Raw genomic sequence first — 57671 nt, 5'->3', positions numbered from 1 at the left:
GTGCGATGCGGCTCCAGCCATCCGCCATCCGCCAGCCAGTCGTTGAGCCGATCGGGCCAGTGGAGGATCGAGATCCGGTTGGATTCGTCCAGATTGAACGCGTGCCCGCTGTCTGCGAACATATGCAACTCGGCCGAAACGCCAGCGGCGCGCAGTTGTTCGTACAGTGCGACCGACGGTGTCGCGCAGCAGGGATCGCGGCTTCCGGCCACGATGAAGGCTGGCGGGGCGTCGGCGACGGCCTTCGCAGGGATGCCGCGCGGCCCGGGAAACACGAGGATCTGGAAATCAGGGCGCGCCGATTGCCGGTCGATCCGGTCGGTAACGGGTCGCCCGGCAGGCTCGGGATTGTCCGCGATGAGCGACACCAGTTCGCCCCCGGCCGAGAACCCCATGACCCCAATGCGGGCCGGGTCGATCCCATAATCGGCGGCGTGCGTGCGGACCCAGCGCACGGCCCGCCGGGCGTCATCGGCGGCGTCCCCTTCGACCGAATATGGCGCGCCGGGCTCGTTCGCGAGGCGGTATTTGAGGACGAACGCGGACACCCCCATCCGGTTCAGCGCGGTGGCCACCTTGGTGCCTTCGTTGGTCCAGACCAGCAGTTTGTGGCCGCCCCCCGGGAAAATCACCACGGCAGCGCCGGTGTTGTGCTCTTTCTTTGCGGGATAGGCGAGCACCGTCGGCTGTCGAATGTTGCGGACCCAATAGTCGCGCCCGATCTCGGGGGCGGGAGGACGCGCGTCCTTGCCAGGTGCGCCGTTCGGCCAGAGCGGAATGGTGACCGGCGTTGCTGCGTGCTCCGGCGGGGGATCCTGCGCGTCAGCGCCAGTTGCCGTAAGGCCAAGGCACGCAAGCGCCATCCAAGCTGTCACACGCACCGTCACTCTCCATGGAACTGCGCCGCTGTCGGGCGTTATCGCTATCATTACCATCGCGCCGATGGCGGTGAGTGCGATCATCGGCTCGCCACGGTTCGCTTGCAATGGGCAAAAGACGCGCTAGCCTTCGAATGATTGCGTTAGCAAAATCGTGCCGGAAGATGCGCGAGACGGAGAAGGATGGCGATGGAGAGCAGGATGATGCGGCCGCAACGCTCGTTGATGGCTGCGGGGCTGGCGGCGCTTGCTTGTGCCGCCTCGCCGATCGCAGCGCAGACCGGCGCGACACCCGCCGCCTCCACGCCCCCGCCCGGTACGATCGATAGCGGGTATCAGGACAGGCCGCTGGGTCCGATCACGCGGTTCGACGGAGCGGGGGCGGGTGCGGTCAAGACCGGGCATTATCGTAACCTGTTCGCCGAACAGCTCGGTCTGACCGACGCCCAGACTCGGGCGAAAATCGATGCGGTGTTCCACCAGCTGTTCTACGGAGATGGTCAGGAACAACGGATCTATTTCGAAAGCGGCGCGAACGCGAACGGGCCGCTGGCGTATGTGACCGACTGGGCCAATAACGACGCCCGGACCGAGGGCATGAGCTACGGTATGATGATCGCCGTCCAGCTTGGCAAGAAGCGCGAGTTCGATGCGCTGTGGAACTGGTCCAAGACCTACATGCAGATCACCGACCCGCAGAATCCATCGATCGGCTATTTCGCCTGGTCGATGGGGACGGACGGATCCCCGCGGTCGACGGGCGCCGCGCCCGACGGCGAGGAATATTACGCGATGGCGCTGTATTTCGCCGCGCGCCGCTGGGGGAACGGGACCGGGATCTACGATTATCAGGCGGAGGGTGACCGGATCCTGCGCGGGATGCGGCACCACCCGGTAACCAGCGGGATGTCGCCGTTCCGTATCCATCCGCAGGATCCGCCCTTCACCATGCCCGCGGCGCCATGGCCGAGCATCAACAATCGCGCGATGGCGGCGCAGGCGGCACGGGATGGAACGCCCTGGCCGCCTTTCCACCCCGACAATCGCCCACGCCACGCGACGGTCGGCCCGATGGTGGACGAGGCGCACGCAATGGTACGCTTCGTCGCCGAGACCGACGTCGGCGGGACCGATGCCTCCTATCATCTGCCGGCCTTTTACGAACTATGGTCGCGCTGGGGGCCGGTCGAGGATCGGGCCTTCTGGGCGAAGGCTGCCGATGTCAGCCGCGACCTGTTCGTACGGGTGACCGATCCATCGACCGGCCTCGCGCCGGATCGCAGCCATTTCGACGGATCGCCGATGCTGACCCGCGACAAGACCCCGGATCCCTTCGGCTACGATAGCTGGCGAACCGTCAGCAACTGGTCGGTCGATTACGGCTGGTGGGCCAAGGACGTCCGGCAGCGCGTGCTCAGCGACCGGATACAGGCGTTCCTTATCGGGCAGGGGATCGACCGGTTCGCGGACCGTTATACGCTGGACGGCACGCCGCTCTCGACCCGGCATTCACCAGGCATGGTCGCAGCCACCGCCGTCGGCGGGTTCGCGGCGACACCGGGGCCTAATTCCAGGGCGTTTCTGCAAAAGCTATGGGACATGCCGGTTCCAACCGGAGAGCAGCGCTATTTCGACGGCATGCTGCAATTGCTGAGCCTGATGCACTGCGGCGGGCAATTTCGGGTCGTGGATCGGCCGCAAGAGTCGCGGTGAGCTGGGTGTAGGCGCGGCGCCCCGCGCCGTACGACCGCGTTCACCGCGGTGCGCGGGTGCGCCGTATGGTGCGCCGGGCCGGTTCTGCGCAGGCCGCTCGCCCGGCCGACGAACGCTTGCCGGCGACGCCTAGGGAAGCGCCAACTCGAAGGGGCCTGCCGGGAGTCCGGCGTCGTCGACCAGGTTGACGACCGGGAAGTCCGCCCAGGCATAGCGAACGCGCGTCGCAGGCTGGCCATCGCCGGTCAGCGTCACGCGGTTCCCCGCGACGGTGGCCACCGCGTACCGGCATGACCCGGCCGCGGCCCCGCAAAGCTCGAACCCCGTCGCCTGCGTCGCGCTGCGCGTATGGAGCGCGCCCGTAACCCCGTCGAACGTCACGCTGACCGCGTCGCTGGTCGCGCGCGCGACGTGCGTGGCGCGTGGCCCCGATGCTGACGTCGGCGTGCCATAGGCGAGCGCGCCCATCGCGCGTGCCAGGCGCCGGCCCACTTCGTGCTTCTCGCCGGGATGGATATCGAGCGGATCACCGAGATCGATCGCCTGGGCCAGGGCGGCATGCCCGTCACGCTCCGCGACGCGGCGCTGATCTTCGCGGACCTGCGCGGTCCCGCTATCGCCCGGCGCGATCGACGGCGTGCCGAACCCGGGCAGCGACACGATCGCGAAGGGCAAATTGGGCACCGCGACCTGCTTGCGCCATTCCGCCATCATCGCCGTCAGCCGGTCGGCATAGCCCGGATAGGCGGTATCGGACTCCCCCTGATACCACGCCACCCCGGCGAGTCCGGTCTGACCAAGCGGGCTGATCATCGCATTGTAGATCGTGCCCGCACCGGTAATGTCGTCCCATGGCACGCGCGGGGTGGTGCCACTGACACGCCGGGCGACGGCATAACGCCAGCCATCGGCAATCGGCACGGCACTGCCATCAGCGAAGGTCAACTTCATCGCTTCCGCAGGGCCAGGCATGCCGCCGGTCGAATAGGCATTTTCGACGTTGATGGTGATGACGTTTACGCCAGCGTGCAGCGTTCCGGCGGGGACCGTATAGGAACGGGCGTCCCACCCGCCACGACCGCCGACAGGCTTGCCGTTGATCCAGGTCCGATCCGCATCGTCGATCGCGCCGATGGCGATCGTCGCCATCTGGCGCGCCTGGGCGGCGCTCAATGTGACGGTCTTCTGATACCAGAGCATGCCGAGATATGTCTCGAGCGCCGGGACACCCCAATTCTCGTAAAAGGTAATCCGCGGCACGGGGTGCCAGTCGAGCGCGGCGTCCGGTTGCCACGGTTCCTGTCCTGGCCTGTCGCCGGTTTTGTCGCGCCACCAGTCTTCCCACGCGCGACCCGCCGCGCGACTCGCTGCCGCGGGATCACGCGCGTACAGAGCGAGCAAATCGGCCTGCGCGCCCCGCCCGGCTGCGCGCTGGGCATCCTCGCCCATCCAGGCGGCGATCTGCGATCCGCCCCAGCTCGCATGGATCGCACCGATCGGTATGTTGGCGGCCTTGCGGAGCGCCTGCGCCATGTAGAAGCACGCGGCGGAAAACCCGCCGGTCGTCTGCGCCCCGGCGGCCGCCCAGACGGGCTGCTGTCCGAAATGGTCGAGCGGTTTTGCCGATGTCGCCTTTGCGATCGTCACGAGCCGAAGCTGATCGTCCGCAGACCCCATCGTCTGGCCAAAGCCGTCCTGCGCGCGCTCGACGGTCATTTCCATGTTGCTTTGGCCCGAGCACAGGAAGACGTCGCCGAGCAGCACGTCATGAAGCTGCGTCGTGCCACTGGGTGCCATGACCAGCATGTCATAGGGACCCCCGGCCGGCAGCGGCGGCAGGGTCGCGCGAAAGCGTCCGTCCTTCTGCGCGCGTGTCTGGGCGGATCGCCCCCCGAGCACGACGGTGACCGCTTCGCCCGGGATCGCTTCGCCTGTCACGACGATTGGCTGATTGCGCTGGACGACCGCATGGTCGCCGAGCACCCCGCCCAGCTTCGGTGCCGCCAGCGCGCTCGTCGCAGCGGATCCGGCGAGCAGCAAACCGATGCCGGTCGCCAAGCCGCGCATCAGCGCGCGCTCACCGAAAAGCGATAGACGATGACGTTGCGATACGTCTGGCCAGGGTCAAGCCGCGCCGATCCGAGCGCCGGTTGATTGGGCGTGTCAGGGAACACCTGCGGTTCGAGCGCGAGTCCGTCGCCCTGACGATAAGCGTGGCCCGATTTGCCGACCGCCGTCCCGTCCAGGAAATTCCCGGTGTAGAGCTGTACCCCGGGGTGGTTCGAGAGCACTTCCATCGTGCGCCCCGTCATCGGGTCCTCGACCCTTGCGGCGAGGCGGGGTGTTTTGCTCACATCGCGCGCGATCACGAAATTCTCGTCATAGCCCTGGCCGAAGACGATTTGCGGGTCGCTCGCATCGCGGATGCGGCTGCCGATGACGGTCGGCTGGCGGAAGTCGAACGGCGTGCCGGCCACCGGGCGAAGCTGCCCGGTCGGGATCAGCGTTGCGTCGACGGGTGTCGTCATGTCGGCCGGGATGGTCAGCACAGCGTCATAGATCGAACGCTGTGCGGCTTCCCCGCCAAGGTTGAAGAAGCTGTGGTTGGTGATGTTCACGATCGTCGGCTTGGTCGTGGTCGCGCGATATTCGACCGACAATTCATTGGCGTCGTTCAGCGTATAGGTGGCCGTGACGCGCAATTCACCGGGATAGCCTTCCTCGCCATCGGCACTGGTATAGGCGAGGGTGACATGGGCCTTTGCGCCGCCTGCCGCCTCGACGATCCGCCAAAGCCGCTTGTCGAAACCTTTCACGCCGCCGTGTAAAGCATTGGTCTTGTCGTTGAGCGCCAGCGAATAGCTGCGTCCGTCAATCGAGAAACGACCGCCCTTGATGCGGTTGGCATAGCGACCGACGGTAGCGCCGAAGTAGTTCGGCGCGGCGAGATATCCCCGCATGTCCGCGTAACCGAGCGTGACATCGGCAACCCTGCCGTCGCGATCCGGGACTTCGACCGCCTGCAGGATCGCGCCGTAACTGAGGATACGGGCGCGCATGCCGTGCGCGTTGGTCAAGGTGACGGCCTCGACCGTCTCGCCATCGGCAAGCGTCCCGAACCGCGTGCGATCCGCGCTGGCGGCCTGGGCTACAGAAGGGGCAACGGCGGCTAGAACGCCGACGGAAAGCGTCATGATTGCGATGGCCTTGAACATGAAAGTCCTTCTCCAGGGCCGGTCCGACGGCACCGTGCTTGCGCCGTTGACGTCACGGCTTGCCACTTATACTCAGACAAGATCGATCAAAGAGCAACCCCTCGAGCAAGGGTGTGGCAACGATTCGGAGAGGGATTATCGCGATGCTGCATCATGTTCGTCTTGCCTTATGCTTGGGCGTCGCAAGTCTTCCGGCAATGGCCGTTGCGCAGCAGGGCGCTGATCCCGCGACGAGCGCAACGGGCGAAATCCACGCCGATCGGCCGGGGCCACGGATGAACCGGCAGGTGTTCGGACAGTTCGCCGAGCATCTCGGGCACGGCATCTACGGCGGGATCTGGGTCGGTGAGAAATCGGCCATCCCCAACGACCACGGCTATCGGCGCGATGTGCTGGATGCGCTCAGGGCGATCAAGGTGCCGATGGTTCGCTGGCCCGGCGGATGTTTCGCCGACGAATATCATTGGCGGGACGGGATCGGTGCGCGCGCCAAGCGCCCGGTCAAGATCAACACCAACTGGGGCGGCGTCGACGAGGATAACGCGTTCGGAACGAACGAATATATGGGTTTCGTCGAGCGTCTGGGCGCCGAATCCTACGTGTCGGCGAACGTCGGCAGCGCAGCCCCAAGCGAAACCGCGCAATGGGTGGAGTATATGACGTCGCCAAGCGGGTCGACGCTGGCGAAGGAACGTGCGGCCAACGGGCATCCGGCGCCGTTCAAGCTCAACTACATCGGCATCGGCAACGAACTCTGGGGCTGTGGCGGCAACATGCGCGCCGAATATGCGGCGGACCTGACCAACCGCTACGCCCTGTTCGCCAAGGCCGGCGGTACCAACAAACTGCTCAAGATCGCGAGCGGCCCGAGCGACGCCAATTACGAATGGACCGAGACGATGATGCGTCTCGCGGGCAAGAACATCGACGGTCTCGCGTTGCATTACTACACGCGGCCGCGCGACAAGGTCTGGGGCGACAAGGGCCCTGCCCTCGGCTTTTCCGAGAACGAATGGGCGTCCACCATGGCGCATACGCTGCAGATGGACGAATTCGTAACCAAGCATTCGGCGATCATGGACAAATACGATCCCGAGAAGAAGACATGGCTGGTCGTCGACGAATGGGGCACGTGGTACGATCCGGCCCCCGGCAGCAACCCGGGCTTTCTGATCCAGCAGAACAGCGTGCGCGATGCGGTCGTCGCGGGCGTCAACCTCAACATCTTCGCGCACCATGCTGACCGCGTGAAGATGGCAGCGGTCGCGCAGATGGTGAACGTATTGCAAGCGATGCTGCTCACCGATGGCGCGCGCATGGTCAAGACGCCGACCTATTGGGTGTTCGACCTGTACAAGCCCTGGCAGGACGCGACGGTGCTGCCGATCGACGTGACATCGCCCTGGTATCACAAGGACGCCTTTGCCTTGCCCGCGATCAGTGCATCGGCCGTGCGCGACACGGCGGGGCAGGTGCATGTCGCGCTCGTGAACCTGGATCCCACGCGCGCGATCCCGCTGTCGGTCGCATTGACGGGAGTCGCTGCCTCCAGCGTTTCGGGAAGGATCGTGACGGGCGCGAACATGGATTCGCACAACAGCTTCGAGCAGCCCGACGTGGTCAAGCCGGCATCATTTGGTGCGGCGCAGATTGCCGGGGGAACCCTGACCGCCACGCTTCCGGCGATGTCCGTGGTGGTGCTCGACCTGCACTGAGCGACACGGCGGAACGGGGGAGATGGGCTGATGCAACCGGCGGTATTGAAACGCCTGCGCACGATCGGTCTCGGCGTCGCCGGGATCGGCCTGGCGCTCGTACCGGCGCCGGCGCTGGCGGATGATCTCGCCCCGACCGGCCGTTGGAGCGCGAACGGCGACGGAGCTGCCAGGCTGCCGCCGATGGGGTGGAACAGCTGGAACGCGTTCGGCACCGACGTCAGCGAGGAAAAGGTGATCGCCTCCGCGAAGATCATCGCGGACAGCGGGCTGGCCGCCAAGGGGTATCGGTACATCGACATCGACGATGGCTGGTGGCTCAAACGGCGTCAGCCGGACGGGCGGATGGTCATCCGCACCGCGACCTTTCCGTCGGCGGCGGGGGCGGGGCCGGGCGGGGACACGAGTTTCAGGCCACTTACCGACCGGCTGCACGCGATGGGCTTCAAGGCCGGGATCTATTCCGATATCGGCCGTAACTCGTGCGGGCAGATCTACGCGTCGACCGCGCCCAACCAGCCCCAAGGAACCGTCGCGGAACGAGAGGTCGGGCTTTACGGACATGTCGATCAGGACATTCGTCTGTATTTCGCCGACTGGGGGTTCGACCTGATCAAGGTCGATGGCTGCGGCATTCGCGGATTGCCCGCCAGCAGCAAGCTCGTTCAGGCCGGCACGTACCGGGCGTTCGCACCGATCATCGATCCGGAGTCGCTCGGACGTACTGATATCCCGACGGTGCGCGGGCTGTATCAGTCGGTCGGGGCGGCGTTGAAACGCTATAACCCCGACCGCGACTATCTCTTCTCGATCTGCCTGTGGGGATCGGCGGACGTGCGCGCCTGGGGCAAGGACCTGGGCAACATCTCGCGGACCAGCGAGGATATTTCGCCCAAATGGTCGCGGATGCTGCACAATTTCGATACCGTGTCGCGCCGCGCGCTCTATGCCCACGCCGGGTCGTGGAATGACCCCGACATGCTGTTCGTCGGCACCGGCGACTTCGACGTGCAGCATCTGGAGGAGGCGCGCAGTCATTTCGCCTTGTGGGCAATGGAAAACGCGCCGCTGTTCATCGGTTACGACCTGCGTAAGGCATCACCCGCGCTGATCGGCCTGCTTGGAAACGCGCGGATCATCGCGCTCAATCAGGACCCCGCGGGCAACCAGGCAGTGCTGGCCTATGATACCGACGACGTCCAGATCCTGGTCAAGACGCTGGCAAGCGGCGAAAAGGCTGTCGCGATCTTCAACCGCAACGCCGTCTCGACCGACGTCGTGCTGACCGCGGCGCAGCTCAAATACACCGACACGGCCCAGGTCGTGCTAGACGATGTGTGGACGGGGCAGAAGCGTGACTTTCGCGACGAGACGAAAATGACGCTAGCGCCGCATCAGACGCGGGTGTTCATCGCGCGCGGCGAGCGCCAGTTGCCAGCGGGGCTGTACTTGTCCGAGCAACCCGGCAGCGTAAACCCCGCCGTGGACGGCGTGACGGTTCCCGAGCACGAACCGATCGCGCATCGGGCGATTTCCGCCTGGAGCGGGACACGCGGCGGGGGGGATCGTCCGCGCTATGGCGGCTGGGGCGGGGCGCAAGCCGACACGACCCCTTATGGCGAGACGCTGCAGGTTGCCGGGCACAGCTTCGCTACCGGCATCGGCATCCTGGCCAATTCACGAATAGAGGTCCGCAACACCGGGTTCGACCACTTCACCACGCTGGTCGGCGTGGACGATTCCGCGCGCGACCGCAGCGAGCCGGTGCGGTTCTCGGTCTATGGGGATGGCAAGCTGCTGCGCCAGTCGGCGGCCATGCGGTTTGGAGATGCGGCGGCATCAATGAAGGTCGATGTCCGCGGGGTAAAGATCATCGAGCTGGTGGCGCGGACCGCACGGCCTATGCGCTTCCCGGATCCGGTCACCTGGGCAGAAGCAGCGCTGACGCGGTAACCGGGTGAACCGACGGCCGCGCCGGGAATCAGGTCTCGCCGACCAGCTGCGCGCGTTGAGGCAAGTCCGGCCAGGGCACCAGACCGTCGGCTGCGGCGGTGCCACCCATATAAGCGGTGGAGTCGCAGAATCGACGGACTGATGGACTGTGCGTAATGACCAGCACACCCTGACCGGTCCGATCGAGACGCGCCTCGATCCGCGCCAGCACGGCATGCTCGGTCTGCGGGTCGAGTCCCTCGGTCGGTTCGTCGAGGACCAGCCACGGCGCCGCCGACAGCAATGCGCGGGCGAGCGACAGCCGGCGCTTCTCGCCGCCTGAAAGCCGCGCGCCATTCTCGCCGATCCAGGCATCCAGCCCGTCCGTCAGGCCGGCGACACAGATATCCAGGGCGGCATCATGAAGCGCATGCCACAGCGCTGCGTCGCTGGCATCCGGATCGGCAAGCAGCAGATTGTCTCGCACCGTTCCGGCGATCAGATGGGCATCCTGCGGGGCGAAAGCGAACAGTTCGCGCGCCTGGCTGGCGGGGATGTCGGTGATATCCACGCCGCCGATGCAAACCCGATCGCGCGCCGCCGGACGCAATCCCAGCAGGGTCTCGACCAGGCTGGTCTTGCCGCAGCCGGACGGTCCCACGAGCGCGATCCGCTCGCCCGGGTCGAACGTCGCGTTTCCCAAGTCGGCAAACCACAGTTCCAAGGCAAGCGGGTCCGGCGGACGCGGGCGTGCGCACCTGGTTTCCGACTGCCGCAGCAGTCGGTCGAGCCGCGCGGTCGCCGTGGTGACGCCGGCGCGCTCGCCGAGGTCGCGGATCAGCGGGGCGATGCCGTCCACCCCCATTGCAGCCGCCAGCGCCGCCAAGGCGGCGGCCGCCGCCCCGGCGGGAGCCGCCAGGACGAAGGCGGCACTCGCCGCAAGCGCCGTCGCGATCGCGAGTAAGACGTCGAGCCAGCTCGACGCATCGACCCGCGCCAGCTGCGCGGCGGACAGGGTTTCGCTACAGATCGCGACTTCGGCGGTGGCGCGATCTTCCATCCCGTAGCAGCGCAGTTCAGCTGCCGCGGCGCCGTAGCGTGCTATCCTGTCCTTGAGCGCGCCGTTCGCCAGCAGGACGGCGGCCGCCGGCTTTCCCAGCCTTCGGGCCATCAGTGCCGCCGCAGCGATCGTTGCGGCCAGCACGGTCAGGACCGCAAACAGCGTCGCGGTGCCCGCCACGAGCGCCAGCGCTCCGCTCGAAAGGATGGCCCCGAGGAGCGACCAGATCGCCGACCGGCGGACCACCGATGCCTCGATGACGGCGACATCCTGGACGAGGCGAGCGCTGGCTTCCCCGGTGGACAGGGCGCGGGCGCGTCCGGGCGGCGCCGCCGCGATCGCGCCGAACAGGGCCGGGCGGATGCGAGCGAGCATACCGAGCGCCGCATCATGCGCGTTCAGCCGCTCGCCGTAGCGCGCGCCGGTGCGGACAATCGCGAGCAACCTGATGCCGACGGCCGGCAGCATGTAATTGAAGAGATGTGCAGCGCCCGTCATGGCGGCGAGCGCGGCCGCGGTCAGGAACCAGCCAGACAACCCCAGCAGCAGCACCGTCGCGACCGACAGGGCAAGCGCGCACGCCGCAGCGCGGTTAAGATCGCGGCGTCGGGCGCGCGCCGCCGCGCGCAGTAAGGTGGCGAGGGGCGAGGCGGATCGCGGGATCATCGGCAATCCAGCGCGATGACCCGGCCGGCGATCGCGGCGAGGGCAGGGCTGTGCGTGGCGATCAGCACCGTCCGGCCACGGCACGCGTGGCGGATGGTTGCGATCATCGCGGTTTCGGCACCACGATCGAGATGCGCGGTCGGTTCGTCGAGCAGCAGCAGCGGGCCTCGCTTGAGCATCGCGCGCGCCAGTCCGATGCGCCGCCGCTCACCGCCGGACAGGCCGCTGCCACGCGCATCCAATTGCGCGTGCAGGCCGCCCCGGCGCCGTCCAAGAACCGGCATCAGGCCTGTCATTGCTGCCACCTGGGCGATGGCGTCCGGGTGGGCACCGGGATCCGATAGCGCGATGTTGTCGGCGATCGTTCCCGGCAGTAGCAACGGAGCCTGGCCCGACCACGCCGCCATCGCCGCGAGCGACGCATCCGGGGGCAGCGTCTGGCCATCGATCTCCACCCGCCCCGCGCTGAGCGGTGCCAGGCCTAGCAGCAGATGCAGCAGGCTCGACTTGCCGCTGCCCGACGGCCCCGTCAGGGCGATGATCTCGCCCGGGGCGATGTCGAGCGTCAGGTTTTCGAGCGCGGCGTGGTCGGTCCCGGGATAGCGGATCGTGACGCGGTCGAACGTCAGCCGGGGCGGGCCATCGCCGGCGCGGATCCATGCGGGGGGGCGGGGGGCTTGCGCCGCCACGAGGCCCGCGATCCGTTCCGCCGCGGTCTCGGCAGCCTGGCGGTCATGATAGGCCGCGGCCAGGCGCCGCATCGGCGCATAGACCTCCGGCGCCAGCGCGAGAACGAAGAAGGCCCGGCCGAGCGTGAGGTGTTCGGGCACGTTGACGGGCAACAGTCCGAGCAGGTTGAACCCGGCATAGACGGCGACCAGCGCAACCGAGAGCGCGGCGAAGAATTCGAGAGCGGCAGACGATACGAACGCGACGCGCAAGACGCGCATCGTCCGCGCGGCGACCGCATCCGATGCCGCCGCGATGCCGTGCGTCTCGCGTTCGACCGCGCCGAACGCGAGGATGACGGGGAGGGCGCGGACCCGATCGGCGAAACGGATCGACAGTCGCGCGAGCGCCTCGAACTGACGGCGCGACTCCGCCGCCGCCGCGCCCCCGGCCAGCGCCATCGTAGCGATGAACGGCAGCAGGGTCAGCAGCAGGATCGCCGCGGAAATCGGACTGGCGATCCCGATCGCTGCCCCGACGATAAGGGGCGCGATGCGCGCGGCCCGCCGCGCCGGAAGGAAGCGGGCGACATAGCCATCGATGGCTTCCACTTCGTCGACCGCCCCGGTCATCGCCGCGCCCGTCGTCCCGTTACCCGCAAGCGGGCGGAACAGTGCGGCAACCACTCGTTCGCGGACGTCTTGCTTGGCACATTGCGCGTCGCGCGCAGCGACGCGTGCCGATGCCCACGTCCCGGCCCCGCGGATCGCACCGCCGAGCAGCATCAGGCCGATCCACCCTGCCACCGGAGCCGATCCCGCCGCGACCGTCGAAACCGCCCCCGCGATGCCGCCGGCGAAGACGACCGCACCGCCGCTATCGATCAACAGCAGCAGCACCGGCAGGCGCGAGGCATGCCGCGCCAAATCCGATAGAACGGGGCGCGGCTGGTGGCCGGGAAGGGCAGCACTGGTCATGACCGCTGCCTAGAACAGGGGGGACGGCGGTCGAATACGGGAAACCGCGTATTCCGGCCGACACCCCTGCACGGTTAGCCGGATTGCCAGGGGCGGCTCACTATTGCTTGGGCCCGGAGGGCTTTGTAATGGATTTCAGTGTCGTCGATTTATCGCGACTTCAGTTTGCGCTGACCGCGCTGTACCACTTTCTGTTCGTCCCGCTGACGCTCGGCCTGAGTTTCATGCTGGTCATCATGGAATCGCTGTACGTGATGACCAATCGGCCGATCTGGCGCGTGGTCACGCGGTTTTGGGCGAAGATCTTCGGGATCAACTTCGTCCTGGGCGTCGCCACCGGGCTGACGATGGAATTCCAGTTTGGCACCAACTGGTCGTATTTTTCGCAATATGTCGGCGACGTGTTTGGCGCGCCCTTGGCGATCGAGGGGCTGATGGCCTTTTTCCTCGAGGCGACCTTCGTCGGCCTGATGTTCTTCGGGTGGGAAAAGCTCAGCAAGCGGCAACATCTGTTCGTGACGTTCATGGTCGCGGTAGGCTCGAACCTGTCGGCGCTGTGGATCCTGATCGCGAACGGCTGGATGCAGAATCCGGTCGGTGCGCGCTTCAATACCGATACGATGCGGATGGAAGTGACCGATTTCGGCGCCGTCCTGTTCAACCCGGTCGCGCAAGCGAAGTTCGTGCACACCGTCAGCGCGGGGTATGTCATCGCCTCGGTGCTCGTGCTCGGGGTTTCGGCCTTCTACCTCCTGCAGGGGCGCTGGACGCAGGTCGCAAAGCGATCGATGACGGTCGCCGCGGCTTTCGGGCTCGCGTCGTCGCTGTCGGTGGTCGTTCTCGGGGACGAGAGTGGCTATGCGCTCACCGACAACCAGAAGATGAAACTGGCCGCGATCGAGGCGGCATGGCACACCGCGCCGGCCCCGGCCGGCTTGACGCTGTTCGGGCTTCCCGATCTCAAGACGCGGACGACGCGGTATCAGGTCGAGGTCCCGTGGGTGCTCGGTCTCATGGCGACGCGGAGCCTCACGGGCGAAGTCACCGGCATGTCGGAACTGGTGCTCAAGGCACACGAGCGGATCACCTCGGGACAGGTTGCCTATCGCGCGGTCCAGGTGCTGAAGCACGCACCCACCGACAAAGCTGCGCGTGCCGCCTTCGAGATGCACAAGCGCGATCTCGGCTATGCACTGCTGCTGAAGCGCTATGTCGCGGATCCCGCTGCCGCGACGCCGGCCATGATCGATGCGGCCGCCTGGGACACGGTGCCCAGCGTCCCGCTGATGTTCTGGTCGTTTCGTATCATGGCGGGGATCGGGTTCGTGATGATCGCCCTCTTCACTGCGGCCTTCCTCATCTCGACCGCCCGGCGGCATGACCGCTACCGCTGGTTCCTGCGTCTGGCGGTCGCGGCGATGCCGCTGCCGTGGATCGCGGCGGAACTCGGCTGGGTGGTTGCCGAACTGGGGCGGCAGCCATGGGCGATCGACGGCGTGCTGCCGACGTTCCTGGCGATGTCGTCGCTAACCCCGGCGATGCTGATCACGACGATCGTCGGTTTCACCGCGCTCTACGGGGTGCTGGCGGTGATCGAGGTTCGTCTTGTCCTCGCGGCGATCGCCCACGGCCCGATCGAGGGGCTGCCGGATGCCGCGCCAGACCCGCTGCCCGACCCCGCCGGCGCCCGGCCCATCCCTGAACTCGTTGCCTGAAGGAGGATCCGACCATGGCATTTCTCGACTATGAACTCCTCCGGCTGATCTGGTGGACGCTGCTTGGCGTGTTGCTCATCGGCTTTGCCGTCACCGATGGCTTCGATCTCGGCGTTGCCGCGCTGCTGCCGTTCATCGCGCGCGACGACGTCGAGCGGCGGATCGTGATCAATGCGATCGCGCCGACGTGGGAAGGGAACCAGGTGTGGTTCATCCTCGGCGGCGGGGCGATCTTCGCGGCATGGCCGCTCGTCTATGCGATCAGTTTCTCGGGCTTCTACCTCGCGATGTTCCTCGTGCTGGCAGCGTTGATCCTGCGACCGGTGGCGTTCAAATACCGCTCCAAGTCGAACAGCCCCAAATGGCGCGGACGATGGGATTGGGCGTTGTTCGTCAGCGGACTGGTGCCCGCGCTGGTGTTCGGCGTTGCGGTCGGCAATGTCCTGCAGGGCGCCCCGTTCCGGGTCGACGATGACCTGCGCGCGACCTATGTCGGCGGCCTGCTGGGCCTGTTCACCCCGTTCACCCTGGTCTGCGGACTGTTGTCGGTGGCGATGCTGGTGCTGCACGGCAGCGCCTGGCTGGCGGTGAAGGTGGAACGAGGGTCGGTCCATTATCGCGCCCGGGCCTTCGGCACGGTCGCCGCAGTGGTGTCGCTGCTGTTGTTCGCGGTCGGCTGGGGCTTCGTGGCGGCTGGCAATGGGTATGCGGTGCAGGGGAGCGTCGATCCGCTCGGCCCGTCGAACCCGACACGCATGACGACGGTGATCCAGCAGGGCGCATGGCTCGCCAATTATGGCCGTCATCCCTGGATGATCCTGGCACCGGTGCTCGGCTTCGGCGGAACGGCGCTCGCACTGGCGGGAATCCTGGTGCGCCGTGAGGCGGCGGCGCTGGTTGGGTCCTCGGTGGCGGCGTGCGGCATCATCGCGACGGTCGGCGTATCGATGTTCCCGTTCATCCTGCCGTCGAGCATCGATGCGCATTCGAGCCTGACGGTGTGGAATGCCTCGTCGAGCCAGGCGACGCTCGGGCTGATGCTGGGGGTGACGGTCGTGCTGTTGCCGATCGTGTTGCTCTATACCGCCTGGGTCTACCGCGTGATGTTCGGTCGGGTCACGACCGCGCAGGTCGTGGCCAACGTCGACCTGTATTGATCAATAGCCTTGGGAGTGATGCACATGTGGTACTTCAGCTGGGTTCTGGGCCTCGGCCTCGCGGTCGCGTTCGGCATCCTCAACGGCCTGTGGCACGAACTGGAATTGCCCGCGGACGATTGAGGGACAAAAGACCGGAGCAAGACGGCAGAAGGCCACCTCGGGATACCGGGGCGGCCTTTTGCACGGGACAGCTATCGCATCGGCGACCGGGTATCGGTCGGAGGCGGACCCCGGTCGGTCAGGCAGGCCCACAACAGGATCGCCATGAACACGATCATCGCCCCGACAGCGAGATAGAGAAACCCATCGGCATCGCTGTGCATCGTCCTGCTCCTTTCGCAGGACCGCGTTCTGCCACGGTACCCCCCGGGCCGCATTTGACCGGGTCAAACCGCACGACCTCGGCCGTGCGGTTCCGGGAAGCTAGAGCCGTATTCCCACACCGATGCCCGCGACGATCGGATCGACGTGAACGCGTGCCCGGTTGACCGCGGCGCCGGTATCGAGACGTGCGGTGGTGTTCATATCGATGTATTTCACATCGAGATTGACGAACATGCGGCGGGAAATGTCCACGTCGATCCCGGTCTGGAGGGCATAGCCGAAACTATCGGTGAGATGGACGTCCGTCGCACCGATCGCGCCGACCAGCGAATCGCTCGCCCTCGCATGATAGAAGATCGTGTAATTGACCCCAGCGCCGAGATACGGCCGAACATGGCTCTTTGGCGCGAAGTGATATTGGAGAGTCAGTGTGGGGGGCAGCACCCAGGTGCTGGCAACCTTGTCGAGGGCCGCGATCGTGCCGCGTCCGCTCACGCTATGCTTGGTTGTCGCCAGGATCAGCTCCGTGCCGATGTGATCGCTGAGCATATAGGTAAAGTCGACTTCCGGCGCGACGCTGGTGTCGACGCCCAGGCGACTGCCGGGAAAGCCGGGGGTGACGGCGCCGCTGCGTTCATTGGGCGCGACCACGATGGCGCGCGCACGGATCAGGACGTCGCCCTTGCTGATTTGCGCCTGCGCCGGGATCGCTATGCCGATCGCGATCGCTACGGCCAGGAGTGAAGTAAACTGCATGATGTCTCTCCGGTGTTCGTGACGGGAACCCGGGTAGCGGCAGGACAGAGCGGTCGGTTTGCGCGGCGACAAGCGCGCAGCTACGTAAGATTACGGCGATCCTCCACCGCTCGTCTTTCGTATTCGCGATGCATGGGGGCGCTATGTATCTTCGATCTGTGGTGAGGAAGAACGCCGTCGCCGGACCATGCGCCGGATGCGCGGTACGTGAGCGCACGATCTGCGCGAGCGTGCCGGACTCCGGCCGCGCCGATCTCGCGGCGCTCCGACGCATCGAGACGCTCCGCGCCGGGGAGACCCTGGCCTGGGAGGGCGCGGACTCGTCGATCGTCGCGAACCTGTGCAAAGGGGTACTGAAACGCAGCCTGATGCTGGCCGACGGCCGGGAACAGGTGGTCGGATTGGCGTACCCCGGCGCCATGGTCGGTCGACTGTTCGGCCGCACCTGCGATCATAGCCTGACCGCGCTGACCGATGCCGTATTGTGCGTGTTCGCGCGGGCTCCGTTCGAGCGGTTTGCCGCGGCACATCCCGCGATCGAGCATGCGCTGCTGATGCGGGCGCTGGACGATCTGTCCCGTGCCGAGCGCAGCATGGTGATGCTGGCCAGGCTGTCGGCGCCCCAGAAAGTTGCCACCTTCCTGCTGGATCTCGCCGGACGGAGCGCGCCGGACGCGGGCGGGCAGATCGCGATCCCGTTGAGCCGTCAGCAACTCGGCGATCTGCTGGGCCTTTCGATCGAGACGGTCAGCCGTAAACTGCGCGACTTCGCGCGCGCCGGCTATATCGCGCTGCCGGGGTACCGGTCTCTGGTGGTGCGGGACGCCTGCGCGCTAGCGACCGTGGCCGGGCCCGGCGCACCGGCCCGTTAGTGCGCCCGGCGCGCCAGGAACCCGCGGTGCTCGGGAATACTTCGTATGGTGTTCGCCGGCATGACGCCCGAACATCATCGAACCTCTTGTCGGCGATCCCGTAATGCAGCGTACCATCGTCTACGTCAGCACGCATACCTTCGCTACGAAGCAGGCGGCCGCCGTCATTGCCGCGATCGTTGCACCCGCCGAGCGGCGCAACGCCAGTCTGGGCGTGACAGGCGCGCTGATCGCTACCGAAAACCACTTCGCGCAATTGATCGAAGGGCCAGATGCGGTGATCGCGACGCTGATGCAAAGCATCGGGCGCGACCCGCGGCACCGGGACGTGCTCGTCGTCCAGGACGGCGGATCGGACCGGAGGCGCTTTTCGGAATGGTCGCTCGCCTACCAGGGCAAATCTGCGTATTTCGAGACGTTCGTCCGCCCGCTCGTCGCGCCCGGACCGGTGAGGCCTGCCGACGTGGATCGGCTGGTGGATCTGCTGACGCGCCTGGCCGCGCCCGTCGCGCGGCCGCTCCTGCGCGATATCGGGGCCCCGTAGAAGTACGTAGATATCTGGGGGCACCGGGCGCGGTACGGCAGAAGGAACCAACGGGAACAGTGATGCCGGTTCAAGATCCGTTACGCGCCGCAGGAGCGATCGCGGCAGACCCGATCGGGGCCGGTGCGTTGCCGAGCTTGATCGAGGCGCTGCCAGATCACGCCATCGTGCGACTGGACCGGCAGGGCCTTGTCAACGGCTGGGGGAAGGCGGCCGAGTTGTTGTTCGGCTGGACCGAAGCGGAGATTGGCGGACAGGGCGCGGGGCGGCTGCTGGCGCCCGGCACGGCCGCGTCCCTGCTCGACGATCTGGCGTCGGACGGGCTCGCCAGGCGCAAGACAGCGGAAGACCTGTGCCGCCACAAGGACGGCACCTGCTTCCGCGCGATCGTTTCTCTGACGGCGATCGACGGGGTCGGGGGAGCGGTCGAGGGGTATTGGCTGGTCGTCCGCGACGTAACGGCCGAACGCGCCTCGGCCAGTTCGATCGAGTCGAGCGCCATCCTGCTCAATTCGATCCTCGAGACCGTCCCCGATGCGATGATCGTGATCGACGATCACGGGGTGATCCAGTCGTTCAGCACCACCGCGCAAACCCTGTTCGGCTATGACGAGGCCGAAGTGGTCGGGCGCAACGTCTCGATGCTGATGCCATCGCCCGATCGCGAGGCGCATGACCGGTATCTGTCGCGTTATCTCGATACCGGGGAGCGCCGCATCATCGGCATGGCCCGGCGCGTGATCGGGCTGCGCAAGGATGGAACGACCTTCGCTCACGAACTGGCGATCGGCGAAGCGCGCGGGCGCGGGCGCCGGGTGTTCACCGGGTTCATTCGGGATCTGACCAACCGGGAAAGCGCCGCAGCGCAACTGGCCGAACTCCAATCCGAATTGCTGCATATCTCACGCGTCACGGCGATGGGAACGATGGCCTCGACGCTGGCGCACGAATTGAACCAGCCGGTGACGGCAGTGGCCAATTACGTCGAGACGTCGCTGGCGTTGTTGCAGGAGGCGGCGCCGGACAACCAGGCGATCGTCCAGGAGGCGCTGGCCGAGGCGGCGGCGGAAGCACACCGCGCGGGCAAGATCGTGCGGCGCCTGCGGGACTTCGTCGCGCGCGGCGAGCTCGACAAGTCGGTCGAGAGACTTGGCGACATCGTCGACGATGCCTGTGCGCTGGGCATGGTGGGTGCCGCGACGCCCGCGATCGAGATCGAGCGCGCGATCGATCCGGCAACGGGCGCGGTGCTGGTCGATCGCGTTCAGATCCAGCAGGTGCTGATCAACCTCATGCGCAATGCGGTGGAGTCGATCCCGGTGGATCGACCGGGCGTGGTCCGCCTCACCGCGCGGCGGCAAGGCGACTTCGCACAAGTGACCGTGACCGATAGCGGCACCGGGCTGGACGCGGGTATCGCCGCCAACATCTTCGGAGCCTTTGCCAGCACGAAGCGCGACGGCATGGGCCTTGGCCTGTCGATTTGCCGGACGATCATCGAGGCGCATGGCGGTCGCATCTGGGCCGAGTCGCGACCGGTCGGCACCGCTTTCCATTTTACCATTCCCCTGGCGCCCCCGGAGCCCCGCGATGACTGAACGACCTGTGGTCCATATCATCGACGACGAGGAGGCAATCCGAAAGTCGGCCGGCTTCATGCTGCGTACCGCAGGGTATGCGGTGCATGTCTGGGCGAGCGGGGTCGCGTTTCTGAAGGAGGCGCGTAGCGCACCGATGGGGTGCATCCTGCTCGACGTCCGCATGCCGGAAATAGACGGTCTCGAAGTGCAGGCGGCGCTGGCGGAGCGGGGGATTGCCATGCCGATCATCATCCTGACCGGACATGGCGACGTGGGGACGGCGGTGCGGGCGATGAAGGGCGGAGCGGTCGATTTTCTGGAGAAGCCGTTCGAACGGATCGTCCTGCTGGGGATGGTGGAAGCCGCGATCGCGCGGATCGAGGATGCCGATCGCCATGCCGCCGAAGCGCATTCCGCGAGGCTCCGCATCGCGGCGCTGACCCCGCGCGAGCGTGACGTGCTGCAACAACTCGCGCACGGTCTGCCCAACAAGACGATCGCGTTCGACTTCGGGATCAGCCCGCGGACGGTTGAGGTCCACCGCGCCAATCTGATGGCCAAGCTGGAGGTGCCGAGCTTTCCGGATGCATTGCGGATCGCCTTTGCCGCCGGGCTGGGGCCGCAGCCCGACGAGGCCTGAGCGCCAGACCGATCGCCGCTGGCGGTCGCTTGAGGAGCGCGGCTAGGTATTCGCCCCAATGGCTGCCCGCCGCCCGTCATGGTGTGGAGCATGCGCAGGGAGATGCGCGTGATTCTGAACAAACAGCGGGTTTTTTGGGTATGGCGCGCGGTCTCGGCGATAGCGTTGCTGAGCGTCACGCCCGCCTACGCGCAGAGCGAACCGGGCAGGATCGAGGCGCTGAAGCCGGGCGATTTCCTCTGGGAGCCGGAAATTGCGCCCGCGGGGCCGGTTACGGTGGTGATCAGCACGGCGACGCAGCGCGCCTATGTCTATCGCAACGGTGTTCCCATCGCGGTGAGCACCGTATCGACCGGACGCGCCGGGCATGAAACCCCGACCGGGGTGTTCACCATCCTGCAGAAGGCGGTCACCCATCACTCCAACCGCTACGACAACGCGCCCATGCCATACATGCAGCGGCTGACCTGGGATGGTGTGGCGCTGCATGCCGGGGCGTTGCCGGGCTATGCCGCGAGCCATGGCTGCATCCGCCTTCCGCGGGGGTTCGCCGAACGTCTGTATGCGATCACCAAGACCGGGGCGACCGTCGTCATCACCGATGAAGCGGCTGTTCCCGAAATCGCGCCGTCGGCCGATCCCCTGCTCGATCACGCCGAAGGCATTGCCAGCACGGGCTCCTTCGTATGGACCCCGGAGCGCGCGCCCACCGGGCCGCTGTCCCTGCTCGTCAGCGGGCGGGATCGACGGCTGGTCGTATTGCGCAACGGGCGCGAGATCGGATCGGCACCGCTGCAGATCGATACGCCGATCCTGACCACCAACGCCTATGTCCTCCAGGCCATCGATGCGACCGGGCCGCACTGGCTGCGGCTTCCGTTGCCCGGCGCAGCGGTGCTGCCCGGCGACCCGACCGATCCCGACCGGGCCCACACGCACATTCCCGATGCCTTTCGCCGCCTCCTTCTCGCCGCGTTGCGCCCCGGGACGACGATGCTCGTCACGCGTGACACGCTGGAGAGCAGCGGGACCGGCAAGCGATTGCGCGTGTTCGACACGCGGCGCTGAACCGCCTGCAAACACACATCGCCCCGGCCCGAGCTGAAGCCCGAGCCCAGGCGACGGACCGACGTCACCGCGTCAACACCACCTGCGCCGCCTTGAGCGGCGCGGGCATGGTGAAGGTAAGCGTCTGTGCCGCAGTATCCGCCGTTGTTGCCAGCCGCTTGCCGTCGCGCGTCCCGCTCGCCTGGCCAGTCCAGCCATGCACCGTGACGGCCACCTGCGACCACCATGGCTTGAACGCGCCCACCCGCGGTTCGAACGCAATCGACAGGCCGTTCGGCGTCACCGTGCAGCGCACCGTCTGGCGCAGGAAGCCGCCCCGCTGATAGGCGAGTGTCGTCCCGTCATCCTCGTACAGCGTGCCCATGCAATCCGCCCCGGGATAGACGTCCAGCATCAACGGCCCGGTCGGAGTCTGCGCCGTGCTCTGGACGAGGGGCTGGCGCGGCAGGATGGTGCCGGCGCGGACGAACACCGGCAGGCGGTCAAGGCGCGGGGTTTCCAGCACGCGATCGCCTGCGGCGTGTTCGGTCGGGACCGCCTGCGTCGCCGACTGGATCGGACCGTCGGCGCGGTGCTCGGGCGTGCCGGTGCGCAGGCCGGTCCAGTAATCGTACCAGCCCCCGGCAGGGAGGCAGACGTCATAGGTCTGCGGCGATTCCGGGCTGGGCGGGGGGGCGATCAGCAACGCCTTGCCGAGCGTGAAGGTCATCGACTGGTTGCAGCCCATGTTCGCGGCGCTCGGATAATCGTAGAACACCGGGCGCATGATCGGATCGCCCAGGCGGTTGTTCTGGTCCGCCAGCGCGTAGAAATACGGCATCAGGCGATACCGCTCCTCGACGAAGCGACGCCGGATCGCGAGGTGGTCGGGACCGTCGACCCACGGCTCGACCCGCGGCGTACCGGTGGCGGAATGATCACGGAAGACGGGCGTGAACGCGCCGATCTCGAACCAGCGAGTCAGCAGGTCCGGGCTCGGCCCGCCCGCGAAGCCGCTGACGTCGGCGGCGCTATAGGCGAAGCCCGACAGGCCGAGGTTGATGATCTGGTGGACCGACAGCTTCAGGTGATCCCAGGTCGCGCTGTTGTCGCCGGTCCACGTCACCGAATAGCGCTGGCCGCCGGCATAGCTTGCGCGCGTCATCACGAACGGACGCTCGTTCGGGCGGAGCGCGAGCAGGCCGTCATAGGTCGCGCGCGTGTTCTGCATGCCATAGACGTTGTGGATCTCGCGATGGTCGCCCGTACGGGTCGCGAAATCGTCACTGGCGATGCGGTGCACGGTATCCAGCGGCATCGTCTTGGTCGCCGTATTGAAGATCGCCGGCTCGTTCATGTCGTTCCAGAAACCGGCGATCCCGGCGTCGAGAAAGCCCTTGTAGAGCGTCCCCCACCACCGACGCGACGTGGTCTGGGTGAAGTCGGGAAAGACCGACGGGCCGGGCCAGACCGGCGCGACGTAAACGCTGCCATCGGGGTTCTTGACGAACGCGTCGGCGCGCTTGCCGTTGGTATATGGGGCATAGCCGGTATCGACCTTGGCGATATGCAGGTCGGTGATGGCGATCAGCTTGATCCCCTCCGCCTTCATGTCCGCCGCGAGCCCGGGCAGGTCCGGGAAGGTCTTGGGGTTGGTAGTGAACGGCCGGTTGCGATCCTGATAATCGATGTCGAGCCAGATGACGTCGGTCGGCACGCGGTCGGCGCGGAGGTGCCGGGCGATCTCGCGGACTTCGTCGGCCGACATGTAGCTGTAGCGTGACTGCTGGTACCCGAGCGCCCACTTCGGCGCGAGCGGGGCATGGCCGGTCAGCCCGGCGTAGCGGCGGGTGACGTCGGCGAGGCTGGGGCCGGCGATGAAATAATAGTCGATCGGGCCATCCGGGCCACCGAACGTCAGCGTTTCGGCGTTGCGGTGACCGAAGTCGAACCAGGTACGATAGGTGTTGTCGAGCAGGATTCCGTAACTCCCGCCCGCGCCGCCGGTCGATGCGAAGAACGGGATAGACTTGTAGATCGGGTCGTCCCCGCTGGTGAAGCCGAACGCATCGGTATTCCAGTCGACGAATTCCTTGCCGCGCCGGTCGAGGCCGCCGGTCTTGTCGCCAAGGCCGTAGAAATGCTCGGTGATCGGGAGCGTCTTGGCGAGCGTGAACGCCTTGCCGTCGACGCTCGCGGGGGCTGCGTCGGCGGAAATGATCCTGCCGTCGCGTGTCTCGAACGTCACCGCGCCGCCTGCGCCGACACGGACGCGCAGGGCGGCGGTGGTGAAGCCATCGGCGGTGGGCGTGACGGTCGCGCGCGTCTTGCGTTGCGCCGGCAGCACCGCCCAGCTCGCGTCTTCCGGATAGACCCCGTCGCGCGCGATCCGCACCCGGACCAGATCATCGGACAGGGCGACGAGCCGCATCTTGAGGGATCCGGCGGTGACTTCGACACCGTCGCGTTGCGCCGACAGTGTGGCGGCGGGCGCGGCGGCCTGCGCCTGGGCGGCGGCTGCGGTGAGCGGCAGCGCGACGGTCGCGAGCAGCAGCGCGAGGGGGAGGCGTTTCATGACAGGTCTCTCAACTGATTACCGGGGGAGGTGCGTGTGGTGGGGGCGAAAATTGAGCGCACATCGGCGCAGAAAATCATCGATCCGGGCCATGTCGATCCGCTCGATCTCGGCGCCGGGCGGGACGAGCCGTGCATCGTCGGGAAAGGTGCCATAGCCGGCCAGCAGGCAATGCCAGCTGATCGCATTGTAATAGCGGCCGATGTCGAGCGCATCGATCTCCGCCGCCAGATCGGCGCCGGTAAACCAGGCGGACATGATCCGCTTGAGCATGTCGGAGGGCTCGACCGCGCGCGCGGCGGCCCAATAGCCATGCGGATCGGAAAGGCGCTGGTTCAGGCGGTAATGCGCGACGATGTAATCGCGCACGCCATCATAGCGGGCGGCGATCCGGGCGTTGAACGGCGTCCGTGCCTTGGCGGTGAAGCCATCGGCATCGACGGCGTCCAGAAACGCCTCGACCGTCGCGATCACGATGTGCAGCGCGGTCGCCTCGAGCGGCTCGAGAAACCCCTGCGCCAAGCCGACCGCCAACGCATTGTGTGACCAGCTTTCGGCGACGCGCCCGACCCGCATCGACAAATGGCGCGCCGTGCTCTCGTCGCCGATGGCGAGGTGCGCGCGCAGTTCGGCTTCGGCCTGGTCGGGCGTGATATGCCGGCTCGAATAGACATAGCCGTTGCCGGTCCGGCTGGTCAGCGGGATGTCCCATACCCACCCCGCGGACAGAGCGGTCGCGCGGGTCTGGCTGGCGAGCAGGGCGGCTTCGTCGCGTGGGGTCGGCATGACCACGGCGGAGTCGTTGAACAGGGTATCGCCGTACCGGACGAACGGCACGGCCAATGCGCCCTCGAACACCAGGCTGCGGAAGCCGCTGCTGTCGACGAAGACGTCGCCTGGGATCCGCTCGCCATCGGTGCAGCGAAGCGCCGCGATGCCGCCGTCGGCCGAACGCTCGACCCCGGCGATGCGGCGCTGGAGATGGATCACCCCGCGCTTGTCGACCGCATGCCGCGCCAGAAACGCACCGACCTTGTACGCATCGAAATGATAGCCGTAGCTGACCTCGAACGGGAAAGTCTCGTCAGGCTGTGGCGCACATGCCGCCGCCGCAAGCCGCGCGGGCAGGAGGAACCGATCGGGATGGGCCACCACGTCGCGGCCGGTCCGCCGCGCACGCGTGTTATAGAAGAACATTCCCGCGGTATGGCTGTCGAGCGCTGTCGGGAAGGGATGGAAATAGCGGTCGAACCCCGGCCGATGCGACCAGCCGTCGAACCCGATGCCGAGCTTGTAGGTAGCATCGCACGCGGGCATCCATTCGGCTTCGGCGATCCCGAGCTGATCGAAGAAATGCTTGAGCTGCGGGGTCGAGCCCTCGCCGACTCCCACGATGCCGATGTCGGGGCTTTCGACCAGCGTGACACGCGCTTGCGGCCACCGGCTGGCGATCAGGCAGGCCGCGATCCAGCCAGCGGTCCCGCCGCCGAGGATCACGATCGTCCGGTTCGCCGCCGGATAGGTCATAGCCGCAGCACCAGCCCGGCAAAGGCGGGCAGCATCCCGGCATCGCGCACATCGGTCGCGAGCAGAACGGTCCCGCCCTGCGGCACACCCGCCGGCCAGTCGCGTGCGCGATCGCCGAAGTTGAACAGGCACACCAGCCGTTCGCCGCCCCCGTCGCGTTCGAGCGCGAGCACCGCGTCGTCGCTGTACAGCACCCGCAGATCGCCCGAGCGTAACGCTGGGTGCGCGTTGCGCGTGCCGGTCACGGCGCGCGTCCAGTTAAGCAGCGAGTGCGGATCTGCGTCCTGCGCATCGACCGCGAGCGCGGCATGGTCGCCGCCGAACGGGAGCCACGGCGTCTGGCTGCCGAAACCGAGGTCAGGCGCGGCGCCGGTCCACGGCATCGGCGTCCGTGCGCCATCGCGCGACAACGTCATCGGCCAGTTGGCGATCGCCTCGGGATCCAGCAGGTCCTCGAACGCGATGTCGACCTGCGTCAGCCCCAGCTCCTCGCCCTGATACAGGAAGATGTTGCCGCGCAGACAGGCTAGCAGCAGCAGCTTCATCCGCGCAAACGCGGCGGCATTCTCGGGGCGTGTCCAGCGCGATACGGCGCGCGGCGCGTCATGGTTCTCGAACGCCCAGCTCGGCCAGCCGATCGTCGGATCATTGGGCCAGCGCGCGAGCGAGTCCGCGACGAGCGCCGGCGTCAGCGCATCGGCGTAGAGGAAATCGAAGCTGTACGCGCTGTCGAGCCGTTTGCCATCCGCCGTGAACAGCTTCATCTCGCGGTCGCTGTCCTCGCCGCCGATCTCGGCGACCGTGAAACCCGCGCCATAGGTGTCGAGCAAGGCGCGGATCCGCTCGAGGAACGGCGGAATGTCGGCGTGACCCTGATTATGGAGCTTGAGCTGGAAATCGAAGGGCCGCGTCCGGGCACGATTGGTCGCGGGCGCCGGCGGGTTATCGGTAAGCGCGGGATCGTGCATCGCGAAGTTGATCGCGTCGAGCCGGAACCCGTCCACGCCGCGATCGAGCCAGAAGCGCGCGGTATCGAGCAGTTCCTGCTGCACCGCCGGGTTGTGCCCGTTGAGCTGGGGCTGTTCCTTCAGGAAATTGTGGAGATAATATTGCTGGCGCCGGGCATCCCACGTCCACGCCGGCCCACCGAACACCGATTGCCAATTGGACGGCGGGCTACCGTCGGCCTTCGCGTCGGCCCAGACGTACCAGTCGGCCTTGTCGCCCGACCGGCTCGCGCGGCTCGCCTCGAACCAGGGGTGTTCGTTGGAGGTATGCGAATAGACCTGGTCGATGATGACCCGCAGCCCGAGCGCATGCGCGCGCGCGATCAGCGCGTCGAAGTCCGCGAGCGTGCCGAAGATCGGGTCGACATCGCGGTAATTGGCGACGTCATACCCGAAGTCCTTCATCGGCGAGGTGAAGAACGGCGACAGCCATACGGCGTCCATGCCGAGACCGGCCACGTGATCGAGATGCGCGGTGATCCCGTTCAGGTCGCCGATGCCGTCCCCGTTCGAATCCGCGAAGCTGCGCGGATAGATCTGATAGATGGCGGCGCCCTTCCACCAGGGGTCGGGGGCGGCGGGGTCGGGCAGGGCAGCGGGGGCGGTCATGGGACTCATTTGCTGGGGAGGCGATCGGGAGCGGCGGCGCAGATTGCGTAGCCGAGCGGTGGGAGCGTTATCATCATCGAACCGGGTGCGGTCACGCTCGCCGGGCAATTCCCGGCAAGGGCCGTGAAGCGGGCGGAACGTGCGCCCACTTCGACATTGGCGGTCAGCGGCTGGCTGGACGTGTTGAGCGCCACGAAAATTTCCCGGCCATCGTCATCTCCGCGGGTAAAGGCCAGCAGGCCGGGCTTGTCCGACGCGAACCGAACGACGGTGCGGCCGCGACGGAGCTGCACGTGATCGCGCCGGATTCGCGACAGTTTGGCGATCGTCTGGAAGATCGGGTTGTCCGTCCCGAAATGCGCGGTCGCGGTGGTGGTCGTGGTGCCGATCAGCCGGTTGTCGTTGTAGCTCGTGACCTGGCTCGGGAACAGGTCCTCGCGGGAATCCTGGTCGCCACCGTGTCCGGTGAAGCCCTGTTCGTCGCCCGAATAGATCGTCGGTACGCCGCGCGCGGAAAGCAGCAGCACGTGCGCAAGCGTCAGACGCTGGAGCCGCTCCGCATCGGTCGCTTGCGGCCAGGCCTGGTCGAGCATGTGCCCCATCCGGCCCATGTCATGATTGCCGGTGAAGGTCGGCAACCGCAGCGCGGTGGCGTCGCCGCCTTCATACAGGACGTCGCCGTCGATCAGCTTGGCGAAGACGTCCGTTCCGGCCTTGCCGGTGAGCATCGCGCGGGTCGCGGCCTGGAACGAGAAGTCGAGCACTTCGGGATATTTGTCGCGGCGCGTGAACTGCGCGGTGTAGCCGGGATCGACCGCCTCGGAATAGACTTCGCCGAAGATCGGAAAGTTCGGGATCCCGCGTGCCGCCGCGCGCGACTGCATCGCCGGGATGAACGCCTGCCAGAACTCGGGATTCACGTGGCGCGCGGTATCGATGCGGAAGCCATCGACGCCGAAGCGGTCGATCCAGCTGCCATAGATGTTGATGAATCCGGCGACGACGCGCGGATCCTCGGTCATGACGTCGTCGAGCCCGCCGAAGTCGCCGTAGCGCGCGGATTCGCCGGCAAAGGTCGAGTCGCCGCGGTTATGGTAATAGCGCGGATCGTTGAGCCATTCGGGCACCTTCACATGCGCTTCGGCGGCCGGGACGAAGGGCGTGTAGGCATAAGACGGATCGGTCAGCCGCGCGAAATTTTCGGGCGTCTGCACCGCGTCCCCGGCGAAACCGGCATTGATCGACTTGCCGGAGACGCCCCCGCGACGCTGATACGGATAGTCCGCCTTGCTGCGATAGGCGCAACGCTTCGCGATACATTCGCGGTACTGGATCACATCCGCGGTATGGTTGGCTATGATGTCCATGTACACCTTCATCCCGCGCGCATGGGCGGCGTCGACGAAGGCGGCGAACTCGGCATCCGTTCCGAAGTGCGGATCGACCTTGGTGAAATCGGTAATCCAATAGCCATGGTAGCCGGCGCTTTCATGCCCCTGCGCGCCCTGGACCGCCTTGTTCTTGAGCACCGGCGCAACCCAGATCGCGGTGACGCCGAGCGACTGGATGTAGTCGAGGCGGCGCGTCAGCCCCTTGAGGTCGCCACCATGGTAGAAACCCTTGGCGGTCGGATCGAAGCCCGTGGTCAGCCGGTCGCCCGTAAGACCGCCCTTGTCGTTCGACGGGTCGCCATTGTCGAACCGGTCGGGCAGGACGAAATAGATGATCTCGTCTTCCGGCGCGCGGGCGCGAACCTGTTCGATCGGGACGGCTGCCGGACCAGCGGTCTGTCCGGCCAGCGCGAGCAGCAAGGCGGCGGTGATGCTCATGCCGTCACCGGCTGGGCAGCGGCGCAATGGCGCGCGATGAAGTCAGCGTGGCTTGGCATCTGGGCAACCTCACGGGCGTTGAGCTGATCGATCGTATCGAGAAATTCGGCGAGGTCGGCGGACGGGATGGCTTCGGCGAGCGGGTGGTGGCCGGCGGGCATCACGCCTTGGCCGGCGAACACCTGGAGCCAGCCGACCTCGGTGAACAGTTCCTCATGCTCGCGCGTGATGTGCCCGTTGCCGCGCCACAGGTCGATCTTGGCGGCGAGCGTCTCGGGCAGCGGCATGTCGCGACACATCTGCCAGAACGGCTCGGGCCGTTCGTTCGCGTGGTAATGGAGGATGATGAAGTCACGGATGCGCTCATATTCGAAATCGCTCTGGCGATTGAACTCGACGCGATCGGCCTCCGCGATGGTACGGCCCGGGAGCAGCTTCATCAGCCGTGCGATCGCCGACTGGATCAAATGGATGCTGGTGGACTCGAGCGGCTCCATGAATCCGCCCGCGAGCCCGATCGCGACGACGTTGCGGTTCCACATCTTGCGGCGCTTGCCGGTGCGGAAATGGATCGGCCGCGGATCCGCCAGCGCCTCCCCGTCGAGCCCGGCCAGCAACGTGGCGGCAGCCTCGTCGTCGCTCAGATGCGCCGAAGAATAGACCAGGCCGTTGCCGGTGCGATGCTGCAACGGAATGCGCCACTGCCAGCCCGCCGCCTTGGCGGTCGATCGCGTATAAGGGGTGAATGCGGCACGGCGCTCGGACGGCACGGCGATCGCACGGTCGGCGGGAAGCCAGTGGGTCCAGTCGTCATAGCCGGTCTTGAGCGTTTGCTCGATCAGCAAGCCGTGGAAACCCGTGCAATCGATGAAAAGATCGGCGGCAAGCGTCGTGCCGTCTTCCAGCCAAAGCGCGGCGATGTCGCCGGTATCGTGCTGATCGACCCGGACGACCTTGCCCTCGATCCGGTTGATCCCGCGCGTCTCGCTGTAGCGGCGCAGGTGACGAGCATAGAGCCCGGCGTCGAAGTGAAAGGCCGACGGCATGTCGGGGAGCGTGCGCGCGGTACGCGCGGGGCCGCGCTGCATCCGGTCGGCGAGCGCCGCCTGATTGTTGAGCGAATAGGCGGCAAGATCCTTCGCCGTCCCGAGAGCCCTGGCGCGCAGCCAATATTGGTGGAACGGCAACAGCCCGACATCACGTCCGACCGCGCCGAACGCGTGCATGTAGCGATGCCCCGGTCGGAGCCAGTCGACGAATTCGATCCCGAGCTTGTACGTCCCCTGCGTCGCGCGGAGGAACGCATCCTCGTCGAGCCCCAGCGCATCGTTGAACAGGCGGATCTGCGGAATGGTCGCCTCGCCGACGCCGACCGTACCGATCTCGTCGGATTCGACCAGATCGATCTCGAACCCGACTTCGAGGAACCGCGCGAAGGTGGCCGCGGTCATCCAGCCAGCGGTCCCGCCGCCGACGATGACGATCCGGATCGGGCGCGGCCCGTGCGGATCGGAAGGATTGGCCATGTTCCGCGTCCCCGCTTCTACACCAACAGACAGCGGAACGGCGGACAGCGAAGGGTTTCGCTGTCCGCCGCAGGCTGCGATCAGAACTTGTACGTGATGCCCAGGTAATAATCACGACCGTAGCGCTGGTAATCGATCACCTGGCGCGGGTCGTTGTTCTGGTAAGTCACGAACGGACGATCGGTCAGATTCTTCGCCTGTGCCAGGATCGCGAAGTTCTTGAGGAACCCGCTCTGGAACTCATAGCCGATCTGCGCATCGAGAATGCCCTCGGACTGCGCCGTGCGGTAGGTCGGCGTTGCCGACAAACCCGCGACTTCGGCCAGGAAGGACGAGCGGTACCGATAGTTCACGCGTGCCTGGAAGCCATGCTTCTCGAAATACACCGTGCCGCTGCCGGTCCACTTCGACAGGCCGGGCAGGGTGATCGCCTGCGTCGGGTTGCTGGCGAACTTGATCGCGGAGTCGGTGTAGTTGCCCGAGACGAACACCCCGAAGCCGTCGAGCGCCGTGGTGATCATCTTGAACGGCACGGAGATCGTGCCCTCGAGACCGATCACGCTGCCGCGGCCGGTGTTGGCCGGCGCGCTGACGACGCCGTTGGTCAGCTTGTTGTTGATCACGATCGCCTGCTGCGCCGGTGTCAGCGCAGGAAGGAGCGACGTGAAGTCATAGAAATACGCGTTGTTGGGATCCACGAAGTCGGTGAGGTGCTTGTAATAGCCCGACAGCGCGACATAGCCGCCGCCACGGAAATATTGCTCGAACGACAGATCGATGTTGGTCGACTGATAGGGCTTGAGCGCGACGTTGCCGCCGGTCGAGCTGAACACCGGGTTGAGGCCGGGGTTGATGTTGCCGAGCTGGATGTTGGAGGTGTTGATCGCAACGTCCTGCGTCACGCGCTCCTGGTCGAGCCGCGGCCGGACCATCGTCTGCGAGGCGCCGATCTTGACATAGCCCAGCGGGACCAGCTCGACCGCCATCGTCGCCGACGGCAGCACGTTGGTGTAGGTTACCTTCTGCGACGCGGGCGCATTGGTCACGACCCCGCTGACGACGCTGGCGATCTGACCGTCCGAACGCTGCTCGCTGTGGACGACCTGCGTACCGATCGAGCCCTTCAGCGCCTTGCCGCCGACGTCGCCGTCGATGTTGATCTTGGCGTAGCCGGTATAGACGTTTTCGATCACGACGTTGTCGCGGACCAGCGAACTGGGGCGGCCGTCATACGCGCTGTTGTAGCTGTTGTTGTACAGATACAGCGGGTTGAGCGCGAGGGCTGCGGGCACGCCGAGATAGGCGAGCGGGATCGTGCCGATGATTGCCTCGGCCGGGATGGCGGCCGAGGTCGCGACGCCGTTGCCCACCGCGCAGGTCGTTCCCGTCGCCTTGGGGCACAGGAAGTACGACTGGTAGGCGCTGGTCTTCTCGCGCCGGCTGTAATTGCCGCCGACTTCCCAGCTCTTGACGATGCTGTTCTCGAACTCGCCGTTCAGGCTGGCGCGGAGCGACTTGAGGTCGTCCTTGAAGCTCGGGCGGTTGAGGAAGCCGGACTGCACCACCGGCGAAGTGCCGTTATAGCCCCAGCCCTGCGGATCGGTCAGCTTGAAGATGTTGGTGTTGGTGTAATCCAGCGTCGGGACGATGCGATAGGCGCCGTTGCTCTGCCGCGTCAGGTTGACCGTGTCGCCGATCCCCGAGGCCCCATAACCGGTGCCGGTATAGGTCTCGAGCAGGAAGTCGGTGCGCTTGGCATGGCTCCAGCTCGCGTCGACGTTGAGGTGGATCGTCTCGGTCAGCTTGAGGTCGTTGTTCCAGCCGAGCGAATAATTCTCCGCCTTGCGCTGGTTATAGTCGTTGCGCTGGATCGCGTGGACGTTGGTGAACTGCAGCGTGTCGGCGAACCCGTCAGACGCGGTAATCGGGCCGCGATGCGCCGACGTTGCGTAATTGGCGGCAGTCGGGTCGCTGCTGACGTTGCTGTCGAGCGGGAATTCGATGCCGCGCAGGTGCTGCGTTTCCTCGAAGTGCGAATACAGCGCGTCGAAGGTCGAGTGGAACCGATCGGACGGGCGCCATTCGATGGTTGCGACGCCGCCATACCGCTTCAGCTCGTTCGACTGGACGTAAGGCTTGGCGCCCTGGACGACGAACGGGCTCGCTGCGGTGCCCGCGCCGTTATAGCCCCAGGCGTTGTACCGCTCGTCCTGCGACGGCGCCGAGGTCGCCGACCCGCCGATCGCGATACCGAGCGTGTCGTTGGCGAACTTGTCGACATAGGTCGCCGACGCGCGGTAACCGTAGCGCGTGCCGTCCGGGTTGAGCTTGTCGATCCCGTTCATCTGGCCACGGGCGCTGATCGCGATCACGCGCTTGCCCTGATCGAGCGGACGGAGCATCCGCAGGTCGACCGTGCCGGCGATGCCCGCCGCGATCAGCGAGGCGTCGGCCGACTTGTAGACGTTGACCGTCTTGAAGAATTCCGACGGATATTGGTCGAACTCGACGCCGCGGTTGTCGCCGACGGTGACCTGCTCGCGGCCGTTGAGCAGCGTGGTCGAGAAGTCCGGACCCAGACCGCGGATCGACAGGCGCTGGTCGCGGCCTTCGAGACGCTGCGCAGTGACGCCGGGAAGGCGGGCGAGCGAGTCCGCGATCGACACGTCGGGCAGCTTGCCGACGTCTTCGGCCGACACGGAGTCGACGATGAGCACCGACTGGCGCTTGATCTTGGCGGAGGAGTCGAGCCCGGCGCGGATACCGGTGACGACGATGTTCTCGTCGGCAGGCGCGGCAGCGGCAACAGCCTGCGCGGGCGTTTCGGCGGGCGCTGCGGGCTGTGGCGTGGGGTCGGCCTGGCTGGTGGTCGCCTCGACCTGGGCCTTGGCGGTCGGGTTGGCGTTGGCGGTGGAAGCGGCGTCCTGTGCGAACGCGATCCCCGGCATGGTCAGCGCCGCGGCCAGCGCCGTGCTGCTGACGCGCAGGCCAAGCAAGGTGGCGGACAGGCGGCGCGCGGGTGCATTCGCGCAATCTGCGCGGCTCATCGCTGTATCAATCATCTGGTATACCCCTTCAAGCGGGCCCAGCCCGCGCATCCTCACGTTCAGTTTCGTCGACGTCATGATCCAGCGTCGATTGCCCTGCGGTCGCTATATTTCGAGGTGGGGGTTTGCAGAAGGGGCGGGCATACGTATTCTCGAAAGCCGCCTCGCCGCCTCATGTCCCGCCGCGCTAGGCGGGGGTGTATTTCACGGGACCGGTATTGACCATGGCGAGACGACCGACATCTCTCGATATCGCGCAGCTGGCAGGTGTTTCGCAGCCGACCGTGTCGCGCGCGCTGCGCGGGGTAAAGACGGTCAATCCGCAAACCCGCGCGCGGATCGAAGCGATCGCCCGCAAGCTGAACTACGCGGTGGACAAAAACGCGTCGAGCCTGCGGACGCAGTCGGCGAACACGCTGGCACTGTTGTTCTTCGAGGAAGCCGCAGAAGAAGACGGTGCGATCAACCCGTTCTTCCTGTCGATGCTGGGATCGATCACGCGCGCGTCGGCAAAGGCCGGCTACGACCTGCTGATCTCCTTCCAGCAATTGTCGGGGGATTGGCATGTGGACTATCAGGATAGCCACAAGGCCGACGGGATCATCCTGCTTGGCTATGGCGATTACGATACATATCGGGTTCGCCTGGATCATCTTGCGGAGCAGGGATCGCACGTCGTTCGGTGGGGAGCGGTGGGAACGGGTCCCGGCGCGATCACCGTGGGGTCGGACAATCGGGGCGGTGGGGCACTGGCGACCGCGCATCTGATCGCGCAGGGACGACGGAGAATTGCATTTCTCGGTACGGCGGACAGCCGCTATCCCGAGATCGAGGAACGCTATCGCGGTTATTGTTCGGCCCTGACGGAGGCCGGTTTGCAAGCCGATCCGGCGCTTCGCATCGATGCCATCACTTTGGAGGAGGCTGGCCAGGAAGCGGTCGAGGCGCTCGCGCGACGGGGGGCGGTTTACGACGCGATCTTCGCGGCGAGCGACAGCATTGCGATCGGTGCAATGCGCGCCCTGTCGTCGGCGGGCCGGAGCATTCCGGGGGACGTGGCGATCGTCGGCTTCGACGACATCCCCTCCGCCTCGCTGACCAGTCCGCCGCTGTCGACGGTCGCGCAGGATGCGCGGCAGGCAGGGGAGACGCTTGTCTCGACCCTGCTCGGCCGGTTGCGGGGAGAAGCGGTGGTGCCGGCACCCCTGCCGACGCGGCTGGTGGTCCGGGCCAGCAGCGGCGGGTAGCGGCGCGCGCGCGTCAGTCGTCGAACAGGAACAGGTTGAGGGTCAGCCGGCCCGCGAGCGGGTCGGTGCTCAGGCGCACGTCGGGTGGCAGGTACGCGCAATGAAGGGTGTTTCCCGCGTAGATCAGCGCGCGATTGAACCCGCCCGGCTGAACCGCAATCTGTTCGTACAGCGGCGTGTCACCCGCGATATAGGACGGGGGCGGCATACCGTGGGTGCGAACGCCCGCTTCCAGCGCCTGTCGGAACGGATCAAGCCGCATGGCGTCGACGCTTTCGAACCCGGTCGTCCGCTGCCGGTAAAAGGCCGTGCCGCCTTGCGGACCGTGTCCTAGGAACAGCAACGCCGCGATCCGACGCGACTCCACCCCGTCGAAATGGGGGAGCCGCTGGATCGGCGCGAGTTGCGCCGGATCTGTCGTGACCAGCGAATAATAGGCTTCCGATACGCCCGGCACGGGGTCCAGACCGAAATGCTCGACGAGCAACGGTGCCACCTTGCGGCGCATGGTTTCCGCAAGGCGGGTCGGGACTTCTGCGCGCACGCCGGGATAATGCGGTCCGATTTCGCCCATCCGCAAGGCCGCTGCGTCCTCGCGCAGCAAATCGGGGTCCGGCCAGAAATCGTCGATGACCAGCAGCGGGCGCTGTTCCTGGCCCTGTCGATGGAGGCGTGGCGTTTGCATGGCGGCGTCTTGGAACGGGCGCGCGGCCCTTCGCAAGTCCCTTGTCGATATGCCGGGTGGCACCGCATTCGTATGCATTGGGCCGCGGTCTTGTGCCGGGGTGCGCTTGTCGGCACTCAGGCGCGCGACAAGCCGGGCCGACGCGAAGAGCCGGGTACGGGAGGGACGCGTTGAACGACAAACCGGTGCAGGGCTTTGGTGGCCTGTGGAACATCAGCTTCGGCTTCTTCGGCATTCAGATCGGCTTTGCGCTGCAGAATGCCAACATGAGCCGGATTTTCCAGACGCTGGGCGGGTCGCTGGACGACCTGTCCTATCTGTGGGTCGCGGCGCCACTCACCGGACTGCTCGTCCAGCCGATCATCGGGCATTACAGCGACCGGACGTGGAACCGCTTCGGCCGCCGGCGTCCCTATTTCTTAGCAGGAGCCGTCCTCGCCGCGCTCGCGCTGTTCGTGATGCCAGAGGCAAAGGTGTTGTGGTTCGCCGCACTGACGCTGTGGGTGCTCGATGCGTCGGTAAACGTGTCGATGGAGCCCTTCCGCGCGTTCGTCGGCGACATGCTGCGCAGGGACCAGCACAGCGCCGGTTATGCGTTGCAGACCGTCTTCATCGGCGCGGGCGCGGTGGTCGGCTCGGTCTTCCCTTTCGCGCTGGCGCATCTCGGCGTTTCCGAAGCGGCGCTCGGCGGCGTTCCGGATACGGTACGCTACAGTTTCTGGGTCGGCGGGGCGGCGCTGTTGCTTGCGGTGCTTTGGACCGTCGGCACCACCCGGGAATACAGCCCCGAGCAGATGGCGTCGTTCGGCGAACACAGCGCAGCCGCGGATATGGACCAGCCGATGCGCGCGCTGGCAGCGCGCGGACTTGCGCGGAGCATGGCCTGGATCGCGGCCGGTGCCGCCGTGCTGGTGGCTGTCCCGGTGCTGGCGCTGCAAAAAGAAGTCTATCTGCTCGGCGGCCTGTTGATCGCTTATGGCCTGGCGAGTGTGATCGCGATCCGGCGGGTGCGCGCTGGGAATACGGACAATGCGCTGAGCATGATCGTCGGGGACTTCTCCGCCATGCCGGCGGTGATGAAGCGGCTGGCGCTCGTCCAGTTCTTCAGCTGGTCCGCGCTGTTCATCATGTGGATCTATTCCACCCCGGTGGTCGCGCAATATGCATTCGGATCGAGCGACCCGGCCAGCGCAGCCTATAACGCGGGGGGTGACTGGGTCGGGGTGCTGTTCGCCGTCTATAACGGCGTCGCGGCGCTGGTCGCGTTGCTGCTCCTGCCCCGCCTCGCGGCGCGGATTGGGAAGGTACGGACACATATCGTCTGCCTGTTGTGCGGCGCCGCCGCCTTTGCCAGTTTCTTCGTGATCCACGATCCCCGCGCGTTAATCCTCAGCGAGGTCGGTATCGGGATCGCCTGGGCATCCATCCTGGCCATGCCGTATGCGATCCTGGCGTCTAGTCTGCCGCAGGCCAAGCTCGGAATTTACATGGGCCTTTTCAACGTGTTCATCGTCATTCCGCAATTGCTGGTCGCAACGGTCATGGGATCGGTGCTGAAGGCGTTCTTCCCGACCGAGCCGATCTGGACGATGGGGTTCGCCGCCATCGTCATGCTCCTGGCGGCGGTGGCGATGCTCCGGGTCCCGGAGACGCCGATCGGCTGACCTTAGTGGGGGGGCGGCGACACCCTGCGCTTTGGCGACGAAAGGGTTCGACTGCACCTCCTGGCGCTTTTCCCGTGCGTACCACGGACCGGAGCGATTATAGCGGCCGAACCCGACCGGGATTTCATGCTGGGATGATCGTCTTTTGCCACCGCCTACCACGATCTTCGAACGCCAGTCGCGGCTCGCCCAGGACTTGGGCGCGATCAACCTGGGGCAGGGATTCCCCGACATGGCGGCCGTCGGGCGCGGGCCCGAGGTTTTGCTGGCCGCCGCCGCCCGCGCGCTGACCGAACAGTCCAACCAGTATCCCCCGATGCGCGGGCTTCCCGTGCTGAAAACTGCGATCGTCGACTATTACGCCCGGGAGCAGGGGCTCGCGCTGCATTCCGACGAAGTCGTCGTTACTTCCGGCGCGACCGAGGCGCTTGCCGCTGCGTTGCTTGCGCTGGTGCGGCCGGGGGATGAGGTGGTCCTCGTTCAGCCATTGTACGACGCGTATCTCCCGCTCGTAGCGCGCGCCGGCGGAGTCGCGCGGCTGGTCGACCTGACGCCGCCGCACTGGAGCCTGCCCCTTGCTGCGCTGGCCGAGGCGATCAGTGACAAGACCCGGGTGCTGTTGCTCAACACGCCGAACAATCCGACCGGCAGTGCGATTGATGCGGACGCGTGGACCGCCATCGCCGCGCTGTGCGAGCGGCACGACGTCACGCTGATCTGTGACGAAGTGTGGGAAGGCATGGTCATAGAAGGCCGCCATCTCTCCCCCTTGGCGATCCCGGCGTTGCGCGCCCGCACGGTTAAGATCGGATCGGCAGGCAAGATCTTTTCGCTCACGGGATGGAAGGTCGGCTGGGCCTGCGCCGCGCCGCCCTTGGCGGATGCGATTGCGGCGATGCACCAGTTCCTGACCTTCACGACCGCGACCCCACTGCAGTGGGCGGTCGCGGAGGGACTGGCGCTGCCGGCGGACTGGCACGCCGAACACCGTCAGCCCTATCGCAACGCGCGCAATTTTCTGGCCGATCGCCTGACGGCGGCGGGTTATGCGGTGATGCCGGGCGGGGCGACGTGGTTCCTGATCATCGATCTTGCGGCATCGGGGATCGCCCTGCGTGACGAGGACTTCGCGCACAGGGCGCTGACCGAGGCCGGGGTGGCGACCATCCCGGTTTCGGCGTTTTATGCGGAGCGCCCGCAGACCGGCTTCGTCCGGCTGTGCTTTGCCAAGGACGAGGCGACACTTGCGCTTGCTGCCGATCGGCTCGCGGCATTCCGCCGGGTAGTGTCGTGACGACGTTCGACGCGGCGACCGACGCGATCATCGCAGTCGGGGCTCGGCTCGATCGTGCCGGGCTGGTTCCGGCAACCGCGGGCAACTATTCGGTGCGCCTGCCCGACGGCACGTTCGCGGTGACGGTGTCTGGCGGACACAAGGGACGGCTTGCGCCGGAACAGGTGATGCGGGTCGACGCCGACGGCGTTTCGCTCGACGGCAAGCGGCCCTCCGCGGAGACGCTGCTACACTGCCTGATCTACGCGATCGACGACAGCGCCGGAGGAGTCCTCCACACGCATTCGGTGCCGGGGGTGGTGTTGAGCCGCGCGCTCCGTGACGTGCGGGAGATCGTGTTCGACGGCTATGAACTGCTCAAGATCTTTCCCGGGATCGACACCCATGCCGCCCGCGTCGCGCTCCCGCTGGTCGAGAACGACCAGGATATGATGGCGATGGCGGCGGTGCTGCGCCCGTTGCTGACGGCGCAGCACCCGATCGTCCCCGCTTTCTATATCCGGGGCCACGGACTGTACGCCTGGGGGCCGACGATTGCCGAGGCGGAACACGTCACCGAAGCCGTGGAGTATCTGCTGGCGTGCGAGTGGGAGACGCTCAAACTCGAAAGGAGCCGCGCATGACGACCCTGACGCTGTATGAACTCGCCGAGCCGCACGCGTGCTTGCGCGAGACGCGGGACGCCGCCGAGATCGCGACGCTCCTCGCGCCGCTCGGCATCCGGTTCGAGCGATGGGCCGCAAGCGTGGCGTTACCCGAAGACGCGAGCGACGACGATGTTATCCGCGCTTATCGTCGCGATATCGATCGGCTGATGGCTGAAGGCGGGTATCGGTCGTGCGACGTCATCCGGTTGTTGCCGGACAATCCCGCGCGCGCGACCCTGCGCACCAAGTTTCTCGACGAGCACACCCACGCCGAGGACGAGGTGCGCTTCTTCGTCGAAGGATCTGGCGTCTTCTACATCCGCGGCGCCGATGCCGTCTATGCGCTGGAATGTACGCGCGACGATCTGATCGCGGTGCCGGAGGGGACGCGGCACTGGTTCGACATGGGGCCTGCGCCCCGTTTCACCGCGATCCGTCTCTTCGCGGAACCGGATGGGTGGGTGGCCAGCTTCACCGGGGACGCGATCGCGCGGGGCGTTCCGCTGTACGAAGGGTCGGCATGACCGTTCGCGCCATCGTAACCGATATCGAGGGGACGACCTCGAGCATCGCTTTCGTCCATGACGTGCTGTTCCCCTATGCCCGCGCGCGGCTTGCTGCGTTCGTTGCCGCGAATGCGGCGCGGCTTGGCGATGAACTGGAGCAGGTGCGCCAGGAGACGCATGCGCCGGCGCTCGACCTGCACGCGGCAATCGCGCAGTTGCTGGACTGGCACGATGCCGACCGCAAGGTGGCACCGCTCAAGGCGATCCAGGGGAAGATCTGGGCAGAGGGCTATGCCGATGGAAGCCTGACTGGCCATCTCTATCCCGATGCGATCGCGGGACTGCGGCGGTGGCATGCGCAGGGCGTTGCGCTGTATGTCTATTCCTCCGGATCGATCGCGGCGCAAAAACTGCTGTTTTCGCACACCGCCGCAGGGGACCTGACCCCGCTTTTCACCGGGTATTTCGACACCACGATCGGTGGCAAGCGCGACAGCGGATCCTACGCCGAGATCGCGCGACGGCTTGCGATGCCGGGAACGGACATTCTGTTTCTGTCGGATGTGGCGGCGGAGCTGGCGGCGGCCCGGCAAGCGGGATTGGCCGTGCTGCTCGTGGCACGCGACAAACTGCCCGAGGAGTCCGCTTATCCGGTCGTGACCAGCTTCGACACGATCTTCCCCGAAAAGGCGCCCGCATGATCCTCGACGGCAAGAAGACACGCTCGATCTGGTTGAATGCAGATGGCTGGAGCGTCGGGATTTTCGACCAGCGGCGGCTGCCATGGGCGGTCGAGCGTCTGGCGCTGACGACGGTCGACGAATGTGCACACGCGATCGCGGATATGGCGACACGCGGCGCGCCATTGATCGGGGCGGTTGCCGCTTATGGGATGGCGCTCGCGCTGCGCGTGGAGGCGGACGATGCGGCGCTGGAACGCGCCTATCGCCAGTTGCTGGCGACGCGACCGACGGCGGTCAACCTGAAGTGGGCGCTCGATCGGGTTCGCAGCGTAGTGGCCGGCTTGCCCGCCGCCGAACGCGCGGTCGCCGCTTATGCCGACGCCGCCGCGTTGTGTGACGAGGACGTCGCGATCAATGCCGCGATCGGTCGCGCGGGTCTCGAGATCCTCCAGGACCTTGCCACACGCCATCCCGGCCGGCCGATCAATATCCTGACGCACTGCAATGCGGGATGGCTGGCAACGGTCGATTGGGGCACCGCGACCGCGCCGATCTACATGGCGCACGACCTGGGTATTCCGGTGCACGTCTGGGTCGACGAGACGCGCCCGCGGAACCAGGGGGCGCTGACCGCGCTGGAGTTGGCCGGGCACGCGATCCCGCATACCTACGTCGTCGACAACGCCGGCGGGTTGCTGATGCAGCGAGGTCAGGTCGATTTGGTCATCGTCGGGACCGATCGCGTCACGCGCAACGGGGATGTGTGCAACAAGATCGGAACATATCTCAAGGCACTGGCCGCGCGCGACAATGGCATACCGTTCGTGGTGGCGTTGCCGTCGTCGACCTACGACCCAGTGACCGCGGATGGCGCCGCCGTTCCGGTCGAGGAACGCGCGCCAGCCGAGGTTCGGTCGCTCGAGGGGCCGGACGACAGCGGCACGCTGCGGCGGATAACGGTCACGACGGCACCGGCGGCGAACCCGGCGTTCGACATCACGCCGGCGCGGTTGATCACCGAATATATCACCGACAGAGGCAGGATCGTCGGTGCGACCGCACTCGCGGACGCTTTTCGCGCCTAGCGACCTCCGAGCGAGCGCCCACCGTCGCCCGCAAGTCGAGGATTCCGTCAGGCGCCGTAGCGCACCTCGATGTCGTCGAGCCGTTTCCAGCGATACACGCCCCAGCTCACGATCCAGCACAAGGCGAACATGCCGATGATGCCGAAGCCGAGCAGGTTGAACCGGCCGCCGAGGTCGCTGGCGACCGACCATATTCCGCCGGTCAAGCCGAGCTTGTCCGCGATCAACGCGAGCGTCTCGATCCCGCCGATCACGATCGCGACGAACGCCGACACCGCGGTGATCGTGATGTTGTAATAGAGCTTTCGGATCGGCTTGACGAACGCCCACTCATACGCGCCGAGCATCAAGATGCCGTCGGTCGTGTCGACCAACGCCATGCCCGCCGCGAACAAAGCGGGAAGCACCAGCACCGGCCCCAGCGCGAAGGCGTGCGCGGCCTGCGCCGCGGACAGGCCGAGGATCGCGACCTCGGTCGCGGTGTCGAACCCCAGCCCGAACAGGAAGCCGAGCGGCGCCATGTGCCAACTGCGCGACACCAGCCGGAACAGCGGCCGGAACAGGCGGGACAGGAGCCCGCGCCCGCCGAGCAGGATGTCGAGATCCTCGTCGACATAGGCACCGCCCGCGCGGACGTGCTGGAAGGTGCGCCAGACCGAGCGCAGGATCACCAGGTTCATCGCCGCGATCGTGAACAGGAAGGCCGCGGATACGATCGTCGCGACCACCCCGCCGGTCGCCTTGAGCGCGGCAAAGTCGGACAGGGCCGAGGCGGTGAACGCGATGGCGACCGAGGCGAGCAGGATGATCGTGCTGTGCCCGATCGCGAACCAGAAGCCGACCGTCATCGGCCGCTGCCCGTCCTGCATCAGCTTGCGCGTGACGTTGTCGATCGCGGCGATGTGATCCGCATCGACCGCATGACGCAGCCCCAGCCCCCAGGCGAGCAGCGCGGTGCCGAGCATCAGCGGCTGCGCGTGGAACAGCGCCAGCGCCCAGATCCACGCCCCGACATTCGCGCCGATCAACAGCACGTAGAGCAGGCTGATCCGCTTGCGCAGCGTGGGCAGGGCGGGGGCGGGCGGGGCGGGAGCGGGCATCGGATCAGCTTTCGACAAGGTAACCCTCCGGCGGTGTACGGGCGATGAAATGGCCCTTGATGCCCTGCGGCCATTGCTTGAAGGGCACGCGGCCATGGTCGCTGTCGGCATAATGGACCGCATAATCGAGGATCGCGCGCGCGGCCTCGGCATCGGGCGTGAAGCGGCCGAGCAGATAGCCGACCTTGCCGGGCGCACGCAGGTGGATCGAGCAATGTTCGGTGCAGGAGAAGAGGCACGGCATCTGCTGGATCGCGACGTCGGCGTAGCGCGGATCGGCGGCCTTCGCGGCTTCGAGCGCCGCGACGAGCAGCGCGCCGCCGCGCGTGCCATCGGCATCTTCCCGCTCATCCGCGGACAGGCGGCAGGTGTTGCACGCGATGACGGCGAGGCCGTTCGCGACAGGGGTCAGCATGGTTTCTGGTCCAATTTTCGAGAGGGGCGGGGATTCATCGTTCGAGGATTCGGTCCGCGATCGGCTCGCGGGCCTGCCAGCCGCGGCGCTCGAGTTCGGGGATGTCGGACAGCTCGGCCGGGTAGCCGAGGCACAGCAGGGCGATCAGCGACCACCCGGGGGGCACGTCGAGCAGTTCGGTCACCACGGCGGGGTCGAGGATCGAGACCCAGCCGACCCCGATGTCGCGAGCGCGCGCGGCGAGCCACAGTGTGTGGATCGCCATGACGGTCGAGTAGCGCAGCATCTCGGGCATCGTCGCGCGACCGAGGCCGTGGCCCGCTTCCGGCGCCTCGTCGCAGAACACCGCGAGCAGTTCAGGCGCCTCGCGAATGCCGTGGAGTTTGAGTGCCTGATAGCGCGCGCGCAGCGTTGCATCCGGGATCGCCCGGGCAGCGTTCCGGGACGTGGTATCGACGTGATCGGCAAGCCAAGTGCGCAGCGCCGCCGAACGAATCCGGACGAAGCGCCACGGCTGCGCATTGCCGACCGACGGCGCGAGCGCGGCGGTGTCGAGCAACGCTCGCATGTCGTCCTCGGACACGGCGCATGTGCTGAAGTGCCGGACGTCGCGCCGCCAGCGGAGCAGCGTTTCGAGCTGTGCCCCGAATGCCGGGTCGAAGTCGGGCGCGGTCATGCCGTCGCCTCCGCCCGCCGGAGGAGGTAGGTGTCCATGATCCAGCCATGCGCGGCGCGGAGGCTTGCCCGCCGTGCGACGATGTCCGCGGAAACCTCGGCGAGCGGACCGGCCACGAGTGCCTGTTGCGGCATCCCGAGATAGGCGCCCCACCAGATCGTAACGCCGCGCGGATCGAGTGTCGTGAAAGCACAGCCGCCGTCGAGCATTACCGCGAGGGTATCCGCCGCCGTCGGCCAGCCATCGGCGCGCAGACGGCGTCCGGTCGTCACGAGCACGGGTGCTGCGAGCGTGTTGAGCGGGATCGCATGGGCGGCGGTCAGCGCCTGGAGGCTCGTGATGCCCGGCACGACATGGACGCGGATCGCCAGTCCGTCGTGCCGCAGCCGGTCGGCGATCCGCAGGCTGCTATCGTAAAGCGACGGATCGCCCCAGACGAGCAACGCAAGCCTTCCGCCGTCGGGCAGATGCGCCGCGATCTGCGCTGCCCACGCGGCGGCGATCGCATCGTGCCAGTCACCGACGGCGGCGAGATACGGCGCGTCTTCCGCGCGTTCGGGCAGATCGAATTCGACCACCCGGGTCCCGCCGCGCAGCACGGCGGCGCATAGGGTCCGGCGCAGGTCGATCAGGTCCGACGCGGCGTCGCGCTTGCGCGGGAGCAGGATCAGGTCGGCGGCATTCATCGCTGTTTCCGCCGCGCGCGTCAGATGGTCGGGGTTGCCGGTGCCGATGCCGATGAGGTGCAGGTCGATCATGACTCGAGCAGCGGTCCGTAGAGGATCACCGCCGGGGCATCGTGCCGCGGCTCGAGATCGCGTGCGAGGTCCGCGATGGTCGCGCGTGTCAGCCGCTGGTCGGGATAGCTGACATTCTCCGCGAGCAATGCGGGGGTATCCGGCGACAGGCCATGCGCGACGAGCATCTCGACCAGTGCGGCGAAGGTCCGCTTGGGCATGAACACCACCGTCGTCGCGGCAGGGTCGGCAAGTGCCGCCAGGTTGAGCCCGTCGGGCAGCCCGCCGGTAACGTCATGCCCCGTCACGAACTGGACCCGCCGGGCGCTTAGCCGTCGTGTCAGCGGGATCGCCGCGGCTGCGGCGGCGGCGCTGGCGGAGGTGACGCCGGGGACGATCTCGAACGCGATGCCGGCGGTGCGGAGCGCTGCGATCTCCTCCTCCAGCCGCCCGAATATCGCGGGGTCACCCGATTTCAGGCGGACCACGCGGACGCCGGTCAGCGCGTGATCGACCAGCAGTTGCGAGACATGCGCCTGCGATGGCGAGGCGCGGCCCGCGCGCTTGCCGACCGCGACCAGTTCCGCGCCCTTGCGGACATGCTGGAGGATCGGCCCCGAGGACAGATCGTCGAACAGCACGACGTCCGCCGCCTGCAACCGCGCGACCGCCTTGAGTGTCAGCAACTCGGGGTCGCCCGGGCCGGAGCCGACGAAGGAGACAGGGCCGCTCATCGCTCGGGGGCGATCAGGTGAAAGAAGGTGCCCGACACATGACGGCGATATGATCCGGTCTCGGCCACCGGGGTCCCCTCGGCGTCGACGACGTGCGCGAGCGGCGCATCGGGCTGTTCGAGGATCGTTGAATAATGAAATTCGTGGCCGCGCTGGCCGGTCCCCGCCGCCGCGCCCGCGACCGGCGCAAGCAACGTGGCGTGGCGATACCCGAGATGCATCCGCCGCTGCGCATAGCTTGTCACGAGCCCGAGCAGCCCGGCCATTTGGTGGCGCGTACCGTCGGCATCGATCAGTCCGTCGCCGAGCGCCATGTAGCCGCCGCACTCGCCGTGCACCGGACGGGTGCGGGCATGCTCGGTTAGCGCGGTGCGGAAGCGCGCGGCGTCGGCGAGGCGTCCGGCATGAAGCTCGGGATAGCCGCCGGGCAGCCAGACGAGGTCTGCGGCTGCGTCGGGGGCCTCGTCCGCAAGCGGCGAGAACGGCAGGATCTCCGCGCCCGCGCTGCGCCAGCCTGCGAGCATGTGCGGGTACGCAAAGGAGAAGGCCGAATCCTGCGCCAGCGCGATTCGTTGCGCGGGCGGGGCGAAGCGGTGCGCGGGGGCAGCGGGGGCGACGGCGCTCGTTGCCGCCTCGCGGATCGCCGCGAGATCGACATGCTCGCGCAGGAAGACCGCGTATTCGGCGATCCGCGCGTCGAGATCGGGATGCTCGGAGGCCTGGACCAGACCGAGGTGACGCTCGGGCAGCTTGAGGTCGCCACGCCGGGGCAGCGCGCCGAACACCCGGATCCCCACCGCCGCCATGCCGCTGCGCGCGAGCCGTTCATGCCGCGGGCTTGCGACGCGATTGAGGATCACGCCGGCGACCTGTACCGCGGGGTCGTAGCGCGCGAAGCCGAGCGCGGTGGCGGCGGCGGATTGTGCCTGGCCCGACACGTCGATCACCAGCACCACCGGCCAGCCCATCCGCCGCGCGACGTCCGCGCTCGCGCCGTTGCCGGTCGCGCCCGGCTTGGCGACGCCGTCGAACAGGCCCATCGACCCCTCCGCGAGCACGAGATCGGCATCGCGACCCTCTGCCGCGAGGCCGTGGAGCATCGGCTGCGCCATCGCCCAGCTGTCGAGGTTGAAGGAAGGCCGCCCGCTCGCCGCGCGGTGGAAGGCGGGGTCGATATAGTCGGGGCCGCTCTTGAACGGTTGCACGCACAACCCTGCGTCACGGAACGCGCGCAGCAGACCGAGCATCACGGTCGTCTTGCCGGTTCCCGAGGCGGGGGCGGCGATCATCACGCCCGGGGTCATGCGCCGGTCCCCGCGAACGGCGAGGTGGCGCTTTGCGGGCGGAAGCGGCGGTCGTAGCCGGGGGCGTACAGGCTGCTTTCCGCGAAGTCCTCGGCGGCGAGGACTCGGCCGACGAGGATCAGCGCGGTCCGTTCCGGGCCGTCCGCCGCAGCCGCGACGATCGTCGCGAGCGTCGCGCGGACGATCCGTTCGTCGGGCCAGCTTGCCCGCCACACGATCGCAACCGGGCATTCCGCGCCGTACGCCGGGGTCAGCTCGGTGACGACGCGGTCGAGCGCGTGGATCGAAAGATGAATCGCGAGCGTCGCCCCGGTCGCGGCGAAGGCGGGAAGAGTCTCCGCGCTCGGCATCGTGCTGGCGCGCCCCGATGTGCGGGTGAGAACGACCGATTGCGCCACGCCGGGGAGGGTGAGTTCGGCCTCGAGCGTCGCGGCAGCGGCGGCGAAGGCGGGGACGCCCGGCGTGATGCTGAAAGGAATGTCGTGCGCGCGGAGCCGCCGGAGTTGCTCGCCCAGCGCCGACCAGATCGACAGGTCGCCCGAATGGAGTCGTGCGATGTCATGGCCCGCCGCATGCGCCGCCACGATCTCGTCGATGATCTGATCGAGCGACAGGGGCGCGGTGTTGACGATCCGCGCGCCCGGCGGACAATGGTCGAGCAACGCCGCCGGGACGAGCGACCCGGCGTACAGGCACACGGGAGCGGCGGCGATCAGGTCGCGGCCGCGCAACGTGAGCAGATCGGGCGCGCCGGGGCCGGCACCGATGAAGTGAACGGTCATGTCGAGGGTCCTTGGGCGATCGCGCAGGTCGCGCTGCGATCGGGGGAGATGTGGCGGTGCGCGAGCAACCGCGCGCCTGCGCCGATCGCAGCGAGGGCGGCGGCTTCGGCGACGCTGCCGGTGCCGCGCGCCGCGAAGCTTGGCCTCGAGCGGGTCGGCGTCGGGACGCCGGTCAGCGCAGCCGCCGGAATGGCGAACAGCGCGAGACCAAGCCGTTCGGCAAGCGGCGCGAGAAGAGCGGTCTTGTCGTCGGGCGCGGCGAGCGCGGTGACCGGGGGGTGCCCGACTTGCGCCAGCGCCAGCGCTGCCTCGCACGAGGCGAGCGCGGTCCCGGTGCGATAGCCGAAGCCAGCGACGATCACAGCGAGACGCTCCACTGCACGATCGGATAGTGCGCGCGCCAGCCGCGGCGCGTGCCGATCGGCGCGGCGTCGGACAGCTCTATCCGCAGCAAATCGCCGCCCTTGGCGCGGTGCCAGGTCGCCAGCAACGCCTCGGATTCGAGCGTCACCGCATTGGCGACGATCCGCGTGCCGGGCGCGAGGTGCGTCCAGAGGCAGCCGAGCAGCGCCTCGGAAAGCCCCCCGCCGATGAACACCGCGTCCGGCGTGGGGTGATCGGCCAACCCGTCGGGCGCGCGCGCTTCGACGAGCTGGAGACGCTCGACCCCCAGCGCAGCGGCGTTGGCGCGGGCGCGTTCGGTGCGGATGGGGTCCGCCTCGAATGCGATTGCCCGGGTGGTCGGATGCGCAAGCAGCCATTCGATCGCGATCGACCCCGAACCAGTGCCGATGTCCCACAAGGTCTCGAACGGTCTGGGCGCGAGCGCGGACAGCGTGAGCGCGCGGACCGGGCGTTTGGTGATCTGCCCGTCATGCGCGAACCAGCAGTCGGGGCGTCCGGACGCGGTGGCCAGAACCGCCCCGTCACCGTCCACGGCAATGCCGACGGCGACGGGATGCGCGATATCGGTGAAGTCGATCGTGGCGGCGGTGGTCTCGCGGATGCGCTCGCGCGGACCTCCGAGCGCTTCGAGGATCCACAACCGGCTGTTCCCGAAACTCTGATCGAGCAGGTAGCGCGCCAGCGCGCCGACCGCCGCGCCATCGCGCACCAGCACGATCATCCGGACGTTCGGGGCGAGGATCGGACGCAGTCGTTGGAAAGGCGCAGCGTGGAGGCCGAGGCACTCCGTGGTGTCGATCGGCCACCCCAGTCGCGCTGCGGCGATGCCGAAGCTCGAGAGTGCCGGATAGGCGATCCATTCACCCGGCTCGAGGTGTCGCGTGACGACCGATCCCGCGCCGAACCAGAACGGATCGCCCGATACCAGCAGCACGACGCGCCGCCCGCGCTGCGCCAGCAGCGGCGCGATCCCGTCCTCGAACGGCACAGGCCACACGGCGGTTTCGCACGCCAGATCGGGCAGCAGTGCGAGATGGCGCGCGGCGCCGGTCACCCGTTCGGCGCGCGCGAGGGCATCATGGCTTGCGGGGGACAGCCCGGCTGGTCCATCCTCGCCGATCCCGACGATCGTCAGCCAAGCCTTGCCGAGTTCATCCGCCATGCCGAAAATCCTGATCCTCGGTGGCACCACCGAGGCGAGTGCGCTGGCGGAGGCGCTGGCCACGCGCGGGGACGATGCCGTGCTCAGCTATGCGGGCCGCGTGGCGAACCCGAAGGCGCAGCCGGTGCCGACGCGGGTCGGCGGGTTCGGTGGCGTGGCGGGGCTTGCCGATTATCTCCGCAACGAGGGCATTACGCACTTGGTCGACGCGACGCATCCGTTCGCTGCGACGATGAGCAGGAATGCGGTCGAAGCGGCCGCCGATGCTGGTATCCCGCTGGTCGCTTTGACCCGACCTGCATGGACCGCGGAGTTCGGCGACGACTGGCGGCGTGTCGAGGATATCAAGGCGGCGGTCGCCATGCTCGATGGCGCGCGTCGCAGCGTGATGCTCGCGCTCGGGCGGGTGCATGTCGCTGCGTTCGCGGCGCAACCGCAGCATCGTTACCTGCTGCGCTTCGTCGATACGCCAGAGGGTCCGCCCGAACTGCCGGACCATCGCCTCATCGTCGATCGGGGGCCGTTCGATGTCGCGGGCGACGTCGCGCTGATGCGCGACCATGCGATCGACGTGGTCGTCTGCAAGAATGCCGGGGGCACCGGCGCGCGGGCCAAGCTGATCGCGGCGCGCGAGTTGGGCATCCCCGTGGTGATGATCGATCCTCCGGTCCTGCCGGAGCGCGTGCAGGTCGAGGCGGTGGCCGATGTGCTGCGCTGGATCGATCATGCCGCCGACCTCGGGGTGTAGAGGATCGGCGCGCCGCTGCGCACGATCGTCCGCGTCGTGCTCGACCCGACGATGACGACGGTCCGCATGTCCGCCATCTGCGGCCGGGCGTCGGGCAACGGAACTACGTTCAGCGTCTCCTCGGGGGTGGAAACCGCGTGCGCGAACAATACGGGACGATCATCCGCACAGACGTCGCGCAGGATTTCGAGCGCGCGCCCAAACCCGTCGGGTCGGCTTCGCGAGCGCGGGTTGTAGAAGGCGATTGCGAAGTCCGCCTCGGCGGCGAGGCGGACCCGGCGGTCGATCAGCGCTTGCGGCTTGAGATTGTCCGACAGGTTGATCGCGCAGAAATCATGGCCCAGCGGTGCACCCGCGCGCGCCGCCGCCGCGAGCATCGCGGTGATGCCCGGCAGCACGCGGATGTCGAGCTCGCGCCACGCCGGGGGGCCATGCTCGACCGCCTCGAACACGGCGGCCGCCATCGCGAACACGCCGGGATCGCCCGACGACACCACCAGGACGCGGTGCCCCGCCATCGCGAGATCGAGCGCATGCCGCGCGCGATCGAGCTCTACGCGATTGTCGCTGGCGTGGAGCGTCAGCCCGGCGCGCGGGGCGACGCGCGCGACATAGGGGATGTAGCCGATCACGTCGGTCGCCTCGGCGAGCGCGGCGGTGACCTCGGGCGTCACCAGCGCGACGTCGCCCGGACCGAGCCCCGCGATCGCGATCGAGCCGCTCATGGCCGCCGTCCCTGGCCGTGGATCAGCAGGATCGAGAAATAAGGAGCGATGCCGTCCGCGTCGCACAGCCGCGTCACGCGCTGGTCGGGCATGGCGGCATATTCGACCAGCCACGCAGCGTCATCGCGCCCGGCGGCGGCGACCGCGCGGCGCAGCTTGGCGAGGTGGCGGCCGATCTTCATCACCACCAGCGCATCGGTGTCGCGGATCCGGCGGGTGAGCTCGTCCTCGGGCATCGTCGCGGTGAGGACGGTCAGCACATCCTCGCCCCAGGTGATCGGCGTGCCGCTCGCGGTCCACGCGCCCGACATGCCGGTGATGCCGGGGACGACCCGCACCGGCGCGATCCCCGCCAGACGGCTGTGGAGATGCATGAACGAACCGTAGAAGAACGGGTCGCCCTCGCACAGCACGACGACGTCCTCCCCGGTTGCCGAGAGCGCTGCGAGGCGGTCGGTACAGTCGGCGTAGAAACCGCAGAGACGGTCGTTGTAGCGCGGGTCGGCGACCGGGATTTCGGTCGTGACGGGATATTCCATCGCGAACTCGATCGCATCGTCGCGCAACATGCCGTCGACGATCCGCCGCGCCTGGCCCGGCTTGCCCGCCTTGCGGAAGAAGGCGATGTGACGCGCGCCACGCACGAGCCGGTCGGCGCGGACGCTCATCAGATCCTGCGCGCCCGGGCCGAGGCCGACGCCGTGGATCGTTCCCAGGGGGGGAGGGGACGTCATTCGGTACGGCTCGCGAGCGCGTTGATCGCTGCGACGGTGATCGCGCTTCCGCCCATCCGCCCCTCGACCACGACGCACGGGACGGGCTGCTCCGCCCACAAGGCCGCCTTGGATTCGACCGCGCCGACGAACCCGACCGGGCAGCCGATGATCGCGGCCGGGCGCGGGCAGGCGGGGTCCTCGAGCATGTTGAGCAGGTGGAACAGCGCGGTCGGGGCATTGCCGATCGCGACCAGCGCACCCGCCAGATGCGGCCGCCAGAGTTCGAGCGCGGCGGCGGATCGGGTGTTGCCCATCGTGCGCGCAAGGTCGGGCGTTTCCGCGGCGTGGAGCGTGCAGACGACCGGATTGTCGGCGGGAAGGCGACCGCGCGTGATCCCCTCAGTCACCATCCGTGCATCGCACAGGATCGGCGCGCCTGCCGCAAGCGCATGCCGCGCGACTACGGCGAAACCGGGCGAGAAGCGGATATGCGCCGCAAGATCGACGAGACCCGCGGCGTGAATCATGCGGACTGCGACCGGCTCCTCCTCCGGCGTGAAACGCGCGAGGTCTGCTTCGGCGCGGATCGTCGCGAAGGACTGGCGGTAGATGGCGGCGCCGTCGGTTTGATAGACATGGGGCATCAGGCGGCTCCGAAACGGGCGAGGATCTGGGCGGCGTCGAGCCCGGCTATGACGGGGGGAGCACCGGCGCGCGCGGCGAAGGCGAGATCGAAGCGGCCGTCGCGCCCCGTCAGTACGACATCGGCGGGCAGCGCGCGCGCACAGCCCTTGGCGCAGCCCGATACGTGAAGCTGCCCGCCGACATGCGGCGCGAGACGGATCGCAAGGGCACGGGTCGCGACGCTTGCCTGCGGACACGCGGGCGCGCCGACACAGGCGTCGGTATGCAGGCGCGCGACGTCGGTCTGTTCGGTGGCAACGCCCCCCTCGACGATCAGGCACCGCCAGGGCGTGACGCGGATTCCGTGTCCGTCGACCGACATCCGCGCAAGGTTCGACGCCGCGATCCGCCCGAACGGCAGACCCACGACCGCGCCGAGCGGGTGCGGTCCGGTGGCAAGCGCAATGCCGGGGGGCGACGGGACAATGTCGCGATCTGCCCAGCCGGGCAAAGTGGCCGAGTGACGTGCCATTCGGCCAGCGGCGATCCCGCCGCTCGCGACGAACCAGTGCGCGAGCGCGATCAACGCGTCGACCTCGGTGCCCGTAGCGAGCGCGATGCCGCTGGTCCGTCCCTCCGCGCGTAGAATCAGGCCGCCGGTCGCGTCGCGTTCGATGCGGATGTCGGCGGGGGCGTCGCGGAGCAGGGGGGCGGCCCCCGCGTCGATGGCGAACCCGAATTTGCCGGGCAGTTCGGGAAGCTCGAGGAGGCGCGCTGCCAGGTCGCTGGCGATGCGGTGCGTGTCGTCACCCGCGTTCCAGTCGGGCGCCACCAGCACGGCCCGCCGCGCCTCGAGCGCCGGGTCGGTATCGACCAGACCGAGTGCGCACAGGGTGGCGATCAACGCCGCCCAGCGGTCGTCGCGGACGCCGCGGATCTGCAGATTGGCGCGGTTGGTGACGTCGATCGCGCCGTTGCCATGTTCCGCCGCCGCCTCGGACAAGCCAATTGCCTGCGCGCGGGTGAGGTGCGCAAGGCGCGGACGCACGCGGACGAGCAGGCCGTCGCCTGCCGCCATCGGGCGATGCGCCGTCGGGCACCAGCCGCGCACCACGCTCATGCGCCTGCGCCCAGATGCGCCAGAATCGAATTGCGCCGCGTCTGCCACAGCCCCGCGGCGTGGAGCGCGACGAACCGCGCCTCCAGCGCCGCCAGTGCCTGCGGATTGGCGTCGGCCATGAACGCGCGGACGTCGTCGCGCGCGAGCGTCGCGTCGTAATAAAGGTCGATCGACTCGGGCGTCACGACGTCCGCCAGATGCGCGAACGCACCGAGATGATCGAGCGTCGCGGCAAGTTCGGCGGCACCGCGGAACCCGTGCCGCATCATCCCCGCGACCCAGCCCGGATGCGCCGCACGCGCGCGGACGACGCGCGCGATCTCCTCCCCGAGCGGGCGCGCACGCGGACGGGACGGATCGGTCGCGTCGAGGTGATACAATGCCGCCTTGCCCCCGGTGACCGCCTGCGCGGCGGCGAAGGCTGCCTCGTGCGCGGCGTAATCGGCGGCGAGCAGCAGGTCGGTCTCGGGCAGGTCCTGGACGTGGACGAAGACATCGGCGGCGGCGACGCGCGCCGCGATCCCCGCCGGGTCGGCGCGTGCTTCGCCGTCGTCGAGCGCGTGCGCCGATGCGGCGAGCCACGCCGCGCCCGCCGCCTGTCGCGCTTCGGGGGTGTAGGTGTCGGCACTGTCGCCAAGGCCGATGCCATAGCTGCCTTCGCGTGGCCCGAACACGCGGGCGCCGGGAGCGGACCCGACGAACGGGTTGCGATCCACCGGCTCGTCGCGCGCCGCAAGCGCGCGCACTGCTTGTCCAAACATCGCGCAAAGCGTCGGGAAGGCATCGCGGAACAACCCCGATACGCGCAGCGTCACGTCGATCCGTGGCCGGTCGAACTGCATCAATGGCAGGATCTCGACCCCGGTGACGCGGTCGGACTGATGGTCCCACATCGGCTCGGCACCGAGCAGATGCAGCGCCATCGCGAATTCCTCGCCCGCGGTGCGCATCGTCGCGGAGCCCCACAGGTCGACCACCAGCGCGCGCGGATAGTCGCCATGATCCTGCAGATGGCGGCGGATCAGTTCGTCCGCGAGGCGCACCCCCTGCGCATGCGCCGACCGCGACGGCACCGCGCGCGGATCGGTGGTGTAGAGGTTGCGCCCGGTCGGCAGCACGTCCGTGCGACCGCGCCACGGCGACCCGGACGGCCCGGGGGCGACGCGGCGTCCGGCGAGCGCCGCGAGCAGCCCGTCGCGTTCGGCAGGTCCCTGCTCGCCGCGCCCGAAGACGTGGAGCCCGTCGCCATATTGGCTGTCCTTGACGTCGCAGACGAACGCATCGATCCGCGTGATCGCCTCCGCACTCGACCGTGCCTGGTCGAGCGCGAGCACGTCGCCCAGCCCGAGCGCCAGCGCTTCGTCGCTGATATCGCGTTGCAGCCGATCACGCCGTGCCGGATCGAGCCCGTCGGCATTGGAGAATTCGTCGAGCAGCGCCTCGAGCCGTCCGAGCCCGGTGCCACCGTCTGCGCGGACCAGCGGCGGCGGGACATGGCCGATCGTGACCGCGCCGATCCGCCGCTTGGCTTGCGCCGCCTCGCCGGGGTCGTTGACGATGAACGGATAGACGACGGGCATCGCGCCGGTCAAAGCCTCGGGCCAGCACGCGTCCGACAGCGCGACCGCCTTGCCCGGGAGCCATTCGAGCGTACCATGTGCGCCGACATGGACCAGCGCGTCGGTCCCCTGCGTGCGCAACCAAAGGTAGAAGGCGATATAGCCGTGGCGCGGGCAGCGCGAGAGATCGTGATACTCGTCCGCGCGCACCGCGGGGCTGCCGCGTTCGGGCTGGAGCGCGACGAGACTGTCCCCGGCGGCGACGGCGGCGAAATGGAAGGCGCCGTCCACCACCGCGGGATCATCCTCGGGCGCGCCCCAGGCTGCGGTTACGTCGGCTTGCAGCATAGCGGGCAACGCGTCGAACGCGGCGTGGTAGGCGGACAGCGGCCAGCCGATCGACTGGTCGGCCAGCGCGTCCGGCAGGTGTGCTGCGTTCGGCGATCCGGTGGCAAAGCCTGCCTCTGCCAGATCGCCGAGCATCGCAGTAACCGAGGCCAGCGCATCGAGCCCGACCGCGTGCGCCATCTGGTACGTCTTTCCCGGATAGGTCGACAGCACGATCGCGAGCCGCCGCTGCTCCACGGGTTTCGCGCCAAGCGCGATCCAGCCGTGGACCCGGTCCGCGATCGCCGCGATCCGCTCTGGCTCGGCGCGGTGTTCGCGGCGGGCGAATTGCAGGTCGGCGTCGCGCGCGGCAGCGTCCTTGAAGCTCGCCACGCCGGCGAACAGACGGCCATCGACCTCGGGCAGCACGACGTGCATCGCGAGATCGGCGGGCGATAGACCGCGTGCCGCATCGGCCCAGGCGGCACGGTCGGACGTTGCCAGCGCGACCTGGAAGACCGGGACTCCGTCGGCGTCGAGCGGGGTCGTGCCGCCGGCATCGCGCGCCGAGAAAGCGGTTGCGTTGACGATCGCGACTGGCGCGAGCGCGGACACCCACCGCGACAGCCACCCGCCCGCCGCGCGATCCTTGAGCGACGGCGCGAACAGCGCGAGGACGTCGTAGCCGCGTTCCACGAACGCCGCGTGCAGCGCCGTAATCGGGTCGAGATCGGCGGCCATGAGATAGGATCGGTAGAAGACCAGCAGGACTCGCGGTCGGATCGCCGTCAGCGCGAACGCCGCCGGGCAGGTCACGCCGGGCCTCGGTTGCCAGCCGCCGACCGAGGCGATCGCGTGCGCTGCCGGCGCGGGCTTGACGTACAACTCGGCCGCCAGTGCGAATTGCGCGATCACCGCGCGCGCCGCAGTCGCGCCGCCAATGTCGCACAGTTCCGCCAGGCGGCGCAGCGTCGAGACCGGCACCGTCGACGCGGCATCGAGGCGAGAGTCCATGCGGCCATCCGCGGGGATGATCGCCAGCGCGATCCCGTCTCGTCGGGCGAGCGCTTCGACCTGCTGCACGCCGTAGGGCCAATAGGCGATCCCGCCGATCAGCCGGATCAGGATTCCCTTTGCGGCTCCCAGCGTACGCTCGACATAGGTGTCGACCGAAAGCGGGTGCGTCAACTCGGCGAGATTGGCGAGCCGCAGGCTCGGCATTGCAGGCCCGCCCGCGCGCCATCCCGCCGCGAACGCGCCGAGGTCGCTGTCGGAAAAGGACAGCACGACGAGATCCGCGGCATCCTGCCCCAGATCGCGCGGTGTGGCGCTCTCCTCCAGCCCATGCGTTTCGCGAAAGACGACGTGCATGGCGGATCAGCCCGCCAGCGCCGCCCTGATTGCCGGCGGGTCGAGCCGGTCGCGCTCGGCGATCACGACCAGTTGCGTGCCGCGTGTTTCGTCGCCGCGCCACGGCCGGTCGTATTGCATGCGGACCCGCGCCCCCACCGCCTGGACGAGCAACCGCATCGGCTTGCCCGCGACCGCGGCATAGCCTTTCACGCGCAGCACGTCGCCGTCCGCCGCGAGCGTCTCGATCCGGCGCGCGAGATCGTCCGGGTCGTTGATCTCGCCACAGGCCACGACGATGCTGTCGAAGTCGTCATGCTCATGCTCGTCTTCGCCATCGTGATGTGAGGGGCGGGCGGCAATATCGTCCTCCGCCGCCGCGCCGAGCCCGAGCACGACGCGCGGGTCGACGATGCCGTCGACCAGCTCGACGATCGGGAGCGAGCGCGGGGTCTCGGCGGCGATGACCGCGCGCGCTGCGGCGATCCCGGCAGGGCCGGCCAGGTCGCATTTGGTGAGCAGCACCATGTCGGCACAGGCAAGCTGGTCCTCGAACACTTCGGACAGCGGGGTTTCATGGTCGATGCTCGGATCGGCAGCGCGCTGCGCGTCGACCGCGGCGAGATCGGGCGCGAAGCGTCCCGCGGCGACCGCCTCGGCGTCCGCCAGCGTGATCACCCCGTCGACCGTGATTCGCGAGCGGATCGCGGGCCAGTCGAACGCCTTGAGCAACGGCTTGGGCAGTGCGAGCCCGGACGTCTCGATCAGGATATGGTCGGGCCGCGGATCCATCGCGAGCAGCGTCTCGACGGTCGGGATGAAATCGTCCGCGACGGTGCAGCAGATGCAGCCGTTGGCAAGCTCGACGATGTTCTCGGCCGGGCAATCGGGGATCGCGCAGCCCTTCAGGATGTCACCATCGACGCCCAATGTGCCGAATTCGTTGACCACCACCGCGAGACGGCGCCCACCGGCGTTGCGGATCAGATGGCTGATGAGGGTCGTCTTTCCGGCGCCAAGGAAGCCGGTGACAATGGTGACGGGAACCTTCGATAGATCGGACATGCTCTTCCCCGCGGCGCGACAGCAACGAACGGAAGGGGCCGATTTCGGACGGCGCGCGACGACGGACGAGCGCCGTAAAGCCGCCCAGCCACGCACCGATGCAGCCCCAGCCGCATAGGCTCGTCGCTCAGACGGAGAACCGTGCCGCGGCCATCCCCTGGACCAAGGCAAGAGCGACCTTATCGCCGGCAGGTCTCCTGGCTCGCGGGTCGTAGCTCGAGCATCGCCTTCCCAGATCGACGGTTCGAAAACCGCCGCAGTCCAGTGGCCGCTCCCGTTGCCGGGAGCATGACGCTTTCACTCACCGCTTACAGTTGCAGGGACAGCCGCGGATTTGGGGGAGGACCCCCGCACCGCATTCCCATTCAAGCCCCTCGCGGGGCACCGGCGCGATCAACGAGAACCGTGAGGCTCTCGAGGACAGGTATAGACCGGGCCGACCGGCTTGCCAATCCGTTCGTAGTAATCTGTGGGCGATCGATCCTGAGTTGGTGAGCGGGGAAGGGGGTACCCGATGCGGAACGCGTAAGTACGATCGCCTCCCGATGCGTCGGCGGACGTCAGCAAAATCGTGCTGGACCAAAAAGTTTCGCGCGGTTTGAAAAAAGGCGTTGACCGCTCCGAATCCCTTCCTTAGAGAGACCGAACCGCAGCGACGGACCGGACGGTTCGCTTCTGCAGTCACCAAATCTTCGGCGCATGGCTCGCCCTTTGAAAGAAGGGTAGGA

General features: G+C 67.6%; 48 protein-coding genes and 1 riboswitch (1 of these 49 running past the window's edge). Of the genes, 19 read left to right on the top strand and 29 right to left on the bottom strand.

The window, feature by feature from the left end:
- Window positions 1-881 carry the 5' portion of an alpha/beta hydrolase gene (locus L8G49_RS16820; RefSeq protein ID WP_242186889.1) on the bottom strand. The gene continues 37 nt to the left of window position 1, outside the view, so only the first 881 of its 918 coding nucleotides appear in the window; the start codon lies at window positions 879-881; its stop codon lies off the left edge, out of view.
- Window positions 882-1079: 198 nt separating this feature from the next.
- On the opposite strand from L8G49_RS16820, the gene L8G49_RS16815 reads away from it, so the two are divergent.
- A complete protein-coding gene (locus L8G49_RS16815) occupies window positions 1080-2591 on the top strand; it encodes a glycosyl hydrolase family 8 (protein WP_242186887.1) in 1512 nt (503 codons plus the stop codon).
- A 129-nt stretch (window positions 2592-2720) separates the two neighbouring features.
- Here L8G49_RS16815 and L8G49_RS16810 read toward each other — a convergent pair whose 3' ends face one another.
- Together L8G49_RS16810 and L8G49_RS16805 are read right to left on the bottom strand one after the other, a co-directional pair.
- Complete coding sequence (locus tag L8G49_RS16810) at window positions 2721-4658, bottom strand: sialate O-acetylesterase (RefSeq protein WP_242186886.1); 1938 nt, start codon at window positions 4656-4658, stop codon at window positions 2721-2723.
- Complete coding sequence (locus tag L8G49_RS16805; RefSeq protein WP_242186885.1) at window positions 4658-5806, bottom strand: aldose epimerase family protein; 1149 nt, start codon at window positions 5804-5806, stop codon at window positions 4658-4660. Before L8G49_RS16805 ends, L8G49_RS16810 begins: the two co-directional genes overlap by 1 nt.
- A gap of 197 nt (window positions 5807-6003) precedes the next feature.
- Between L8G49_RS16805 and L8G49_RS16800 the strand changes: the two genes are divergently transcribed.
- A complete protein-coding gene (locus tag L8G49_RS16800) occupies window positions 6004-7521 on the top strand; it encodes an alpha-L-arabinofuranosidase C-terminal domain-containing protein (RefSeq protein WP_242186884.1) in 1518 nt (505 codons plus the stop codon).
- 30 nt (window positions 7522-7551) lie between these two features.
- Complete coding sequence (locus tag L8G49_RS16795; protein WP_242186883.1) at window positions 7552-9474, top strand: NPCBM/NEW2 domain-containing protein; 1923 nt, start codon at window positions 7552-7554, stop codon at window positions 9472-9474.
- A 28-nt stretch (window positions 9475-9502) separates the two neighbouring features.
- Here the strand turns inward: L8G49_RS16795 and L8G49_RS16790 are convergent, their stop codons facing one another.
- Complete coding sequence (locus L8G49_RS16790; protein WP_242186882.1) at window positions 9503-11179, bottom strand: ATP-binding cassette domain-containing protein; 1677 nt, start codon at window positions 11177-11179, stop codon at window positions 9503-9505.
- On the bottom strand, window positions 11176-12825 hold the full coding sequence (gene cydD, locus L8G49_RS16785) for a thiol reductant ABC exporter subunit CydD (protein ID WP_242186881.1): 1650 nt from the start codon (window positions 12823-12825) through the stop codon (window positions 11176-11178). The genes L8G49_RS16790 and cydD overlap by 4 nt, the downstream gene beginning before the upstream one ends.
- A gap of 128 nt (window positions 12826-12953) precedes the next feature.
- Between cydD and L8G49_RS16780 the strand changes: the two genes are divergently transcribed.
- From L8G49_RS16780 to cydX, 3 genes are read left to right on the top strand one after another with little or no spacing between them, the layout of a single operon-like run.
- Complete coding sequence (locus L8G49_RS16780; protein WP_242140135.1) at window positions 12954-14540, top strand: cytochrome ubiquinol oxidase subunit I; 1587 nt, start codon at window positions 12954-12956, stop codon at window positions 14538-14540.
- 14 nt (window positions 14541-14554) lie between these two features.
- The gene (cydB, locus tag L8G49_RS16775; RefSeq protein WP_242186880.1) at window positions 14555-15697 is read left to right on the top strand and encodes a cytochrome d ubiquinol oxidase subunit II; all 1143 of its coding nucleotides are present in this window, start codon (window positions 14555-14557) and stop codon (window positions 15695-15697) included.
- Window positions 15698-15721: 24 nt separating this feature from the next.
- Window positions 15722-15820, top strand: coding sequence for a cytochrome bd-I oxidase subunit CydX (cydX, locus tag L8G49_RS16770; protein ID WP_242140137.1), 99 nt, complete (start codon window positions 15722-15724; stop codon window positions 15818-15820).
- A 71-nt stretch (window positions 15821-15891) separates the two neighbouring features.
- Here cydX and L8G49_RS21030 read toward each other — a convergent pair whose 3' ends face one another.
- Both L8G49_RS21030 and L8G49_RS16765 read right to left on the bottom strand, forming a co-directional pair.
- Entirely contained in the window at window positions 15892-16023 is a 132-nt protein-coding gene (locus L8G49_RS21030) for a hypothetical protein (protein ID WP_277923340.1), read from the bottom strand.
- A gap of 100 nt (window positions 16024-16123) precedes the next feature.
- On the bottom strand, window positions 16124-16780 hold the full coding sequence (locus tag L8G49_RS16765; RefSeq protein ID WP_242186878.1) for an OmpW family outer membrane protein: 657 nt from the start codon (window positions 16778-16780) through the stop codon (window positions 16124-16126).
- Between the two features lie 143 nt (window positions 16781-16923).
- Here L8G49_RS16765 and L8G49_RS16760 point away from each other — a divergent pair, with 143 nt between their 5' ends.
- From L8G49_RS16760 to L8G49_RS16740, 5 genes are all read left to right on the top strand, one after another.
- Window positions 16924-17652 (top strand): Crp/Fnr family transcriptional regulator, encoded by a 729-nt coding sequence (locus L8G49_RS16760; RefSeq protein WP_242186877.1) that lies wholly within the window; start codon window positions 16924-16926, stop codon window positions 17650-17652.
- 103 nt (window positions 17653-17755) lie between these two features.
- Entirely contained in the window at window positions 17756-18196 is a 441-nt protein-coding gene (locus tag L8G49_RS16755) for a BLUF domain-containing protein (RefSeq protein WP_242186876.1), read from the top strand.
- Between the two features lie 62 nt (window positions 18197-18258).
- Window positions 18259-19794, top strand: a complete 1536-nt coding sequence (locus tag L8G49_RS16750; RefSeq protein ID WP_242186875.1) for a PAS domain-containing sensor histidine kinase — start codon at window positions 18259-18261, stop codon at window positions 19792-19794.
- Window positions 19787-20416: a response regulator gene (locus L8G49_RS16745; RefSeq protein ID WP_242186874.1), complete on the top strand. Its 630-nt coding sequence runs from the start codon at window positions 19787-19789 to the stop codon at window positions 20414-20416. Before L8G49_RS16750 ends, L8G49_RS16745 begins: the two co-directional genes overlap by 8 nt.
- Before the next feature lie 108 nt (window positions 20417-20524).
- Complete coding sequence (locus tag L8G49_RS16740) at window positions 20525-21484, top strand: L,D-transpeptidase (protein ID WP_242186873.1); 960 nt, start codon at window positions 20525-20527, stop codon at window positions 21482-21484.
- Window positions 21485-21548: 64 nt separating this feature from the next.
- Here L8G49_RS16740 and L8G49_RS16735 read toward each other — a convergent pair whose 3' ends face one another.
- The 6 genes from L8G49_RS16735 to L8G49_RS16710 form a co-directional block, all read right to left on the bottom strand.
- Window positions 21549-24038: a TIM-barrel domain-containing protein gene (locus L8G49_RS16735; protein ID WP_242186872.1), complete on the bottom strand. Its 2490-nt coding sequence runs from the start codon at window positions 24036-24038 to the stop codon at window positions 21549-21551.
- Window positions 24039-24056: 18 nt separating this feature from the next.
- Entirely contained in the window at window positions 24057-25565 is a 1509-nt protein-coding gene (locus L8G49_RS16730; protein ID WP_242186871.1) for a tryptophan halogenase family protein, read from the bottom strand.
- The gene (locus L8G49_RS16725; protein ID WP_242186869.1) at window positions 25562-27181 is read right to left on the bottom strand and encodes an alpha-amylase family glycosyl hydrolase; all 1620 of its coding nucleotides are present in this window, start codon (window positions 27179-27181) and stop codon (window positions 25562-25564) included. Before L8G49_RS16725 ends, L8G49_RS16730 begins: the two co-directional genes overlap by 4 nt.
- A gap of 5 nt (window positions 27182-27186) precedes the next feature.
- Window positions 27187-29010: an alpha-amylase family glycosyl hydrolase gene (locus L8G49_RS16720; RefSeq protein WP_242186867.1), complete on the bottom strand. Its 1824-nt coding sequence runs from the start codon at window positions 29008-29010 to the stop codon at window positions 27187-27189.
- On the bottom strand, window positions 29007-30536 hold the full coding sequence (locus L8G49_RS16715) for a tryptophan halogenase family protein (RefSeq protein WP_242186865.1): 1530 nt from the start codon (window positions 30534-30536) through the stop codon (window positions 29007-29009). The genes L8G49_RS16720 and L8G49_RS16715 overlap by 4 nt, the downstream gene beginning before the upstream one ends.
- Window positions 30537-30616: 80 nt before the next feature.
- Window positions 30617-33598 (bottom strand): TonB-dependent receptor, encoded by a 2982-nt coding sequence (locus L8G49_RS16710; protein WP_242186864.1) that lies wholly within the window; start codon window positions 33596-33598, stop codon window positions 30617-30619.
- Window positions 33599-33807: 209 nt separating this feature from the next.
- Between L8G49_RS16710 and L8G49_RS16705 the strand changes: the two genes are divergently transcribed.
- Complete coding sequence (locus L8G49_RS16705; protein ID WP_242140150.1) at window positions 33808-34830, top strand: LacI family DNA-binding transcriptional regulator; 1023 nt, start codon at window positions 33808-33810, stop codon at window positions 34828-34830.
- 13 nt (window positions 34831-34843) lie between these two features.
- Here L8G49_RS16705 and L8G49_RS16700 read toward each other — a convergent pair whose 3' ends face one another.
- Window positions 34844-35515 (bottom strand): DUF6445 family protein, encoded by a 672-nt coding sequence (locus tag L8G49_RS16700; RefSeq protein ID WP_242186862.1) that lies wholly within the window; start codon window positions 35513-35515, stop codon window positions 34844-34846.
- Between the two features lie 170 nt (window positions 35516-35685).
- On the opposite strand from L8G49_RS16700, the gene L8G49_RS16695 reads away from it, so the two are divergent.
- From L8G49_RS16695 to mtnA, 6 genes are all read left to right on the top strand, one after another.
- Window positions 35686-37179: an MFS transporter gene (locus tag L8G49_RS16695; protein ID WP_242186860.1), complete on the top strand. Its 1494-nt coding sequence runs from the start codon at window positions 35686-35688 to the stop codon at window positions 37177-37179.
- 145 nt (window positions 37180-37324) lie between these two features.
- Window positions 37325-38473 (top strand): aminotransferase class I/II-fold pyridoxal phosphate-dependent enzyme, encoded by a 1149-nt coding sequence (locus L8G49_RS16690; RefSeq protein WP_242186859.1) that lies wholly within the window; start codon window positions 37325-37327, stop codon window positions 38471-38473.
- Window positions 38470-39096 (top strand): methylthioribulose 1-phosphate dehydratase, encoded by a 627-nt coding sequence (gene mtnB / locus L8G49_RS16685; RefSeq protein ID WP_242186858.1) that lies wholly within the window; start codon window positions 38470-38472, stop codon window positions 39094-39096. Before L8G49_RS16690 ends, mtnB begins: the two co-directional genes overlap by 4 nt.
- On the top strand, window positions 39093-39644 hold the full coding sequence (locus L8G49_RS16680; RefSeq protein ID WP_242186857.1) for a cupin: 552 nt from the start codon (window positions 39093-39095) through the stop codon (window positions 39642-39644). The genes mtnB and L8G49_RS16680 overlap by 4 nt, the downstream gene beginning before the upstream one ends.
- The gene (gene mtnC / locus L8G49_RS16675; RefSeq protein WP_242186856.1) at window positions 39641-40327 is read left to right on the top strand and encodes an acireductone synthase; all 687 of its coding nucleotides are present in this window, start codon (window positions 39641-39643) and stop codon (window positions 40325-40327) included. The genes L8G49_RS16680 and mtnC overlap by 4 nt, the downstream gene beginning before the upstream one ends.
- Window positions 40324-41394, top strand: a complete 1071-nt coding sequence (gene mtnA / locus L8G49_RS16670; RefSeq protein ID WP_242186855.1) for an S-methyl-5-thioribose-1-phosphate isomerase — start codon at window positions 40324-40326, stop codon at window positions 41392-41394. Before mtnC ends, mtnA begins: the two co-directional genes overlap by 4 nt.
- A 47-nt stretch (window positions 41395-41441) precedes the next feature.
- Here mtnA and L8G49_RS16665 read toward each other — a convergent pair whose 3' ends face one another.
- From L8G49_RS16665 to cbiE, 9 genes are read right to left on the bottom strand one after another with little or no spacing between them, the layout of a single operon-like run.
- Window positions 41442-42494: a HoxN/HupN/NixA family nickel/cobalt transporter gene (locus tag L8G49_RS16665; RefSeq protein WP_242186854.1), complete on the bottom strand. Its 1053-nt coding sequence runs from the start codon at window positions 42492-42494 to the stop codon at window positions 41442-41444.
- A 4-nt stretch (window positions 42495-42498) separates the two neighbouring features.
- Window positions 42499-42909 (bottom strand): DUF1636 domain-containing protein, encoded by a 411-nt coding sequence (locus L8G49_RS16660; RefSeq protein ID WP_242186853.1) that lies wholly within the window; start codon window positions 42907-42909, stop codon window positions 42499-42501.
- 34 nt (window positions 42910-42943) lie between these two features.
- Window positions 42944-43585, bottom strand: coding sequence for a 5,6-dimethylbenzimidazole synthase (gene bluB / locus L8G49_RS16655; RefSeq protein WP_242186852.1), 642 nt, complete (start codon window positions 43583-43585; stop codon window positions 42944-42946).
- Window positions 43582-44343 (bottom strand): precorrin-6A synthase (deacetylating), encoded by a 762-nt coding sequence (gene cobF, locus L8G49_RS16650; RefSeq protein ID WP_242186850.1) that lies wholly within the window; start codon window positions 44341-44343, stop codon window positions 43582-43584. The genes bluB and cobF overlap by 4 nt, the downstream gene beginning before the upstream one ends.
- Window positions 44340-45056: a uroporphyrinogen-III C-methyltransferase gene (gene cobA, locus L8G49_RS16645; RefSeq protein ID WP_242186848.1), complete on the bottom strand. Its 717-nt coding sequence runs from the start codon at window positions 45054-45056 to the stop codon at window positions 44340-44342. Before cobA ends, cobF begins: the two co-directional genes overlap by 4 nt.
- The gene (locus tag L8G49_RS16640; protein ID WP_242186846.1) at window positions 45053-46360 is read right to left on the bottom strand and encodes a cobyrinate a,c-diamide synthase; all 1308 of its coding nucleotides are present in this window, start codon (window positions 46358-46360) and stop codon (window positions 45053-45055) included. The genes cobA and L8G49_RS16640 overlap by 4 nt, the downstream gene beginning before the upstream one ends.
- Window positions 46357-47142 carry a precorrin-4 C(11)-methyltransferase gene (gene cobM, locus L8G49_RS16635; protein WP_242186845.1) on the bottom strand — a complete coding sequence of 262 codons (786 nt, stop codon included), beginning with the start codon at window positions 47140-47142 and terminating at the stop codon, window positions 46357-46359. The genes L8G49_RS16640 and cobM overlap by 4 nt, the downstream gene beginning before the upstream one ends.
- A complete protein-coding gene (locus L8G49_RS16630; RefSeq protein WP_242186844.1) occupies window positions 47139-47519 on the bottom strand; it encodes a cobalamin biosynthesis protein in 381 nt (126 codons plus the stop codon). The genes cobM and L8G49_RS16630 overlap by 4 nt, the downstream gene beginning before the upstream one ends.
- A complete protein-coding gene (gene cbiE, locus L8G49_RS16625) occupies window positions 47501-48709 on the bottom strand; it encodes a precorrin-6y C5,15-methyltransferase (decarboxylating) subunit CbiE (RefSeq protein ID WP_242186843.1) in 1209 nt (402 codons plus the stop codon). Before cbiE ends, L8G49_RS16630 begins: the two co-directional genes overlap by 19 nt.
- On the opposite strand from cbiE, the gene L8G49_RS16620 reads away from it, so the two are divergent.
- Window positions 48708-49457, top strand: coding sequence for a cobalt-precorrin-6A reductase (locus L8G49_RS16620; RefSeq protein WP_242186842.1), 750 nt, complete (start codon window positions 48708-48710; stop codon window positions 49455-49457). The genes cbiE and L8G49_RS16620 overlap by 2 nt on opposite strands.
- Here L8G49_RS16620 and cobJ read toward each other — a convergent pair.
- The 6 genes from cobJ to cobW are packed head-to-tail and all read right to left on the bottom strand — an operon-like array spanning window position 49433 to window position 56943.
- On the bottom strand, window positions 49433-50182 hold the full coding sequence (cobJ, locus tag L8G49_RS16615) for a precorrin-3B C(17)-methyltransferase (RefSeq protein ID WP_242186841.1): 750 nt from the start codon (window positions 50180-50182) through the stop codon (window positions 49433-49435). The two genes, L8G49_RS16620 and cobJ, sit on opposite strands and share 25 nt — an antisense overlap.
- The gene (gene cobI / locus L8G49_RS16610) at window positions 50179-50916 is read right to left on the bottom strand and encodes a precorrin-2 C(20)-methyltransferase (protein WP_242186840.1); all 738 of its coding nucleotides are present in this window, start codon (window positions 50914-50916) and stop codon (window positions 50179-50181) included. Before cobI ends, cobJ begins: the two co-directional genes overlap by 4 nt.
- Window positions 50913-51542, bottom strand: coding sequence for a precorrin-8X methylmutase (locus L8G49_RS16605; RefSeq protein ID WP_242186839.1), 630 nt, complete (start codon window positions 51540-51542; stop codon window positions 50913-50915). The genes cobI and L8G49_RS16605 overlap by 4 nt, the downstream gene beginning before the upstream one ends.
- Window positions 51542-52642, bottom strand: a complete 1101-nt coding sequence (locus L8G49_RS16600; protein ID WP_242186837.1) for a cobalamin biosynthesis protein CobG — start codon at window positions 52640-52642, stop codon at window positions 51542-51544. Before L8G49_RS16600 ends, L8G49_RS16605 begins: the two co-directional genes overlap by 1 nt.
- The gene (cobN, locus tag L8G49_RS16595; RefSeq protein ID WP_242186835.1) at window positions 52639-55899 is read right to left on the bottom strand and encodes a cobaltochelatase subunit CobN; all 3261 of its coding nucleotides are present in this window, start codon (window positions 55897-55899) and stop codon (window positions 52639-52641) included. Before cobN ends, L8G49_RS16600 begins: the two co-directional genes overlap by 4 nt.
- Window positions 55900-55905: 6 nt before the next feature.
- Entirely contained in the window at window positions 55906-56943 is a 1038-nt protein-coding gene (gene cobW / locus L8G49_RS16590; protein ID WP_242186834.1) for a cobalamin biosynthesis protein CobW, read from the bottom strand.
- 169 nt (window positions 56944-57112) lie between these two features.
- Window positions 57113-57347, bottom strand: a riboswitch (cobalamin riboswitch).
- Window positions 57348-57671: the final 324 nt, after the last annotated feature.

Origin of the sequence: Sphingomonas sp. CARO-RG-8B-R24-01, assembly GCF_022662295.1 — a bacterium.
Taxonomy (GTDB): Bacteria; Pseudomonadota; Alphaproteobacteria; order Sphingomonadales; family Sphingomonadaceae; genus Sphingomonas.
The sequence above is the reverse complement of the archived record's forward strand: the minus strand, read 5'-3'. Positions and strand labels throughout refer to the sequence as shown.

Coding starts and splice junctions, on each gene's coding strand:
- L8G49_RS21030 (WP_277923340.1), bottom strand. CDS start 16,023: ATGCACAGCGATGCCGATGGGTTTCTCTATCTCGCTGTCGGGGCGATG.
- L8G49_RS16760 (WP_242186877.1), top strand. CDS start 16,924: ATGTATCTTCGATCTGTGGTGAGGAAGAACGCCGTCGCCGGACCATGC.
- L8G49_RS16765 (WP_242186878.1), bottom strand. CDS start 16,780: ATGCAGTTTACTTCACTCCTGGCCGTAGCGATCGCGATCGGCATAGCG.
- L8G49_RS16725 (WP_242186869.1), bottom strand. CDS start 27,181: ATGACCGCCCCCGCTGCCCTGCCCGACCCCGCCGCCCCCGACCCCTGG.
- L8G49_RS16680 (WP_242186857.1), top strand. CDS start 39,093: ATGACGACCCTGACGCTGTATGAACTCGCCGAGCCGCACGCGTGCTTG.
- cydX (WP_242140137.1), top strand. CDS start 15,722: ATGTGGTACTTCAGCTGGGTTCTGGGCCTCGGCCTCGCGGTCGCGTTC.
- cydD (WP_242186881.1), bottom strand. CDS start 12,825: ATGACCAGTGCTGCCCTTCCCGGCCACCAGCCGCGCCCCGTTCTATCG.
- mtnA (WP_242186855.1), top strand. CDS start 40,324: ATGATCCTCGACGGCAAGAAGACACGCTCGATCTGGTTGAATGCAGAT.
- cobM (WP_242186845.1), bottom strand. CDS start 47,142: ATGACCGTTCACTTCATCGGTGCCGGCCCCGGCGCGCCCGATCTGCTC.
- L8G49_RS16745 (WP_242186874.1), top strand. CDS start 19,787: ATGACTGAACGACCTGTGGTCCATATCATCGACGACGAGGAGGCAATC.
- cobJ (WP_242186841.1), bottom strand. CDS start 50,182: ATGAGCGGCTCGATCGCGATCGCGGGGCTCGGTCCGGGCGACGTCGCG.
- L8G49_RS16600 (WP_242186837.1), bottom strand. CDS start 52,642: ATGAGCGTGGTGCGCGGCTGGTGCCCGACGGCGCATCGCCCGATGGCG.
- L8G49_RS16815 (WP_242186887.1), top strand. CDS start 1,080: ATGATGCGGCCGCAACGCTCGTTGATGGCTGCGGGGCTGGCGGCGCTT.
- cydB (WP_242186880.1), top strand. CDS start 14,555: ATGGCATTTCTCGACTATGAACTCCTCCGGCTGATCTGGTGGACGCTG.
- L8G49_RS16605 (WP_242186839.1), bottom strand. CDS start 51,542: ATGCCCCATGTCTATCAAACCGACGGCGCCGCCATCTACCGCCAGTCC.
- L8G49_RS16720 (WP_242186867.1), bottom strand. CDS start 29,010: ATGAGCATCACCGCCGCCTTGCTGCTCGCGCTGGCCGGACAGACCGCT.
- L8G49_RS16755 (WP_242186876.1), top strand. CDS start 17,756: ATGCAGCGTACCATCGTCTACGTCAGCACGCATACCTTCGCTACGAAG.
- cobF (WP_242186850.1), bottom strand. CDS start 44,343: ATGATCGACCTGCACCTCATCGGCATCGGCACCGGCAACCCCGACCAT.
- cobA (WP_242186848.1), bottom strand. CDS start 45,056: ATGAGCGGCCCTGTCTCCTTCGTCGGCTCCGGCCCGGGCGACCCCGAG.
- L8G49_RS16780 (WP_242140135.1), top strand. CDS start 12,954: ATGGATTTCAGTGTCGTCGATTTATCGCGACTTCAGTTTGCGCTGACC.
- L8G49_RS16795 (WP_242186883.1), top strand. CDS start 7,552: ATGCAACCGGCGGTATTGAAACGCCTGCGCACGATCGGTCTCGGCGTC.
- bluB (WP_242186852.1), bottom strand. CDS start 43,585: ATGACCGCGCCCGACTTCGACCCGGCATTCGGGGCACAGCTCGAAACG.
- cobN (WP_242186835.1), bottom strand. CDS start 55,899: ATGCACGTCGTCTTTCGCGAAACGCATGGGCTGGAGGAGAGCGCCACA.
- L8G49_RS16620 (WP_242186842.1), top strand. CDS start 48,708: ATGCCGAAAATCCTGATCCTCGGTGGCACCACCGAGGCGAGTGCGCTG.
- L8G49_RS16790 (WP_242186882.1), bottom strand. CDS start 11,179: ATGATCCCGCGATCCGCCTCGCCCCTCGCCACCTTACTGCGCGCGGCG.
- L8G49_RS16705 (WP_242140150.1), top strand. CDS start 33,808: ATGGCGAGACGACCGACATCTCTCGATATCGCGCAGCTGGCAGGTGTT.
- L8G49_RS16735 (WP_242186872.1), bottom strand. CDS start 24,038: ATGAAACGCCTCCCCCTCGCGCTGCTGCTCGCGACCGTCGCGCTGCCG.
- L8G49_RS16805 (WP_242186885.1), bottom strand. CDS start 5,806: ATGTTCAAGGCCATCGCAATCATGACGCTTTCCGTCGGCGTTCTAGCC.
- L8G49_RS16660 (WP_242186853.1), bottom strand. CDS start 42,909: ATGCTGACCCCTGTCGCGAACGGCCTCGCCGTCATCGCGTGCAACACC.
- cobI (WP_242186840.1), bottom strand. CDS start 50,916: ATGACGTCCCCTCCCCCCCTGGGAACGATCCACGGCGTCGGCCTCGGC.
- L8G49_RS16710 (WP_242186864.1), bottom strand. CDS start 33,598: ATGATTGATACAGCGATGAGCCGCGCAGATTGCGCGAATGCACCCGCG.
- L8G49_RS16715 (WP_242186865.1), bottom strand. CDS start 30,536: ATGGCCAATCCTTCCGATCCGCACGGGCCGCGCCCGATCCGGATCGTC.
- L8G49_RS16730 (WP_242186871.1), bottom strand. CDS start 25,565: ATGACCTATCCGGCGGCGAACCGGACGATCGTGATCCTCGGCGGCGGG.
- cbiE (WP_242186843.1), bottom strand. CDS start 48,709: ATGGCGGATGAACTCGGCAAGGCTTGGCTGACGATCGTCGGGATCGGC.
- L8G49_RS16700 (WP_242186862.1), bottom strand. CDS start 35,515: ATGCAAACGCCACGCCTCCATCGACAGGGCCAGGAACAGCGCCCGCTG.
- mtnC (WP_242186856.1), top strand. CDS start 39,641: ATGACCGTTCGCGCCATCGTAACCGATATCGAGGGGACGACCTCGAGC.
- L8G49_RS16640 (WP_242186846.1), bottom strand. CDS start 46,360: ATGACCCCGGGCGTGATGATCGCCGCCCCCGCCTCGGGAACCGGCAAG.
- L8G49_RS16800 (WP_242186884.1), top strand. CDS start 6,004: ATGGCCGTTGCGCAGCAGGGCGCTGATCCCGCGACGAGCGCAACGGGC.
- cobW (WP_242186834.1), bottom strand. CDS start 56,943: ATGTCCGATCTATCGAAGGTTCCCGTCACCATTGTCACCGGCTTCCTT.
- L8G49_RS16750 (WP_242186875.1), top strand. CDS start 18,259: ATGCCGGTTCAAGATCCGTTACGCGCCGCAGGAGCGATCGCGGCAGAC.
- L8G49_RS16810 (WP_242186886.1), bottom strand. CDS start 4,658: ATGCGCGGCTTGGCGACCGGCATCGGTTTGCTGCTCGCCGGATCCGCT.
- L8G49_RS16665 (WP_242186854.1), bottom strand. CDS start 42,494: ATGCCCGCTCCCGCCCCGCCCGCCCCCGCCCTGCCCACGCTGCGCAAG.